Annotated in this window: 59 protein-coding genes and 1 tRNA gene (1 of these 60 running past the window's edge); 16 read left to right on the forward strand and 44 right to left on the reverse strand. The window is 50.0% G+C overall.

The features are described from left to right. Positions 1–797: acyltransferase (locus IT781_RS09975; RefSeq protein ID WP_194970011.1), on the forward strand; the 797-nt coding region annotated here is incomplete at its 5' end. Between the two features lie 451 nt (positions 798–1,248). On the opposite strand, the gene soxB is transcribed toward IT781_RS09975, so the two are convergent. The 4 genes from soxB to dnaB form a co-directional block, all read right to left on the reverse strand. After that, positions 1,249–2,904: a thiosulfohydrolase SoxB gene (soxB, locus tag IT781_RS09980; RefSeq protein WP_194970012.1), complete on the reverse strand. Its 1,656-nt coding sequence runs from the start codon at positions 2,902–2,904 to the stop codon at positions 1,249–1,251. A 9-nt stretch (positions 2,905–2,913) separates the two neighbouring features. Then, positions 2,914–4,332, reverse strand: a complete 1,419-nt coding sequence (locus IT781_RS09985; RefSeq protein ID WP_194970013.1) for an MBL fold metallo-hydrolase RNA specificity domain-containing protein — start codon at positions 4,330–4,332, stop codon at positions 2,914–2,916. A gap of 208 nt (positions 4,333–4,540) precedes the next feature. Then, the gene (gene alr / locus IT781_RS09990; protein WP_194970014.1) at positions 4,541–5,635 is read right to left on the reverse strand and encodes an alanine racemase; all 1,095 of its coding nucleotides are present in this window, start codon (positions 5,633–5,635) and stop codon (positions 4,541–4,543) included. 33 nt (positions 5,636–5,668) lie between these two features. Then, on the reverse strand, positions 5,669–7,063 hold the full coding sequence (dnaB, locus tag IT781_RS09995; RefSeq protein WP_194970015.1) for a replicative DNA helicase: 1,395 nt from the start codon (positions 7,061–7,063) through the stop codon (positions 5,669–5,671). 434 nt (positions 7,064–7,497) lie between these two features. Between dnaB and IT781_RS10000 the strand changes: the two genes are divergently transcribed. Together IT781_RS10000 and IT781_RS10005 are read left to right on the forward strand one after the other, a co-directional pair. Continuing rightward, complete coding sequence (locus tag IT781_RS10000; RefSeq protein ID WP_194970016.1) at positions 7,498–9,465, forward strand: MBL fold metallo-hydrolase; 1,968 nt, start codon at positions 7,498–7,500, stop codon at positions 9,463–9,465. Between the two features lie 117 nt (positions 9,466–9,582). Next, positions 9,583–10,158: a DUF2452 domain-containing protein gene (locus tag IT781_RS10005; RefSeq protein ID WP_228779054.1), complete on the forward strand. Its 576-nt coding sequence runs from the start codon at positions 9,583–9,585 to the stop codon at positions 10,156–10,158. Positions 10,159–10,205: 47 nt separating this feature from the next. On the opposite strand, the gene IT781_RS10010 is transcribed toward IT781_RS10005, so the two are convergent. The 4 genes from IT781_RS10010 to IT781_RS10025 all read right to left on the reverse strand — a co-directional run bounded on the left by IT781_RS10010 (position 10,206) and on the right by IT781_RS10025 (position 14,612). Further along, positions 10,206–10,748 (reverse strand): DinB family protein, encoded by a 543-nt coding sequence (locus tag IT781_RS10010; RefSeq protein WP_194970017.1) that lies wholly within the window; start codon positions 10,746–10,748, stop codon positions 10,206–10,208. A gap of 78 nt (positions 10,749–10,826) precedes the next feature. After that, a complete protein-coding gene (locus IT781_RS10015) occupies positions 10,827–11,366 on the reverse strand; it encodes a hypothetical protein (protein WP_194970018.1) in 540 nt (179 codons plus the stop codon). A gap of 113 nt (positions 11,367–11,479) precedes the next feature. Beyond that, the gene (locus IT781_RS10020) at positions 11,480–12,490 is read right to left on the reverse strand and encodes a glycosyltransferase family 1 protein (RefSeq protein ID WP_194970019.1); all 1,011 of its coding nucleotides are present in this window, start codon (positions 12,488–12,490) and stop codon (positions 11,480–11,482) included. 394 nt (positions 12,491–12,884) lie between these two features. After that, positions 12,885–14,612, reverse strand: coding sequence for a di-heme-cytochrome C peroxidase (locus tag IT781_RS10025; protein ID WP_194970020.1), 1,728 nt, complete (start codon positions 14,610–14,612; stop codon positions 12,885–12,887). A gap of 484 nt (positions 14,613–15,096) precedes the next feature. Between IT781_RS10025 and IT781_RS10030 the strand changes: the two genes are divergently transcribed. Further along, positions 15,097–15,270: a hypothetical protein gene (locus IT781_RS10030; protein ID WP_194970021.1), complete on the forward strand. Its 174-nt coding sequence runs from the start codon at positions 15,097–15,099 to the stop codon at positions 15,268–15,270. Positions 15,271–15,384: 114 nt separating this feature from the next. Here IT781_RS10030 and IT781_RS10035 read toward each other — a convergent pair whose 3' ends face one another. The 18 genes from IT781_RS10035 to IT781_RS10115 all read right to left on the reverse strand — a co-directional run bounded on the left by IT781_RS10035 (position 15,385) and on the right by IT781_RS10115 (position 29,672). Beyond that, positions 15,385–15,801: a hypothetical protein gene (locus tag IT781_RS10035; protein ID WP_194970022.1), complete on the reverse strand. Its 417-nt coding sequence runs from the start codon at positions 15,799–15,801 to the stop codon at positions 15,385–15,387. A gap of 696 nt (positions 15,802–16,497) precedes the next feature. Next, complete coding sequence (locus IT781_RS10040; RefSeq protein WP_194970023.1) at positions 16,498–17,475, reverse strand: hypothetical protein; 978 nt, start codon at positions 17,473–17,475, stop codon at positions 16,498–16,500. Beyond that, on the reverse strand, positions 17,475–17,690 hold the full coding sequence (locus tag IT781_RS10045; RefSeq protein WP_194970024.1) for a hypothetical protein: 216 nt from the start codon (positions 17,688–17,690) through the stop codon (positions 17,475–17,477). Before IT781_RS10045 ends, IT781_RS10040 begins: the two co-directional genes overlap by 1 nt. A gap of 67 nt (positions 17,691–17,757) precedes the next feature. Continuing rightward, entirely contained in the window at positions 17,758–18,117 is a 360-nt protein-coding gene (locus IT781_RS10050) for a hypothetical protein (protein ID WP_194970025.1), read from the reverse strand. Beyond that, on the reverse strand, positions 18,095–18,619 hold the full coding sequence (locus IT781_RS10055; RefSeq protein ID WP_194970026.1) for a hypothetical protein: 525 nt from the start codon (positions 18,617–18,619) through the stop codon (positions 18,095–18,097). The genes IT781_RS10050 and IT781_RS10055 overlap by 23 nt, the downstream gene beginning before the upstream one ends. A gap of 525 nt (positions 18,620–19,144) precedes the next feature. Beyond that, positions 19,145–21,094, reverse strand: coding sequence for a cell wall-binding protein (locus IT781_RS10060; RefSeq protein WP_194970027.1), 1,950 nt, complete (start codon positions 21,092–21,094; stop codon positions 19,145–19,147). After that, complete coding sequence (locus tag IT781_RS22305; RefSeq protein WP_370526979.1) at positions 21,091–21,405, reverse strand: toprim domain-containing protein; 315 nt, start codon at positions 21,403–21,405, stop codon at positions 21,091–21,093. The genes IT781_RS10060 and IT781_RS22305 overlap by 4 nt, the downstream gene beginning before the upstream one ends. Further along, a complete protein-coding gene (locus IT781_RS22845; protein WP_370526982.1) occupies positions 21,288–22,031 on the reverse strand; it encodes a hypothetical protein in 744 nt (247 codons plus the stop codon). Before IT781_RS22845 ends, IT781_RS22305 begins: the two co-directional genes overlap by 118 nt. Beyond that, positions 22,028–22,324 (reverse strand): pyocin activator PrtN family protein, encoded by a 297-nt coding sequence (locus IT781_RS10070; protein ID WP_194970028.1) that lies wholly within the window; start codon positions 22,322–22,324, stop codon positions 22,028–22,030. Before IT781_RS10070 ends, IT781_RS22845 begins: the two co-directional genes overlap by 4 nt. After that, complete coding sequence (locus IT781_RS10075) at positions 22,305–22,571, reverse strand: hypothetical protein (protein ID WP_194970029.1); 267 nt, start codon at positions 22,569–22,571, stop codon at positions 22,305–22,307. Before IT781_RS10075 ends, IT781_RS10070 begins: the two co-directional genes overlap by 20 nt. Further along, positions 22,568–23,083 (reverse strand): hypothetical protein, encoded by a 516-nt coding sequence (locus IT781_RS10080; RefSeq protein ID WP_194970030.1) that lies wholly within the window; start codon positions 23,081–23,083, stop codon positions 22,568–22,570. Before IT781_RS10080 ends, IT781_RS10075 begins: the two co-directional genes overlap by 4 nt. After that, positions 23,080–23,754 carry a hypothetical protein gene (locus tag IT781_RS10085; RefSeq protein WP_194970031.1) on the reverse strand — a complete coding sequence of 225 codons (675 nt, stop codon included), beginning with the start codon at positions 23,752–23,754 and terminating at the stop codon, positions 23,080–23,082. The genes IT781_RS10080 and IT781_RS10085 overlap by 4 nt, the downstream gene beginning before the upstream one ends. Continuing rightward, on the reverse strand, positions 23,751–23,996 hold the full coding sequence (locus IT781_RS10090) for an AlpA family transcriptional regulator (RefSeq protein WP_194970032.1): 246 nt from the start codon (positions 23,994–23,996) through the stop codon (positions 23,751–23,753). Before IT781_RS10090 ends, IT781_RS10085 begins: the two co-directional genes overlap by 4 nt. Positions 23,997–24,072: 76 nt before the next feature. Beyond that, on the reverse strand, positions 24,073–25,284 hold the full coding sequence (locus IT781_RS10095; protein ID WP_194970033.1) for an integrase arm-type DNA-binding domain-containing protein: 1,212 nt from the start codon (positions 25,282–25,284) through the stop codon (positions 24,073–24,075). A 163-nt stretch (positions 25,285–25,447) separates the two neighbouring features. Then, positions 25,448–25,535 (reverse strand) — tRNA-Ser (locus tag IT781_RS10100). Positions 25,536–25,606: 71 nt separating this feature from the next. Further along, positions 25,607–27,511 (reverse strand): ATP-binding cassette domain-containing protein, encoded by a 1,905-nt coding sequence (locus IT781_RS10105; RefSeq protein ID WP_194970034.1) that lies wholly within the window; start codon positions 27,509–27,511, stop codon positions 25,607–25,609. Between the two features lies 1 nt (position 27,512). After that, positions 27,513–28,739 (reverse strand): competence/damage-inducible protein A, encoded by a 1,227-nt coding sequence (locus IT781_RS10110; protein ID WP_194970035.1) that lies wholly within the window; start codon positions 28,737–28,739, stop codon positions 27,513–27,515. A gap of 9 nt (positions 28,740–28,748) precedes the next feature. Next, the gene (locus IT781_RS10115; RefSeq protein WP_194970036.1) at positions 28,749–29,672 is read right to left on the reverse strand and encodes an AEC family transporter; all 924 of its coding nucleotides are present in this window, start codon (positions 29,670–29,672) and stop codon (positions 28,749–28,751) included. Positions 29,673–29,806: 134 nt separating this feature from the next. Between IT781_RS10115 and pyrF the strand changes: the two genes are divergently transcribed. The 3 genes from pyrF to IT781_RS10130 all read left to right on the forward strand — a co-directional run bounded on the left by pyrF (position 29,807) and on the right by IT781_RS10130 (position 32,423). Continuing rightward, positions 29,807–30,538 (forward strand): orotidine-5'-phosphate decarboxylase, encoded by a 732-nt coding sequence (gene pyrF, locus IT781_RS10120; RefSeq protein ID WP_194970037.1) that lies wholly within the window; start codon positions 29,807–29,809, stop codon positions 30,536–30,538. Between the two features lie 190 nt (positions 30,539–30,728). After that, on the forward strand, positions 30,729–31,457 hold the full coding sequence (locus tag IT781_RS10125; RefSeq protein WP_194970038.1) for a sulfite exporter TauE/SafE family protein: 729 nt from the start codon (positions 30,729–30,731) through the stop codon (positions 31,455–31,457). 9 nt (positions 31,458–31,466) lie between these two features. Continuing rightward, complete coding sequence (locus IT781_RS10130) at positions 31,467–32,423, forward strand: sigma-54-dependent Fis family transcriptional regulator (RefSeq protein ID WP_194970039.1); 957 nt, start codon at positions 31,467–31,469, stop codon at positions 32,421–32,423. 95 nt (positions 32,424–32,518) lie between these two features. Here the strand turns inward: IT781_RS10130 and IT781_RS10135 are convergent, their stop codons facing one another. The 12 genes from IT781_RS10135 to rpoE all read right to left on the reverse strand — a co-directional run bounded on the left by IT781_RS10135 (position 32,519) and on the right by rpoE (position 43,258). Continuing rightward, on the reverse strand, positions 32,519–33,259 hold the full coding sequence (locus IT781_RS10135) for a protein phosphatase 2C domain-containing protein (RefSeq protein ID WP_194970040.1): 741 nt from the start codon (positions 33,257–33,259) through the stop codon (positions 32,519–32,521). A 9-nt stretch (positions 33,260–33,268) separates the two neighbouring features. After that, entirely contained in the window at positions 33,269–34,018 is a 750-nt protein-coding gene (gene pdxJ, locus IT781_RS10140; RefSeq protein ID WP_194970041.1) for a pyridoxine 5'-phosphate synthase, read from the reverse strand. Further along, a complete protein-coding gene (gene recO, locus IT781_RS10145; RefSeq protein WP_194970042.1) occupies positions 34,011–34,724 on the reverse strand; it encodes a DNA repair protein RecO in 714 nt (237 codons plus the stop codon). Before recO ends, pdxJ begins: the two co-directional genes overlap by 8 nt. Next, the gene (gene era / locus IT781_RS10150) at positions 34,717–35,598 is read right to left on the reverse strand and encodes a GTPase Era (RefSeq protein WP_194970043.1); all 882 of its coding nucleotides are present in this window, start codon (positions 35,596–35,598) and stop codon (positions 34,717–34,719) included. Before era ends, recO begins: the two co-directional genes overlap by 8 nt. Next, positions 35,595–36,278, reverse strand: a complete 684-nt coding sequence (gene rnc, locus IT781_RS10155) for a ribonuclease III (RefSeq protein ID WP_194970044.1) — start codon at positions 36,276–36,278, stop codon at positions 35,595–35,597. The genes era and rnc overlap by 4 nt, the downstream gene beginning before the upstream one ends. Beyond that, entirely contained in the window at positions 36,275–36,652 is a 378-nt protein-coding gene (locus IT781_RS10160) for a DUF4845 domain-containing protein (protein WP_194970045.1), read from the reverse strand. The genes rnc and IT781_RS10160 overlap by 4 nt, the downstream gene beginning before the upstream one ends. A 43-nt stretch (positions 36,653–36,695) precedes the next feature. Then, positions 36,696–37,472, reverse strand: coding sequence for a signal peptidase I (gene lepB, locus IT781_RS10165; protein WP_194970046.1), 777 nt, complete (start codon positions 37,470–37,472; stop codon positions 36,696–36,698). Positions 37,473–37,505: 33 nt separating this feature from the next. Beyond that, positions 37,506–39,305, reverse strand: coding sequence for a translation elongation factor 4 (gene lepA, locus IT781_RS10170; RefSeq protein WP_194970047.1), 1,800 nt, complete (start codon positions 39,303–39,305; stop codon positions 37,506–37,508). 3 nt (positions 39,306–39,308) lie between these two features. Beyond that, positions 39,309–40,709: a DegQ family serine endoprotease gene (locus IT781_RS10175; RefSeq protein WP_194970048.1), complete on the reverse strand. Its 1,401-nt coding sequence runs from the start codon at positions 40,707–40,709 to the stop codon at positions 39,309–39,311. A 449-nt stretch (positions 40,710–41,158) separates the two neighbouring features. After that, positions 41,159–42,106 carry a MucB/RseB C-terminal domain-containing protein gene (locus IT781_RS10180; RefSeq protein WP_370526980.1) on the reverse strand — a complete coding sequence of 316 codons (948 nt, stop codon included), beginning with the start codon at positions 42,104–42,106 and terminating at the stop codon, positions 41,159–41,161. Positions 42,107–42,111: 5 nt separating this feature from the next. Further along, positions 42,112–42,654, reverse strand: a complete 543-nt coding sequence (locus tag IT781_RS10185; protein WP_194970049.1) for a sigma-E factor negative regulatory protein — start codon at positions 42,652–42,654, stop codon at positions 42,112–42,114. A 13-nt stretch (positions 42,655–42,667) separates the two neighbouring features. After that, positions 42,668–43,258: an RNA polymerase sigma factor RpoE gene (gene rpoE, locus IT781_RS10190; RefSeq protein WP_027159263.1), complete on the reverse strand. Its 591-nt coding sequence runs from the start codon at positions 43,256–43,258 to the stop codon at positions 42,668–42,670. Between the two features lie 175 nt (positions 43,259–43,433). Between rpoE and nadB the strand changes: the two genes are divergently transcribed. Beyond that, complete coding sequence (gene nadB / locus IT781_RS10195; RefSeq protein ID WP_194970050.1) at positions 43,434–45,041, forward strand: L-aspartate oxidase; 1,608 nt, start codon at positions 43,434–43,436, stop codon at positions 45,039–45,041. A gap of 16 nt (positions 45,042–45,057) precedes the next feature. On the opposite strand, the gene IT781_RS10200 is transcribed toward nadB, so the two are convergent. Then, positions 45,058–45,492: a hypothetical protein gene (locus IT781_RS10200; RefSeq protein WP_228779056.1), complete on the reverse strand. Its 435-nt coding sequence runs from the start codon at positions 45,490–45,492 to the stop codon at positions 45,058–45,060. A 188-nt stretch (positions 45,493–45,680) separates the two neighbouring features. Here IT781_RS10200 and IT781_RS10205 point away from each other — a divergent pair, with 188 nt between their 5' ends. Both IT781_RS10205 and IT781_RS10210 read left to right on the forward strand, forming a co-directional pair. Then, complete coding sequence (locus tag IT781_RS10205) at positions 45,681–47,075, forward strand: hypothetical protein (RefSeq protein ID WP_194970051.1); 1,395 nt, start codon at positions 45,681–45,683, stop codon at positions 47,073–47,075. 39 nt (positions 47,076–47,114) lie between these two features. Next, on the forward strand, positions 47,115–47,612 hold the full coding sequence (locus IT781_RS10210) for a hypothetical protein (RefSeq protein WP_194970052.1): 498 nt from the start codon (positions 47,115–47,117) through the stop codon (positions 47,610–47,612). Between the two features lie 16 nt (positions 47,613–47,628). Here IT781_RS10210 and IT781_RS10215 read toward each other — a convergent pair whose 3' ends face one another. Continuing rightward, positions 47,629–49,128 (reverse strand): FAD-linked oxidase C-terminal domain-containing protein, encoded by a 1,500-nt coding sequence (locus IT781_RS10215; RefSeq protein WP_194970053.1) that lies wholly within the window; start codon positions 49,126–49,128, stop codon positions 47,629–47,631. Positions 49,129–49,157: 29 nt separating this feature from the next. Between IT781_RS10215 and IT781_RS10220 the strand changes: the two genes are divergently transcribed. Continuing rightward, entirely contained in the window at positions 49,158–49,727 is a 570-nt protein-coding gene (locus IT781_RS10220; protein WP_194970054.1) for a YigZ family protein, read from the forward strand. Positions 49,728–49,733: 6 nt separating this feature from the next. On the opposite strand, the gene IT781_RS10225 is transcribed toward IT781_RS10220, so the two are convergent. Both IT781_RS10225 and IT781_RS10230 read right to left on the reverse strand, forming a co-directional pair. Further along, positions 49,734–50,444: a hypothetical protein gene (locus IT781_RS10225; RefSeq protein WP_194970055.1), complete on the reverse strand. Its 711-nt coding sequence runs from the start codon at positions 50,442–50,444 to the stop codon at positions 49,734–49,736. Beyond that, entirely contained in the window at positions 50,441–51,454 is a 1,014-nt protein-coding gene (locus IT781_RS10230) for a tryptophan--tRNA ligase (RefSeq protein WP_194970056.1), read from the reverse strand. Before IT781_RS10230 ends, IT781_RS10225 begins: the two co-directional genes overlap by 4 nt. Before the next feature lie 196 nt (positions 51,455–51,650). On the opposite strand from IT781_RS10230, the gene IT781_RS10235 reads away from it, so the two are divergent. From IT781_RS10235 to IT781_RS10250, 4 genes are read left to right on the forward strand one after another with little or no spacing between them, the layout of a single operon-like run. Beyond that, positions 51,651–51,950, forward strand: coding sequence for a PilZ domain-containing protein (locus IT781_RS10235; RefSeq protein WP_194970057.1), 300 nt, complete (start codon positions 51,651–51,653; stop codon positions 51,948–51,950). A gap of 43 nt (positions 51,951–51,993) precedes the next feature. Further along, positions 51,994–52,398 (forward strand): 6-carboxytetrahydropterin synthase, encoded by a 405-nt coding sequence (locus IT781_RS10240; protein WP_194970058.1) that lies wholly within the window; start codon positions 51,994–51,996, stop codon positions 52,396–52,398. 8 nt (positions 52,399–52,406) lie between these two features. Continuing rightward, positions 52,407–52,859: a DUF1249 domain-containing protein gene (locus IT781_RS10245; RefSeq protein ID WP_194970059.1), complete on the forward strand. Its 453-nt coding sequence runs from the start codon at positions 52,407–52,409 to the stop codon at positions 52,857–52,859. 55 nt (positions 52,860–52,914) lie between these two features. Next, on the forward strand, positions 52,915–53,811 hold the full coding sequence (locus IT781_RS10250; protein ID WP_194970060.1) for a DNA/RNA non-specific endonuclease: 897 nt from the start codon (positions 52,915–52,917) through the stop codon (positions 53,809–53,811). A 229-nt stretch (positions 53,812–54,040) separates the two neighbouring features. On the opposite strand, the gene IT781_RS10255 is transcribed toward IT781_RS10250, so the two are convergent. Both IT781_RS10255 and recQ read right to left on the reverse strand, forming a co-directional pair. Continuing rightward, the gene (locus IT781_RS10255; protein WP_228779057.1) at positions 54,041–54,652 is read right to left on the reverse strand and encodes a helix-turn-helix domain-containing protein; all 612 of its coding nucleotides are present in this window, start codon (positions 54,650–54,652) and stop codon (positions 54,041–54,043) included. A gap of 210 nt (positions 54,653–54,862) precedes the next feature. Then, positions 54,863–57,016, reverse strand: a complete 2,154-nt coding sequence (gene recQ / locus IT781_RS10260; protein WP_370526981.1) for a DNA helicase RecQ — start codon at positions 57,014–57,016, stop codon at positions 54,863–54,865. Positions 57,017–57,098: 82 nt separating this feature from the next. Between recQ and gshA the strand changes: the two genes are divergently transcribed. Next, positions 57,099–57,671, forward strand: partial view of a glutamate--cysteine ligase gene (gene gshA / locus IT781_RS10265; RefSeq protein ID WP_194970062.1) — the 5' end (the start) only. The gene runs 1,017 nt beyond the window's last position; the window shows 573 of its 1,590 coding nt (coding positions 1–573); the start codon lies at positions 57,099–57,101; the stop codon falls past the right edge of the window.

Here is a 57,671-nt window from a genome sequence, read left to right on the forward strand (position 1 = left end):
TTTGGCACATCGTGATGCCGCAGGGAAGAGGAGGAGTCCATACCATTATCCTACGGCCCTTCTTTTTCCCTTTTTTTATTTTTATTCTCAGAAGCTTAGGCGTTAAAGTATTCTTCCTGTTTAGTTGCTGCTTGGCTGCTTTTCTAACGTGGCTTTCATTTCATCCGCCGGCATTCTTTGTTGAACATAAAATGGCTGTCATGAATTCGGCGTATTTTGTATTTCTATTTACCATGGGCATTGTCGCGGCATGGTTTTCGTTCGGTGAAAATAGCGAGCATCGAATGAAAGTATTCAAGTGGAAAATATGGCTGCTGTTTATGGTTTGCGCATTTGCGTTTTCAATGTTTGTATGGGAATACCGTATCTTTAGCAGAGATAATTTCCGATATTTTTTCAATAATGTTTATAAAATTGATCCATTGTTTGGTGTTGTAACAGCCCTGCTTTTGATAGGTTTTTCATCGCTGAGCAATACGAACTGGCTGCGTAAGGCCGTTGAAAATAAAATGCTTGTTTCCATGGGCGGGTTTTCTTACTCCTTATATCTGATTCACATCCCGATATTGGCATTCGTTTTTCACTTAATAGTAGAATTGAAAATTATCCAAATATCGCGAGATTTATCATTTGTTGTGCTACTTATTTTTGGCGGTGGATCTTCCATCCTATTTGCCTGGGCTTTCAGTCGTGTGTTCGAGACCAGACTGTGGATGCGCTTATTTAGGAAGGACGCTGATAGCTGTTTGAATGAAAAAGCAGTGGATAAACTTGAAACTGTGCTGAAAAATAATTAGTCATAATTGTAAGTTTTCTGGGTAAAGGTGTGCATGGAGAATATCGGTTCAATTCCCGCCGCCTCCCCAATTCCAAATACAACCTGATCCAAGGTTGTACAAAAACCCACAAGTCCATAAGGCTTCGTGTTTTTTACTGTCCAAAGAAATCTAACAAAATGCAGTAACAATCGACGATTTATGCAGTGTAGTATAGCCACATCACATCGGCGGCGCCTTCCTGGTTCGGGTTCGGGTTCGGCTTAAGCGCTTAGCGGACCAAACCGGTCGCACAGCCTATCAACTCAGGCGGGGCTTGCTGGAAAATCACCTCATCCAGCAGCTGAAGAATTCATCGCTCAAAATAGTCCTTGCGTAAGATCTGACCAATAGTTGGAATTTTTTTATCAATGAGAATGCTTTGGTCAGTCGCTTTACACTGAGCATTTAAAACAAGGCTAATCTTTCCTTATCAAACCTCGACCGTCTTTCTATCAAGCAAATAGTCAGTAACCACATCCCAAACCGGCCTTCCCGTATCAGCCTGCCCTACGCTGGCCCAGCCAGTAATTTTATATGACCTGTCCGCCGCACAAGCCTCTCCGTTGGCCAGCCGCATGCGGCTGATCCGCCGGCCGAATTCCGCTTCGGGATCGCAAGCAAAGGTCATGCCCCCCACCCTGACCATATCGCCGCCCTGCTGATAATAAGGATCCTTATTGAACAAATTGTCGGCGACATCCTCCAGAATCGCTTTCAGTTCCCGACCCGTCAGGGTTCTGACATAGGTTTCAGGATAAGTAATCGCAGTCTGGCTCATGACATCCTCGAAGGTGATGGTCTGCCCAGGCAGCAGCGACGTGCCCCAGCGGAAGCCCGGCGACAAAGCAATCTGTGCATCGTTGACCGCGAGCTGGGCATCCAGAATCAACTGATCGAACGTGCCGCAAAACGTGTCGCGCCGATAAAGCAGATCATCGGTGATCCCCAGCGGCCGCTGTAATTGCGCTAAATAAGGCTGCCTGACGGTATCGATCAGCGCCTGCATGTCCTTGTCCGGTTCCAGCAGGTTCGAGAACACCGGCAATAGGCGATAACGCAGATCCCTAAGCCGGCCGGGCTGAATATCCAAATCCAGCACAGCCAGAAATTTGCCGTGGCTGCCGGCATTTGTAACCCAGGTTGTCCCGCCGGCATTTTTGACCGGTATGGGCTTCGGCAAGGCATCATGGATATGACCGCCGAGAATCACATCAAGGCCCGATACGCGCGATGCCAGTTTCAGGTCGACCGGCGCGCCGTTGTGGGACAGCAGCACGATCGCGTCGGCCTCCTTGGCGGCCTTGATGTGATTAATGGTCCGCTGCAGCTTTTGCTCGTGAACGCCGAACTGCCAGTCCGGCGTGAATCGCTTTGGATTGGCAATCGGCGTATAAGGGAAAGCCTGGCCGATAACGGCAACCCTGCCCTGCCTGAAGGCTTTGATGACATACGGCTTGAAGACGGCATCGGTTTCGGCATCGCCGCCAAACTGCGCCTCCTCGGTCAGGGCGATATTCTGCGCGATGAATTCGCCCCGGAACCGGGCAATATTGTCCAGCACCTGCCGGCTGCCGTATGTGAACTCCCAATGCCCCGTCATGATATCGACGCCGAGCAGATTCGAGGCATCGACCATATCCTGCCCTTTGGTCCATAAGGCCGTGGCCGAACCCTGCCAGCTGTCGCCGCCATCCAGCAACAGTGTATTTTCATGGCCGCGCACCTGCCGGATCTGCTTGATTAATGTCGCCAGATGCGCAAAGCCGCCCATTTTTCCGTACACAGCAGCCATTTCAGCGAAATCCAGATACGTGAAGGCATAAGCTTCGGCGCTGCCGGGCTTGATGCCGTAAAAATCGAGAAATTGCCGGCCGGTCAAGTGCGGCGGCTTGTTCTTGCTTTCGCCAACGCCGATATTGACCGCAGGCTCTCTGAAATAGATCGGCAGCAGCTGGGCATGGCAATCGGTAAAGTGCAGCAGTGTCGCATTGCCGAATTCAGGCAGATCATACAGCTCGGCAGGTCGGCCAGTGCAGCCCGACAGCCCAAGCAAGGTCAGGCATTGAAGGAAATGACGGCGATTCATGCAAACATATTAAGGAATAATGACCCGACAGTCAGGCACTTTCTGCTGCAGCAAACGCTGCAAGGTTTGCTTGGCCTCTGGCTCGCCATGCACGAGCCTGATTTCCTGCGGCTTTTTGCGCATGCGAGTGACAAAACGGACCAGCGAATCCTGATCCGCATGCGCGGAGTAGCCGTCTAACGTATAAACGCCGGCATTGATCGTATAAATCTGGCTATCCAGTTCGACCTGACCATGCACCGGCCCATTTTGCTGAATAGTTCTCCCGGGCGTGCCCTCGGCCTGAAAGCCGGCGAGCAGAATGTCCGTTCGCGGGTCTTCGATCAGGGCTTTCAGATAATTGAGCATGCGACCGCCGCTGCTCATGCCGCTGGCGGCCAGCACGATGCATGGATTGGCCGTGCGTTTTAAATAGGAAAGCGCATCCAGATGATCCTGATGGCTGTTGATGGTCGTTAATTGTTCAAACGACAGCGGATGGCGACCGGCGTTGACCCTGGCGCGGGCCTCGGCGTCCCAGAAGGCTTTCAGCTTTCTGTAGGCCTGCGTGAATTTGTTGGCCAGCGGCGAATCGACAATGATTTCGATCTCGCCCCAGGTCAATCCTTTCGCCACGGGCTCACTTCGGCTGTGATGGATGATGTCTTCAAACTCATACAGCAGTTCCTGTGTGCGTTCGATGCTGAAGGACGGTATCAGGATCACGCCGCTGTTTTTCATACAGCGCTTGATGTGCTGCTTCAGCAGGACTTTTCGCCGGCGTCGATTGACGTGTTTTCTGTCGCCATAAGTGCTTTCCAGCACCAGCACATCGGCCTGATAAGGCGACTTCGGCGCCGCCAGTAAAGGCGTGTAGGGGCCTCCCAGATCGCCGGAGAAGACAACGCGCTGCCTGGCGGATGGCGTTTCGACATCGCATTCGATATAGGCCGAACCCAGAATATGCCCGGCCGGTTTGAATCTGACCCGGAGCCTGGCGCTGCCGTCTCCCGCTAACGGAACCGTCTGCCAGCGGCCATAAGGCACAGCAACGATCTGGCTCTTCAGCACATCCAGAAACTGACGCGCCAGCTCTTTATCGAGCGCCAAACCGACTTCCACGGCATCTCTCATCACCAGCGGCAATAGCTCAACCGTCAATTCGGAGCAATAAATCGGCCCTTGAAAACCCGCCGCCATCAGATAGGGAATCCGCCCGACATGATCGGCGTGGCAATGCGTAATCAGCAACGCCCGCACGGACGCAATCGGAAAATCGATAGCCAGGCGGTTGTAATTGGCGCCGCCCGGCGAGGCTTCCAGGCCCTGGAATAAGCCGCAGTCGATCAGCACGGAATTGGCCTGGTCGATCTGCAACTCATGGCAGGAGCCCGTTACGCCGGTAACGGCGCCATGATGCAGGATTAACGGATAGGATGGGTGATTCATGCCGACTTTCGCGACCTTGATATTAAGAAGCGATATTATGCAGGAATCAATTTTTCGGCGATATAGCGAACTTCTCCAAGCCAGCCAAGCTGCAGCTTGACGCAACCTCAATGTCAAAAACTAAAATCGCCCGGCCGCATGATGCGCGTGTAGGGTCGAATTCACTTGTGCCCTTTAGGGTATTCGACCCGAAGCTGAGCTGCACCAGCTATTTTTTATGGTCTGGTGCGCCTTCAATAATCTGTACGCGCGGCGTGATGCCGCACACCAGCGTATAAGGAATGGTATCGGCGCATCGGGCGATTTCCTCAACAGCCAATCCCTCGCCCCACAAGGTCACTGGATCGCCGGGTTTTGCGTCCGGCTGAGTGGCCAGATCGACGGTAATCATGTCCATGGATACCCGGCCGATCAGCGGCACGCGCTTGCCGTTGACCAGCACCGGCGTTCCGGGTTTGGCATAGCGCGGGTAGCCGTCGCCGTAACCTATGGCCACCACGCCCAGCGTCGTATTTTTTTTGCACATCCAGCCGCCGCCATAACCGACAGTTTCGCCTTCCAGAACCGGCTTGACCGCGATCAGCCGCGAGTGCAGGCTCATGACCGGTTTGAGCCCCAATTCCTGTCCCGTGCTGCCGGGGAACGGGGAAATGCCATAGAGCATGACGCCAGGGCGCACCCAGTCGGTCAATGACTCCCGCCAGCCCAAGATGCCGGCCGAGTTGGCGATGCTGCGCTGGCCGGGCAAGGAGGCCACGGTCTCATTGAACAGGCGGATCTGTTTCAGCGTTTTATCGTCATTTTTATCGTCAGCACTGGCCAGATGCGTCACTAGGTTAACCGGATGCCTGAGGATGGCGCAATGCTGCAAACGCTCGTAGACAGCAATAAGATCCTTGGCTTTAAAGCCCAGCCGGTTCATGCCGGTGTCGATTTTCAGCCAGGCCGTCAGCGCTTCCTGCTCTTTCCGGTCTTCGAGGATGTCGAGTTGATAAAGGGAATGCAGCAGCGGTTCCAGCTGGTACTCCAGCAGATCGTCCACCTCTGAGGCGCGGGTAAAACCTTCCAGAACGGCGATCCTGTTGCCGAATCCGGCCTTGCGCAGGCGAATGCCTTCGTCGACACGAGCCACGGCAAAGGCATCGGCGCCTTGCAGGGCTTCGGCGATACGCAGTACGCCGTGGCCATAACCGTTCGCCTTGACGACCGCCATGACTTTGGCGCCGGGCGCGCAGCTGTGCACTTTCGCCAGATTATGCTGAAACGCATTCAAATCAAGTACCGCGTAGGCTGCTGCTGTCATTCATACCCTCCCGGGTACCGGTCATTTTTGTGGTTATTCATAGTCGTCATCGCCATAGGGATTGCCGGCAAAGTTTTCAAAACGCGTGTATTGCCCGAGGAAGGTCAGCCTGACTGTGCCGATAGGACCGTTACGCTGCTTGCCGATGATGATCTCGGCAATGCCTTTGTCCGGGCTGTCCGGGTTGTAGACTTCATCGCGGTATACGAACACGATCAAGTCGGCGTCCTGCTCGATACCGCCCGATTCACGCAGATCCGACATCACCGGCCGCTTGTTCGGGCGCTGTTCCAGGTTACGGTTGAGCTGGGACAGGGCGATGACCGGCACTTCCAGTTCCTTGGCCAGAGCTTTGAGCCCTCGGGAGATATCGGAAATCTGCTGCACGCGGTTGTCGCCGCTGGCGGGAGACTGCATGAGCTGCAAATAGTCGATCACGATCAGGCCCAATGGCCCATGCTCGCGTACGAGCCGTCTGGCCCGGGAACGCACTTCAGTCGGCGTCAGGGCCGGCGTATCGTCGATGAACAGTTTGGTTTCGGCCAGCAGATTGATCGCGGAAGTCAGGCGCGGCCATTCGTCGTCATCGAGCTTGCCGGTTCTGACCTTGTGCTGGTCGATGCGGCCCAGGGACGACATCATACGCATGGCCAATGAATCGCCGGGCATTTCCATACTGAACACGGCCACCGGCTTGTCGCCCTTGATGGCGATGTTCTCGGCCATGTTCATGGCGATCGTGGTCTTGCCCATCGACGGTCGGCCGGCCACGATGATCAAATCGGACGACTGCAAGCCCGACGTCATTTCATCGAAATCGGCAAAGCCGGTGCTGGCGCCGGTGATGTTGCCTTCCTGTTCGAACAGCGTTTCGATCTTGTCGACGGCTGTCGCCAGCAAGGTCTTGATCGACTGAAAGCCGCCCTGCCCGCGCTGCTTTTGTTCTGCGATTTCGAAGACTTGGCGCTCGGCGTTTTCGAGCAGCTCGGCCGTATCGCGGCCTTCAGGGTTAAACGCCGAATCGGAAATATTGGTGCCAACATGGATCAGCTGCCGCAAAACCGAGCGGTCTCTGACGATGTTGGCATAAGCGACGATATTGGCGGCGCTGGGCGTGTCTCTGGCGAGCATGCCCAGATAGGCCAAACCGCCGGCATTTTCCAGTTCGCCTATGGCATCCAGCGCTTCGGATAGCGTAATGACGTCGAAAGGAATCTGTTTTTCGGCCAGTTGCGCGATGGCCCTGAAAATCAGCCGATGATCTTTCCTGTAAAAATCAGTCTCTACTATTTTATCCGCGACTGAATCCCAGGTTTGATTATCCAGCATCAATCCGCCCAGTACCGACTGCTCGGCCTGGATGGAATTGGGCGGGACTTTCAGGGCATCCAGAGCGTAATCACGGTCATAAGAATAATTTTCGGGCATAATCCACAGCGCTAAAAATGTTAATCAAAGGTGCTTACTCAAGGACAGGCAGGTCTGAAAATTTCAGACAATGCGCGGAAAAAATAAGGAATAGCCAAAATAACGATAAGGTAGCGAGAGGGCTGATTGTCAGTGATAGCCTGTGCCATATCATTGAATTCCGACATTTCCTTCTTTGAAGAAAGGGATATTATAGACCAGTTTGGCTTCATGCACTTACCGAATTATTTGCCGGAAGCACGCTGCCTTCTTTGTTTATCACCGGTCTTCAAGCCCATCCGTCAGCAAAATACGCAGAGTTTAAAGCTTGCCGCTTAAAATAGCTTTAATCGGTTGGGGTGCTACATGAAAGCCGGCGATGCCGAGGTTGCCGCCCGAACGGACGGCAGTCGCCATTGTCAATAGCTTCAAACCGATCCCGCCAGGTAATCGCCATGCCCCATTCATTGCCGTTATTGCCCTATCAACCTTCAGAACTCGCTGACCGGCTATTGGCTGGCGGACAGCGGATTTTGCTGTGCGGAGAAACCGGCATCGGCAAATCCACACTGACCGCCGAGCTGGCGCGCATCATCGCCTCTCACGGCCTGGCCTGCTCCGGCATTACTGCCGACCCTGGATCACCCGGCTTCGGCCTGCCCGGCACCGTGTCGCTGGGACAATGGCAGGCGTCCGGCTGGCAAGTGCTGGCTTTTGAAGCTCTGTGCACGCTCGATGCGGGCCGCTTCCGCCTGCCGCTGATAACGGCCGTAAACAGGCTGAGCAGTCAAGCGCCGCCCGGCCTGCTGCTGATCGATGCGCCGGGCGTGATCCGGGGCATTGCCGGCTCGGAGCTGCTGCCCGGCATGGTCGAATTAGTGAGCATCGATACCGTGCTGATGCTGGGGCGGCAGTCCAAACAGGTGCCGTTGCTGAACGAACTGCTGGCGCTGCCGGTTCGCGTCATGGCGGTTCATGCCCATCCCGAGGCTCGCCGGCCCGGCAAAAAGGCCCGTACCCGAAACAGAACCAGGACATGGCGGGCCTATCTCAACGCCGCGCATGAAACAACGCTAAACCTGTCCGACATTCGGCTGATCGGCGCTCCGCCGCCCGTTGACGTGCCCGATGCCTGGCCGGGCCGCCAATGCGCCTTCATCGACGCCGACCGTACCGTGGCCATCGGCGAGATCGTCGCCCTGCAGGACGGGAAGCTAAATGTCCGACTGCCTGCCGCCTCGGCAACAACCGATATTTTGCTGCTGCGCGATGCGCGCACCGAAAAAAACGGCCTACTCGGCAGCGCCGAACCGTTTTCATCCAGTGCGCTGCAATACCTGCCGCCGACCGATATCCTGCCTTATCCGACGACCAACTACAGCGGCGGCCCGCGCCCGGTTGCCAAACTGATCGGCGCCTATGCGGCGCTGGTCAATGGCGTCTTCGACGATCCGCTGCTGCATCTGCGATTGCGCCAGCAACAGCGGAGCCTGCTGTTTGATTTGGGCGATTCGGGCAGGCTGCCGGCCCGCATTGCCCATCAAATCAGCGATGTGTTCATCAGCCATGCCCATATCGACCATATCGGCGGCTTTCTCTGGCTGTTGCGCTCCCGCGTCGGCGGGTTTCCCGCCTGCAAACTGTTCGGTCCGCCCGGCTTGATCAACCACATTCAAGGGCTGATCAGCGGATTTCTCTGGGACCGTATCGGTGATACCGGGCCGGTTTTCGAAATCGCCGAAGTGCATGGCGGCCAGTTGCTACGGGCGCGCATCCAGGCCGGTTGTCAAGACCGTGAAGAGTTGCCGGAAATCCGCATCACTGACGGCCTGCTCGTGGACGATCCGGTGTTCAGCGTCCGCACGATCACCCTCGATCACGGCACACCGGTGCAGGCCTATGCCTTTGAGAGCAAGGCCAGACTCAATGTGGACCAGACCGCTCTAAAAGCCCATGGCCTGAGCGCCGGCCCCTGGCTTAACCGACTCAAGCAATGCCTGGCCGAAGGCGATAAAGAGGCGCAGATCCTATTGCCCGACCATACCAGCCGGAAGGCGGCAGAACTCGGCGCCCGGCTCGTGACCGTCACGCCCGGCGAAAAACTGGTCTATGCGACCGATCTGGCCGACACGGAAGCTAATCGAAGCGCCCTGACCGCCTTGGCCCGCAATGCCGACATCTTGTTCTGCGAATCCACTTTCCTCGAAGCCGACCGCGAACAGGCGCGCAGGACTGGCCATCTGACAACAAAGGCCTGCGGCCGGATCGCAACCGCCGCCGATGTCCGGCAACTGGTGCCGTTCCATTTTTCCAGGCGTTACGAGACCAATCCCGAAACGGTTTACCAGGAACTGACCGACGCTTGCTCGCGCGTCGTCATGCCGCCGAAGGACAGTCTGCAGGACATCCGCAAACAAGCTTGAAATGGCGTTACGGCAATCATTAAAAACCCCGAAGGCCGCGAAATTATCTATTTTTTCTTCATGCTCTTCGTGGTAAAAAGCCTCGCTTAACATCACCGAATGACTACTTTATAACCTATGACTGCCAAATCTCTGAACCCTCAGGGCAAAGGGCTCGTTCCGACTCTGGAAAGCCTGATGCAGATCCAAAAAGGACTGACCGTACCTGCCAAGGACATCCTGCAGATAGCCAATGAACTGTTCACCTCGCTTTTCGTGCTGAACAGCCGGATCAAATTCAAACCGGTTGTCGGCCGGACTTACTGGCTATACCGGAAGGATGGGATGTATGGGCTTTCTCTGATCGCGCCTGAAGAGTGGTCGCCTTCAAAATACGGTCAGTTTATCGGCGCCTGCCAATTGCAAGCGGATCTGACCTGGACGCTGGAATTATCGGAGCAATGCCGGGGCGACCGGCAGCTCATGGCGGAAATCACGCAGCAGCGGGAGCGCTTCGATCAAAAACTGAAAACGGCTGAATACATTGACGACATACTGCCTGTTTACATAGCGGCCTTGCCCTTCTATTCGCGCGTACTGGCTTCGGCACTGGCCCATTCCCTGGGGCAATCCATGCAAAAAGGCGGAATTAGCGGACTGAGTTTTAATCAGGCGCGAAAGAAGATGTTGCCAACCCAAACACAATCGCCCTAAATGATTGCCGGCTTTTTTAATGATCACTCCAGGAATTCGTAAATAAATTATGCCACGGTTTCATTGGGAATGAGAGCGAGCAAATCCGTGACTCCGACATCGACACCGGCTTGCGAGAGAAGAGTCGTTGCCTGGCCACGATGGTGGGTCTGATGGTTGAAGAAATGCATGACAAGGCTGAAAAAGTTCTTCTGCGCGGGTATGCCTTTCATATTTGAATAACTCAGGACGTAGCCCAGATCATGTTCGGCAACCGAATGCGCCCATTCCATGATGGTCTGATCAAGCAACTTCCGGTGTTTTGAAAGGCTTTGAATGTCTGTAAAGAGCATCTGATCAAGGCTTATTGGGGTTGGCAGATCTCGTATCATATCGAGTGCTGCATAATTGGCAGGATGGGTTGCGAAGCGCTTCAGCCAAATGGTGTCTGCAACGACCAAATGGTTAAGTGTTCCGAGAATGGAGCCGAAGAATGCGTTTCTATTGGCGTTAAGCTCTTCGATGGGCAGGTTTATGGCAGCCCCATACAGTCTGGCATTCATCCATTCGTTGTACTCCACCATCAGGCAGATAGAGTTGGTACGGCTCACAGAGATTCTCCTAAAGGAAATAATATTCGACATTAAGCCGAACCGCAAAGCAGTATCGGCTTGAATGACTTGGCTGTGCTACCACTTCATAAAAGGCGGCGGGCTTAGCGGGTGTTCGGAGAACCAGTCTGTTGCCCCTTGCATGAGAAATTTATGAAATCCACTGTTCGGTATGGCTTTCTTGACCTGCCTGATATAGCGCCTCGGAAGTCCGAATGTGAAGAAACCAAGTGAAAAATCAACGAGATCGCCCTTTCGGAACAGCTCAACCAGGGGATAACGCTCATCGCCATAAGTGCGTACTTTATGGTGAAATTCGACCATTAAGCCAATTTCATCAGACCAAGCCTGAAGCCCTGCATTGGATAGATACTGTTTTGCCTGAGCGACCGATGGCGAGATATAGTCCATCGTATGGTCTGACCAGATTCCGATATCGTGGAAGCATGCCGCGATAGCCAGTTTTGATTTTTCTTCTTCCGTGCAGGAACGAAGCGCCAAGCAGAAATTGAATACGCGGTATACATGCCCTCTATAGCTGGGGTAGTCATCTCCAATCCTGCTCTTCCACTCCGAGAGAATCTCCTCGATGAAAAGGTGTTTTGTCTCTATGCTCATGCAAATTCCTTTTAAATAATATTTCTAAAATTTCCGCATATCTTCTCTGCTTTTGGCATGAAAAGCAACGCAGCAATGATGTTAGTCCAATTCGCCAACATTCATTATTCGGACTAGTCCGAAACCGGGACAAGATTATTAAAAAATTGCTCGGTGCAATTAGCCCAGGAATAGTTCAAGGCGTAATTTCGACAGTCTTCCGCATCTAATTGCAAAGCCTCAGCAATGGCCTTTTTTAAATCATGATCAAGCCTTCCTACTTTATCGCTGGTAATCACATCCATGGGTCCACTTACCGGAAAAGCCGCAACAGGTATGCCACTGGCTAACGCCTCCAGCATGACGATGCCGAAAGTATCAGTGCGACTGGGGAAAACAAATACATCCGCGGCAGCTATATAGCTGGCCAAGTGTTCACCCGTCTGAAAACCGACAAAAACCGCTTCAGGGAATCTGGCTTTGAGCTCTTTCAGCAGCGGCCCATCCCCCACCACAATTTTTGTTCCTGAAAGATCAGCGGATAAAAAAGCATCGATGTTCTTTTCAACAGCGACTCTTCCGACAAACATCGATATGGGGCGAGACAGTGATAAGAAAGCTTTATCCCTTGGGTAATAAAGATCGGTATCCACGCCGCGAGACCAACGGACCATGCTGTTTTTGAATCCCCTGGCAATCAGATCCGATTCTACGGAGGGCGAAGCCACCATGATCTTTCTTGCCGGCGCATGAAACCAGCGCAGAAAGCCGTAGCCCCACGAGACAGGAATTTTAAAGCGCAAGTTGACGTATTCTGCAAATAAGGTATGAAACGACGTGGTAAATGCCAGATTCCGGCTAAGGCAATATCGCCTTGCCGCGATTCCCAATGGTCCTTCCGTGGCAATGTGAATGCGTTGAGGTTTGAACTCATCCAGCTGAGTTTTCAATTTTTTGTAACAGCCAAGCGCCAACCGGATGGAAGGATAAGTCGGACAGGGAATTGTCTTGAATTGATCGGGGGTAATGAGCTTGATCCGATGCCCCGACCGTTCCAAGGTTGCGCAGGTGTTTGATATGGTCGTCACAACGCCATTTATTTGTGGATGCCATGCATCGCTGATAAACGCAATTCTCAATGTCATAAAGTTCCCGGATGTTATCTGCCGATAGCTGCCAACCGTGCAAGTCCTTAATCTAAAACCATAGGTTTCTAGTCAAAAACGTAAGTTGCAAAATTTCAATGCTATAGCGTGAATATGACCGTTTAATGAAAATCGTGCCGGTAAAAAGCTTTTTGTGCTGGAACAAAGAGATGCCCTGATCTCGCGTGGCTGTTTGAAGGCAAGATTTGCCGAATGCACAAAAAGCACGGCCTCGATCCTCCCTGATTTTTCCGGAAAACATGGCTCATGCGGACCGGCCTGAGTGCATCTTTTTGGGCCGGCGCGCACTGCGACTCGGTACAAGGCACCTGCGCCAATGACAACACCAGTGACATGCAGGCCCGGCGGTACCTGCACGTCACTCCCTGAGGTGCTATAAAGTCTTCAGAAACTCGATCAGATCCCAGCGCTCGTCATCGGTAAGATCGGTTCCATAATAATGCCCCGTGTTCAGGTTGCCGGGCAGGCTCGCATCGAATTTGAAGGCATGCTGGCCCGGTTTCGAACGAAAACCGACTGCTTGCGGATCAAACTCGTGGCTTCCTACATAGAACATTTTCCGACGTTCACTAGGCGGCAACAGCAATTGGTACAGATTCGGCACCGAGCCGTTATGGAGATACGGTGCGGTTGCCCAGATGCCATCCAGCGGGCGGGCGCGATAGGCAAGCAGATTTTTCGGCTTATACGGAGGCAAGCCCTGCGCCTTGAGCCGGTAGCCGATCAGCTCAGCTTTTTCCGCGGGGCTGAACGGCGGATAGGCATCGGCGATGCCGTTGGATACGGCCATGCCGACCAGTGTCGACAATAACACCGGCGCTGGAAGCTCCGTTGCGTCGGTGAAAGGCGCCGGCAGTAACGGCGCCAGACTGCCGGTGTTCGCTTTGCGGGTGGCAAAGTTTAGCGACGTTGCCGGATCGGTGCCGATCTCATCGAGCGGGGTCATTTGCGTTTCGATAAAGCTGACGCCGAATAAGTTCTCGTCCGCCGGCGTCATCGGATAGAACCCGTTCGCATCCGGCAATGAATGACAGGCCTCGCAGCTAGGCTCGCCGCCGCGCGATGTCGAATACAACACGCGCCCGCGGGCGGCCTTTTCGCTATCGATCGGGCCCAGCGCCAATACCGGCCATTTAGGCGATGTCAGGCTGCCTATCCGTTTCTCGAGTTCAAACAGCTCTCTCGGCCTTGCCGTGCTCTTGCCCAACTCGGCAAGCGAACCGGTCAGATTGACGTGCCCGAATACGCCCAGCACCTCCCCGACATTGCGGCCAAACGGATTATTGGCCGATCCGTTCCATTGAACCCAGTCCAGCCGCGGCGAGGTCCACAGGAATGGATAACTGACCGGCGCATCGGGTACGCGGACATTGTCCGGCTGTTGCAGATCGCGGCCAAAGACTTCGTTCATGATGATGCCGAACGCATCGACGCGGCCATAACCGTATGGATGCGTGGGCGTGCTGCGCGCGTCGTACTGCTCCAGCCAAGTCAGTTGGTCGGATACTCGCGCCTGCAATGCAGCCTTGGCAGCGCCTGTGGGATCGGTCAATATAGCCTGGGCGAAGCGATCGAATTTCTCCGGCTGTTCCAGCGTCACACGCAACGCCTGGATCAGGCTCTTCAAAAACATGGTGAAATCGCCCAGCGTCGGCGCGCCATCGATGCGGATAGTCTGGCCCCGGTAACGGATTTCGCCGGTATGACAGGCGGCGCAAGTCATGCCGACCCAAGCCTCGCCATTGTCTGCCGGTTCCCTGGCGAATCCGATCGGCAATCCATCTGGATTGCTGGGCGTATAGGGCTCGTCATCGGCAAGATAACCGAACTGCTCGATGTATTTTGGGTTGATGAACAGCTCGTCTTTATCGGGCTGTTCCAGCGCCAGAAACCACTCATAGGGCAGAAGGTAAGATCCTTGCGGCGTGAAATAGAAACTGCGCCGTTCTTCGTCATTCCAGTTTTGATTCAGGTAAAAGGGGGCATTCAGGTTATGGTTGTCCTTACCTGCATCATCCACCGCGGCAATCGAAACTCCGGCTTGGCCTAAGCCGGACAGCAATGCGGCGAAAAGGCCGATTTTAAAATTATGAAATTGCATGTTTGATCCTCGATCATGTGAAATCTGTCAAGAGCCATACGAAGCATGGCGGACAAACGAGTCCAGAATCTGAAGCAGAAATGCTTGGAGGATGGAAAATAAAAAATTCAGTTGTCCGTTACGCCCAGCGGCGGCCGATTATGGGCACCCGATGACACAGTGTCAATAAATGATGACTATAAGCATGAGCAATGGCTGACAGCGACGATGGGGACAGTCACTCCATCTCGGCCATCAAAATATTTTTACAGTTCTGCATTTCAGCCTGATCTCAGATGCTCAGCAATCACTCCAGCGTTATTTCGAGAGTTGAAACTGGCTCATTCTGGCCGATAGCGGCTAATCGAAACCTTAAATAACCAAGACTTACGCAAGCCTGTTTGAAATTTAGAATGATCAATTCTGCTCTTTGCCCTTATCTCAAAAGCGATTTGGCAGTAAGATTAGCGCCCTGATACTACACCGGGTGTTGATACGAAGAAACATGAGGAAACGCAAGAAAAATACAAATCAAACCGATCTATTCGAGTTGGTGGCGCATCTGGAACAGTTGGAACAAATAAGCTCAGAACTCAAGATGGTCGAATCGCTGGGACAGCAGGAATTGAGCACAATCGTTGAAAAACAGATTGACTGGGTGGAGTTGGAAGAAAATTGAACATAGATGCGAAGCTCAGCTAGATACTGAAGCAATGCACTTGCGGCAAGGTCATAATTAAGCAACAGTTGAAAAGAGGAAATATCGCTATCTCCCCTTCCTTAGTTATCCTAATTATTCAACAAGTTGTATCTCTTCTGAGTCTTGTGCGGACTCGCAAGTGAAAGGAGTGCGATTGCAGACGATGGTAGACGCTTGCGCGGTGGCCGGACCTGGACGGAATCTGGCGCTCGATACAGCGATTTGGAATGTCTGAGGTGTACCATCGCAATCTATTGGTGTCTGATCCAAATCGCCACTTCCAATAATAACATTGGATCTAGTACGTTGAATGATTATCCCAGTTGTGCCAGCGAGGAAACTATTAGCACCCAAATCACAAGTGATCTCAACTGACATGACGGCGGCCCTCCCAACAAGGCGAGCTTCATCTACCACATCGATAGTCGTCACCGCAGTCGCTAGGGTGGGAACTGATAACACAACCATAACAAGGGCTAATGCAGGGACGAAACTAATACGTTTGTTCATTGCTTTTTTCCTCTTAAGTTAAGTTGACACAAGTGAAACAAATTGTCCCCTCCATGAGATAGAAAGGTATAAAACGAAGCGTTTTACACCAATATCCTGAAACTCAGGCAATCCAAGACATCGTCTCTCTTCTCGTTACCATTAACTAACTACTAAAATAAGCGGATTCTAGCGGAGCGCTAGTGCAAAGGGCGGCTTGACTTGATGCGATATTTATTGATATTGAGCCAAGCTGGATTTCTTATGTAGGCGGCCATTGTATATAGTTCTGGTCGGATTTCTATAAGTAGGAATACTGATAAATTAGAGTTTGAGCGCGGTAGGATGCGGTTCGTGCCTGACCGCATCCTACCTGAATCTGTTTGAATCTTAATGAGAGAGACAATCGAACAGCACTCTACAGGCCGCTATTATCAATGCTTTTGTATTATCGTTTTTTTAAATATACCGTCATTTATACCGTCACAGACTTAGCCTTGCTCAACTTTTTACCCCGCACCCCTGTTTGTTACGCCGTTTCGGTAGCGGGCAATTTTGCCTATGTTACGCGCTACATTCATGAAACAATCAAGCTGAAAAACACCAGGCATAAAAAAGCCGCCAAACTTTCGTAAGGCGGCCTCTATCCGACACTTTTAACGAGGATGCGTAGTCGGCAACGCATTTCTCCATGGACGAATGGAAATTTTTAAAATTTTAAGCGGTCAACTTAACAACACACAGTCCAGAAGTGAAAACCGCATTAACGTCATGTGTCCCGTCCAATATGGCTACGTCATCACCTCTGAAATCTGGCTTGTTTGTTTCAATTAGTGGCAATCCTTTTTCATCTAATACTTGCAATGTTATAGAAGAATGTTGTTCTGGATCTGGCAACAAGTAACTGGCTGTTAATCCTGATCTTCCTATTACTTCAATGTCTAAGCCAGAATGTTTAACTCTTATTTTTGCAGCAACTTCATTTGACGCAGGACAAATAAAGAATTTAGGTTCTGCCCCAATCAGCTCGCCGGTGCTGGTTGTTAATGCTCTGAAATTCTCAAGAGCTGTCTCAACATCAGCAAGGTTAGAGCCAGGTATTGTGATCGCTGGTGTGGCTGCTTCAAGTGCTGCGTATGTTAAAGCCGCCTCTTTGCGATAGAGTGCCGTTCTCATGGCGTTAATAGCACTCGATAGCCATTTTTGATTGTTTATCCAAACATGTCTAGAAACCGTTAAGCGCGTTCTTAGGTGCTTTAATTTAGCATTGATGGGCATCTCAAATTCAACTGGCTGCCCGTGGATTTCTTCCAGTTCCGCCGCTTCCTGTACTGGCAAATCATCCAGGCCAGCGATATATTCAACGTCCTTGAAATCCTGCACTGGATCTATTTTGCAGAATTTTCTATGTACCGGCTCGAATTTCGGCATCGGTACATAGCGTATAGCATGGGCCAATACTGCTGGCAGGTCAGATGATGAGATTGACCTAGCAGCAACAAAGGCACGTTCTATGCTAACTATTTTGTAATCATCTCCAGTTCTGCTTGATAGCTCCTGCGCTATTGGATGAGGTGTGAGAGGCTGTAGACCTTGCCGTAATGCGAAAAAATCACCGAATACGCGCCGGTGTTCGCTGGGTTTCAGAAGATTAAGAAGTTTAAGTTCTGGAATTTCTCTTACTGATGCAACCACTATTTAACCTCCGCAAAAGTACCGTCCGGTGTTTTGAATACCAGCGTGTTACCGTTTTTGATGGGCGGATATATAACCGGTTGGGCTTCTGCGTTTTTGTCGTCGATAATCCAGCCGACAACCGGAATATGACGAAACTCGCTGTAATTGTTTGAGCCTTTTGGTTTTTCAAAAAATAAAACTGATCCCGTGTCAGGGATAACATGCAATGCCATTGTTAATCGCTCCTATGTGAAAAATTATGATTATATTTTCCACATAAGTAATTGAAATTTATATATATCAATATTTCAGTATATTATAAATTTGCCTTTGCGATTCAGGGATAGGGTTAATCTTGTCTATGGTGCTTATAATTGGATTACACTTTCGGTGCTGTCTTAATAAGTCTACCTGTTTGGCAATAATGCCAGCCTTTGACCAGATTGAACCGTCTAATGTATTGGCATAATCTTTTAGTGCTAAATCTCGGCGCTGTTTGCGTTCTTCGCTGTTATCAAATATTCCAAAGGCATCCGGTAGGCTTTCGCCATTTAGCCAATGTTCTAATGAATCAATGAGCCATTGTTTGGTGTTGTCTGGAATCTGTAGATTAGCTACTAGGCAATCATGGAGCGTTTCAAGCTGGCTTATTGATCTCATACCTATCCTGCTCGTTATTTACGAAATCATCATCCGTTACATCGTCAAACCAGTCTATGTCCATGTCGGCTATCTCATTTCTGACGTTAGCAATGACACTGGAAACTAGGTTAAGATCATCGGCGGTTAGCCTATCAGATGCCAACCTTAATTTACCCGGTATCGTATCAAGTTGCGCCGCTACCCTTGCCATTACATCAGACAGGCCCAGCTCAAGCGCCTCAATTGGTCCATATTCACGCCTGGTAATAGCGTTTTGCATGTTGATTCTTTCCTCTTGGGCGTTTGCTAATCTAGTTCTAGCGGCTGCAAGGCTATTATCATTTCCCGCTCTTCCAGCGGCTTGTTCGCGCAAATGTGAACAATAACCAAGTAGCCATTCTCTCAACGTTTGATCCGGCCCAATAATGCCCCTTGCGGCCATATCTCTTACTGATCTATCTGAAACGCCAATTAACTCTGCGAATTTCTTTTGTGAACATGGTATTGAAAAATCAATCATATATTTAATCTCATGATATATAACAATAAATTAGGATAGGAACCCCTTTATGAGTTTCCCGTCATTAGTGAAAAAGCGAGGTTCGTTCTACCCGTACTAAACCCTCTAAAGAGGGACCCAACACTTACCCCCCCCTTGCCATATATAAAGAGAAGGGGAATCGGTGGAGATATGTTTTTGTAAAAATATTCCCCCCCCTACCTCTCAGAATTGAGGGAATTGAGGGAGATCGCCTTCAATCCCAGAAGCGGCGCGGCTTCCAAGCTCCCTCAACCGCTAAAAACGTGAGGGAGATTTCCCTCAAATGACTCAATATCTCCCTCAAATCTGCCTTCTTTTCGGAGTTATCCATTTAAATAGCCTGATTCTTTGTTTATGCCTGGTGTTTTTGTCTCCCTCAAATTTGAGGGAGTCTCCCTTATTATTTTTACTGTTGAGGGAGCTTGTAAGCCTTGATAGATAAGGGATAGAACTATATCTCCCTCAACTCCCTCAAAAATTTATATAACCCCTATATTTTTTTGTTTATCCAGACTCGATCAAATCGGCGGAAAGGATCATTACCCGCTTGCTTCTGCCGCCGATTACGCGCTTGACGTTTAGCTGCTTGGTTCCATTTGCGCGCGCCTCTGTTGCTAGAACCAATCCCTTTTCTCCCATACGCCGCCAAAGACTGGGCGGTGATAACAGGAAAGCATCCCCTTGCATCTTGGCTAATCGTTGGGCAACAGCAAAGGCGGCGTTCTGTTCAAGCCAAACTTCCCGCTGTTTGTCGCAATACCAGCCGATACAGTCGCCAGTAGGCTTATAGATTTTGTCTCCTGCCATATCGACCACATCAGACCGCCAGCCCCAAGCATGAGGCCGGGAAGGCGGAGGGCCCTGGTTCAAACGGCAAGCAATATGGGCGTTGCCGCTGGCAAATGAAGCGCGCAACAGCTCAAGGAATCGTTCCACTTCATCCTGTTCATGCTGATAGGCTGCCTGCTCAGTGAACGCCCCCTGAAGATATCGCTCAATGTCCAACATGGTGCCGCTGCTGGTTTCGCTGTCGAGTGCGCCGATATCGGTCATGAAGTCCAATAAAAGCTCAGCCCCTGCTACCAAATTGGCGTAAATCTCTGGGGCGCGGGGATGGGAAGTTGCGAAGCCATCACGGATGGCGGCATTGCGAAAGGATGTGACTGCTTGCGGGAATTGCTTTTTAAGATCGTCCAGGCGCGGGGCCAGCCATTGCAGATAAGCGGCCATGAATCTAGCCAACTGCCCCGCTTCTGCGACTTCCTGTAACTTAGTCAATGTGTTAGTATCCACATCGGCGCGGGTTAATTCCAGAATCAACAGCCTACCCAATAAGCTTTGACCTTTGGGCAAGTCCTCGCCTGTGATTAACGTCATTGATCTGTTATACGGCGCGGCCTTGGCTTGCATATCCGAACCGCGCCTTCCTCTCCCGGCCTGGTTGCCAGTATTTCGAATTAAGCGTTCCGCTTTGGCGTGTACTTTGGCCGCTTCCGATTGATTCACCGAAGGCTTGAAGTCATCTATGACAAAGATTCCATCTTTGACTTGAAACGCCTTGGCCTCAAGGTCGTTATCTGTATCGCTGAAATTGGCAGGAAAGCGCCGCGCGTTGAAATCGCCAAAAAAGGCCAAAGGAATGGCCGTGATAGCTGATTTTTTAGCGCCAGTTACGCCGTGAATAAACAAGGCAAAGTCTGTTGGGTGACACTCGCCCAACGGCGCTCGCGCAACAGTGGCCAATAATGCTGCGCCAATGTGTGGCTTGCCTGGACAAATAGCCAGCAACCTTAGAACAATGGGCAATACCTCTTTAACTTGCTGCAAGTTACATGGAGCAGGCAAGGCATAGCGGCTCATATGTCCAGCTCCTAAGTCGACTTGGACATTTTCATGCAAGCCACTGGCCGTAATAGCGCCTGATCCGGTTAAATAGTGCCATTGGTCGTTGATCCGTTTCCAGCCTGTATAACGGAACACACGCCGCCTGGGAACATCACCTTGCAGTTTTGAATAGAGATGAATGGCGGCGCGCAAGTTATCCCGCTTTGATGCGCCTGGATAGACAAAGGCTAAGGTTCCATAATGCTCATTCACCCAATTGGCTTGGGTTGAATAAAACTTATTGGCCGGCACATCAACCATAGGCAGCGATAAGCCGTCTTTCCTTCGGCCCTCGATCCGTAAGAATGACTGATCCTGTAAGCCATCATCCTGAGTCACTTCCTCGATGATCTGACAGACAAAATCACAAAGCGGAATCTCAACAAACCCTTGTCCATCTGGTCCGGTTCTAACTGATTTGATTTGGTGAAAAGCGTTTGAAATGATTGCATAGTCGCCAAAGTGTTGTGCGGCCTCTTTACCTGGTCCGCTGCCGCCAGTTTTCTTGGTAGTCGGTTTGGTCGCGCCTTTAACGATCTCTAAAACCGGCTTTTCCGTTTTATTAGTCATTGTGCCCCCTGCATTTGAATTGCATAGTCGTTAAAATCGCCAGCGATAGGCGGAAACGACACAAAGCCACCGACAGCCGCGGCGGCTTCGTTGGCTTTGGTTAATCCGGGATTTCCTTTTGTTTTCAGGTCGTTATCAGCACAGAAGATGATTTTTACATCGGGTAAATGCTTACGGACAATGCGCCCAACGGCTAATAGATTATTAGCCGTGAACGCAATATAAACCCGATAGCCGGTTTCCTCGTGTAGTGTTGCCGCTGTGGCGAAGCCTTCAGCAATACAGACGGTATCGCTTTTTCTCCGATCCACCAGAACAGGCCGGACAGCTCCCCGCCTGGTAGAAAGTCTTTGCCTCGTCCAAGTTCAGGTGATTCTTGGGGGAATATTCCTTGAAGATTACGAAGCTTCCAATGCTCGTTGTACATGGGAATCAACAGTGTATTTTCGATGGTTAATTTTTGATGCTTTCCGGTACCATCCTGAAAGGTTCTGCACCAATCAGCAATGCGCGCCCTATGCGCTTTAATGCATTTTTTTAACAGATAGGAATGGTCTAACGGCGCAAGTTCGGCAGCTTTAAAAATGCTTGCCGCTCGCTTGGCTGTTTTGTCTTGCCTGGCTTTCCTTTCTCGGTCTCGGCGTTCCTGTTCGTCCCTGATCCGCTGCCGTTCTTCGGTGATAACCGGCGCGCCGCCTTTACGATCAACAAAAAAGGCTTTATGTTCGCCTTTGTGATTCCAGACGATGCCACCCTGGCGATCTTGAAAAATCATAATACGGCCATCGCCACGGCCTCGATGATCGTCCACTAAATCAGCCGGATGAAACAGACCATCGGCTGGCACTGATCTAAATTGAACACCTAAATCAGCGCAAGCTTCACGCGCGGCCGTATCCAAGGAAATTAAAAAACTCGAAATGGGTTTAAGACTCATTTACCCACCTCCAGTTTAGCTTCTTTAAACTGTTTCTTTGCCTTTTCCTTGACCTTGTCCAGATAAGCGGCAAACTCGACTGCATCGACCATCCATTGCGTACCTTGGCCGCCAAGCCTGAATACAGGGAAAGGGAATTTTGATTGCCTGGCGTATCGATTAGCTGTGTTTTCGTCATAGCCGAAGTATTTTTTCGCTACAGCAGTAACCGGAATGTGCGCGCTGCCGAACTCATACATGAGTGCAAACACAGTGGACGGTTTCACGTTGTTGTTAATCTGGTGATCGGTCATGATCACCTCCTTGTTTATTTATTTCCCTTTCTATCCATCCAGCCGCCGTATCTGAAGCATCAGCCGCTACTTTAATTGCATCCAGTAAACCGCCTTTGATGTAGTTATTTTTAATATCTTTTGTGATTTCATTGCCGCAATCATCATCTTTGATTAATTCACTTAACACTCTAGCAATAGTAGATATTGCGTTGTTGCATTCATTAATCTTTTCGATCTTAAACTGCACAAAGTCTGCGTTTATCATTGTGCCGCCTCCATTCTGGAAAACTTCAAAATGGATTTGATTTGCAGCTCGACATGATAAAGGGCATCGTCACTCCAGCCTGGAACGTGACGCATATGCAGGATTTCATGAAATAGTCGGAATCCTTCTGCGTCCAAGTGGATCAGCTCGCCCAGGCTATGTAGGAAGGGTTTGTCTGTTCGATAGGTGCTCAGGAAGGCATCAGCCAGGAATTGACCGGAATGGCCACCTTGGGCAATGCGATCAAGCAATAATTCAGGCTCCAGCGGCAAAGGATCAATTCCTCGCTCCTGCTCCTGTTTGACCATAAGATCATCAATGCTGATGGTTTGGGGTTGCTCCGAATTTAAAGCATCCATGTCATCGGCGGCCTGAATTAACTGGGCGGCCATCTTCCGTAGATTGTCCGAATACATTTCGGCATCCAGTCCCGGAAAGTTTTTAACGATGGCGAGCGGTTTGGCGCGCCGGTCGCTGGTTATTTCAATATGGAGTGATCTGTTTTGGCTCATTGCTGCGCCTCCGCTTCTCTAGCAGGGTAATAAGCATCTAGCAGAGCTTGAGCGTCTTGGATCTCAAAGCGAATGGCTTGAGCAGCTCGCCAAAGGGTATCTGGCGAGAAAGCGGATTTGTCGCTTAACTCACAAGCGACTTCAATCAAATCAGCTATTGCGGCGGCGCGCTGCAAGGCTGGTTGCATTGTGTGGTACAGATTGAAAAAATTGCCTTCCACGTTGACACATACGCGGTGACTTAGATCGATATTGGGTTTATTGGTTTGCTCGGTTTGAGCTGGACTTGGATTTTGGGCGTGATTAGTCATGATTGACTCCAGAGAAAAGGTTTTTAAACCCGGCATCATGAGACCAATCATGGGTGCCGGACTGTACAAGGTTGGTCCTACCGGTCTCTGGAACCGGCCACTCCGAAGAGTGCCTCGCACAATCCGACATAATGAAGAATTGAGCTTTGCGCATAAAAAAATGCGCATAAAAAAACCGCATAATGCGGCTACCGCCAGAGATTCACGGGGGACCAGCCCGACTTTCGTTTTTTGCGAAAGCAAAATAAGAATAGTAGCCTGATAAAAATTCGTCAAGCCAGTTTTTCTCCATCGCTTCTTTCGGCGACGATTGATGCGGCTTGGCTTGGTGGTTTCTTCTGGGTGATAGGCTGCAATCATGCTGCTTCACCTCTTTCAATGGCGGCTAACACGGCGCGGATATCGGCAACCGCCCATACTCGTGTGCGTGGGCCTAATAACTGACCAGCCGGGTATTTACCCGCTTTAATTCCGTTAAGAAAAGTATTTTTCGAGATTCCCAATACAGCCAGAATAGATGGAAGGCGAACAAAGCCTTCAGCGGGAAGAGCGGTTGGAACGTATGTTACTTTGTTGCGTTTTTTGTGTTGCTTGTGTTTCATGTTGCACCTTATTGGTTGATAAGGTGCTTATTTATTCACATATTTTTTGTCATTTCTTCCCAAGACATGAGAATTTTTAGGCGTTTTTACGGAATGGAATCACATCAGCGCCAGCCTTCAAACTATCCAGATAATCAGCCCAGGCTTGCATCATTTTTCGGCGCTCTGGTAAATGTTGCGCTCTGTTATAGGCCGCTTTGATCCGGTTGCGCTCTGCGTGGGAAAGTTGCCGCTCGATCATGTCTGAATGAAAGCCCTGTTCATGTAACAGTGTACTGGCCGTTGTTCGGAATCCATGCGCGGTATGCTGCCCTTGATAGCCCATTCTTCGTATAGCCGCGCCGATAGATTCCCGGCTGATATGAGGATCATTGCCTCGCTTGCCCTTGTTGCTGGCGAATACATAACGCTTTGATCCGGTCAGCGGGTGAATATCCTGTAATAAAGCTATAGCCTGCTTGGATAATGGGACAATGTGAGCATCCTTCATCTTCATCTTATCCGCTGCAATGCGCCACTCTGCCGCTTCCAGGTCGAACTCATCCCATTCGGCTGCCGCCAGATTAGCAGGTCGAGCGAATATCAAAGGCTGGAGCTGTAGGGCCGTTCTTACCACAAAATCGCCCGTGTAAGCATCAATATCTCGCAATAGCTGGCCCAATGGTTTTGGCTCAGTAATGGCAGGGAAATGGCCGCGTACTGGTGAAGGCAAGGCTCCTCTTAAATCCTGCGTAACGTCCCGCTCCGCTCTGCCAGTGGCGATCCCGTACCGGATAGCCTGGCCGATGAATTGTTTTGTTCGTGCCGCCGTTTCTAAAGCGCCGCGCGCTGTTATTCTTCGAAGGGTAGTCAATACCTCAACCGCTGATAACTCTTTCAGTGGCCGCGATCCTAGCCAGGGATAAACGTCACGCTCGAAGCATTCCTTAATGTGCTTCTTATGGGATGCGCTCCACTTTCCTGAATTGGCTTCCAGAAATTCATCAGCTACAGCTTTAAAGGTATTTTCTATGGAACCGGCTTTTTCAATTTTTCTGGTTATGCTTGGGTCTATACCGTCAGCTATTTGTTTTTTGGCGGTATCTCGCCTTTCCCTGGCTTGTTTCAAACTGGTATCAGGATACACTCCCAATGATAGTGTTTTACGCTTGCCAACAAAGCGATAATCAAGCCGAAAGTATTTACCGCCGTTGGGATGGACAAGCAAATACATGCCTTTTTCGTCCGGCATTTTATAAGGCTTTTCTGTAGGTTTAGCGTTGCGAATGGCGGTATCTGACAGCGGCATGACGGTATAAGCTCCTGACTTTGACAATATACCGTCATTTGTACCGTCATTTATAACTGAATGTCAATGAATCTTGATGTGCTTTATTGGACAATAAAAAACCCGCTAAGCCTTACAGCTTGCGGGTTTCATGTACTTGTTTGCATCTTGTTGAACTTATAGGTGGCGGAGAGAGAGGGATTCGAACCCTCGATACGTTGCCGTATACACACTTTCCAGGCGTGCGCCTTCGACCGCTCGGCCATCTCTCCTGCTATCTTTTACCCAAGAGTATGGGAAGCCGGCAAGGATAATCGAGATTGCGTTTTGTTGCAATGACTTTTTATCCGGCCAGTGCTTCCAGTTCGTCCCATCTTTGGTAAACCTGCTCCAGCTGCGCCGTTGTTTTTTCCAGTTCAGACAGCGCCTTGGCAATGGTTTCCTTGTCGTTTTTATAAAAATCGGCGCCGTTGATTTGTTCATTCAGTTCCGCCTGCCTTGCTTCCAGCTCATCAATCAGGTCCGGCAATCTGTCCAGTTCCTGCTGCTCCTTGTAGCTGAGCTTTTTCTTCGCCGCGGTACGCTCGGCAGTATTCGCGGCCGGCTTTTCCTGCTTGCCGGCCGTCGCCTTTTTGGCTGCTTCGGCCTGTTTTGTCTGTTGGCAGTGATTCATCCAGTCGGTATAGCCGCCGACGAATTCGTCGACGCGGCCGGTGCCGTCGAGCACAAACACGCTGGTCACGACGTTGTCCAGAAACGCCCGGTCATGGCTGACCAGCAGCAAGGTGCCGTCATAGTTGACCAGCTTTTCCTCCAGTAATTCCAGCGTTTCCAGATCCAGGTCGTTGGTCGGCTCGTCCATGACAATCAGGTTGGCAGGTTTCGTGAACAGGCGAGCCAGCAACAGGCGATTTTTTTCGCCGCCCGACAGGCTCTTGACCGGCGAGCGGGCCCGCGCCGGTGCAAACAGGAAATCGGCCAAGTATGACATGACATGCCGTTTGCTGCCGGCAATCTCGACGAAGTCGTTGCCGTCGGCGACCGTATCGGCAACGGTCATCTCGGGATCGAGCTGATCGCGCAGCTGATCGAAGTAGGCGATTTCGAGACGGGTACCCTGCTCGACAGTGCCGCTGTCGGGCTCCAGTTGTTTCAATAATAATTTCAGCAGTGTGGATTTGCCGGCGCCGTTGGGACCGATCAGGCCGATCTTGTCGCCGCGCTGAATCAGCGTGGAAAAATGCGCGATGACGTGTCTGTCCTGGTAAGCAAAGCTGATGTCGTTGACTTCGATGACTTTCTTGCCGGACGCATCGCCACGCTCCAGCGCCAGTTTGCTGGTGCCCTGCGCATTACGGCGCTGGGCGCGCTCGTTGCGCAAGCGCTCCAGCGCCCTGACCCGGCCTTCATTGCGGGTGCGCCGGGCCTTGATGCCCTGCCTAATCCAGGCTTCTTCCTCGGCCAGCTTTTTATCGAACTCGGCATTCTGGTTGGCTTCATCTTCCAGAGCGGCCGCCTTGCGGCGCAGGTAATCGTCATAGTTGCCCTGCCAGGAAACCAGCTTGCCGCGGTCCAGATCGATGATGCGGGTCGCCAGTTTCTGCAGGAACGAGCGGTCGTGCGTAACGAAGAGCACGGCGCCCTGAAAATTCAGGATCTGCTCTTCCAACCATAGGATGCTTTCGAAGTCCAGATGATTGGTCGGCTCATCCAGCAACAAGACTTCCGGGTCGATGACCAAGGCTCTGGCCAGTGCGACGCGCCGCTTCCAGCCGCCGGACAAACCGCTGATTTTCAGTTCGCCGGGCAAGCCGAGCCTGCTCAAAGTGGTTTCGACGCGCTGCTGGAAATGCCAGCCGTTATGCGCTTCCAGTTTGTGCTGGAGATCCCCCAGTTCCTGCAGCGCTTTGCCGTCGTCATGAGCCATCGCTAACGACAGCGTATGGTAACGCGTAATCCATTGCCCCAGTTCGCCCAGGCCGCCGGCCACGGCATCATAGATCGTCGCCTCGTCGGGCAGTTCGGGCGCTTGCTCCAGCCAGGCCAGTTTCAGTTCAGGCTGCCGCCAGATCTCGCCATGATCTGCATGGACGGAGCCGGCGATGATTTTCATCAATGTGGATTTGCCTTCCCCATTGCGACCTAACAGACCCACTCTTTCTCCGGCATCCAGCTGGAAGTCGGCATTTTCTAACAGTGCATGGGTGCCGTAGGCGATGGAGATATTGGTTAATCGTAGTAAAGGCATGTTAAATTTCTTGATGTTGTAAATTGCGTCGTAATAAATCCAGTGCCAGCAGCGCGGCCTGGTTTTGCTTGCGCCGGATGGGCCCGGCCACTGTCTGTGTCGATTGATGAAATCCGTCTGCGGTCAGCAGTACATTATATAAAACAATGGGCTGATCTTTATCGTGAAATAGGTCGTCATCGCCGGCATAAAGCTGGACCAGCGCAAAATCCGCGCCGGCGGACTTTTGCGCGGCGACGGCGATTTTCTTTGCCGTCGCCATCAGGTCGTCTCGATCGACGGGCACGGCGAACCGTTGTCCCAGGCTGTCCAGCGAGCGATCGAAAAGCGTGCCCAGCAGCCAGGGCATGCCGATGCATTTGGCCGCCAGCAAGCCCTGGCTGGCGGTTTCTATCGCAGTCAATGTGCCCTCGCCGGCCTGCATCAGCCGATCTATGACAGTCACCAGATCGCCTGAGGCTTCGGCCAGGCCGTCAATTCCGAAAACCGCATTGCCTAATTGTTCAACGATATTGGACACTAACGAGGCCATTTCGGTTTCCGGGTAACCATAAGGAAACAATAATTTGGTCTGGACGTCGTCGATGCCGGCACGAAAGCCTAATTGAACCTGATCAGGGATAATGATCGCGGCTATACGCTGCTGAATGTCCGATTCACCGATGCCTATTGTTCTTATCGTAACAAGCCGACCGGGCTGCAGGGCAAACCGGTCTGCCAGCGCCGGCCTGACTTTTTCCAGGAACAAATGGCGCATTTCAAACGGCACACCCGGCAAGAACGCAAACCAGCAACGCCCATAGAGTAGAGAGAAGCCCGGCGCCGTGCCCCACTCGTTATCGATGCGTGCAGCCCCTGCCGGCAGCATGGCCTGTTTCCGGTTTGTTTCGGGCATCGGCCGTTTTCTGTTGTCAAAAAACCGTTTGATTTGCGCAAAGGCAATCTCGTCGAATTCCAACTCCAGGCCAAACGCTTTGGCTACCGCTTCGGCGGTCAAATCATCACTGGTGGGCCCGAGCCCTCCGGTACAGATACAGCAATCCGCTCGCCGGGCGATTTCGCGCAGCAGCACGATCAGCTCATTGAGATTATCGCCTACGGCCGTATGCCGCGTTACGGCAAAACCCATCTGTACGGCCTGCTGGGACAGCCAGGCCGCATTCGTATCGACCGTCTGACCGGTCACGATTTCTTCGCCTTGCGAGAAGATTTCCAGTATTGGATTCATGCCCTTACCTCAACCGGCCATCAGCCGACTGTGCCAGAAAGGCAATGACAACAGGCTTAAGGCCGTCGTCACGGTGACGACCATTGCGTACAATGAACTGTCCAGACGATAACGGTCACAGAATACGATACCCAACACCATGCTCGGCATGGCCATTTCCAGAACGGCAGGCGCTCGGTAGCTCTCTGCCATATTCAAGTGGTTGATCAGAGCGACCGCAAACAATGGCATTAATATCATTTTTATCAGGATTACTGGCGTCACATAAGGAATATTACGCACGGTTACGGCTCTCCAACTTAACGCCAAGCCCAGCGAAAACAGCATCAATGGCACGACCGCAGCGGACAGTTTCTGCAGCGCGCCGGTCAGCCAAGCCGGCGCGATCACGCCGTTAAGATTCAACCCGACGGCGACAGCGGCGGCCCAGAATGGCGGCGCGTTCAGAAAGGACAACATCGATTTCTGACCTTCGGCATCATCTTCTCCATAATGACGCACGATCATGATCCCTATAGTAAACAGCATCGGCGCCGTTGCGAACAAATCAACCTGTATAGCGACCGATCGCGCCCAACTGCCGAATGTCTGCTCCAGCACCGGCAGGCCCAGATAAGTCACATTCGGAAAGGCTGCCGCCAGTATCATTGCGCCCAAGCGCTTGTCCTCGAATTTAAACACGCGCCCGATAAGCCAGATACTGACCATGGCAAAAACAATGCTGCTGGTTCCGAGCAGCGTATATTGCAGCGAATGCACGCCGATATCAGCCGACCACAACACGTCCAGAACCATGGCCGGCAGCAATAAATAATAAACAACCATGGTCAATGCCGGCCTGATCTGCTCTGCCAGCATCCCGGCAGGCTTTATGATGCGCCACCCGGCACCGCAGGCGATCAGCAAGGTCATTTGTATCAATGTCGAATTCATAGTCCGCGAATTATTGTGTTTTGCCAATTTTAGCATTCCCCGCCAAAACAAGTTCCGGTAATATAGTCCGACTAACCGGCCGGCCAATCAGTCGCCCTTTACACTATCTTGCGCCTTTTGCGAGCCCTGAACCTATGACCACATTCCTTTCAACCAAACCTATCCCTGTCCGCGAACGCCTGATTATGGCGCTGGACGTACCCAGCATACCCGAAGCGCAAGCTATCGTGGAAGAACTTGGCGATTCGGTGATTTTCTACAAGGTCGGCATGGAACTGTTCATGTCCGGCGATTATTTTGGTTTTATCGAGTGGCTGAAGCAACGCAATAAGAAAGTGTTCGTTGACCTGAAGTTCTTCGATGTGCCGGCCACGGTCGGCCGCGCTATCAGAGCGCTGAGCAGCAAAGGCGTGGATCTGGCGACCATTCACGGCAACGATGCCATCATGGAAGCGGCCGCCAAGGAAAAAGGCGATCTCAAGGTGTTGGCCGTCACGGCCCTAACCAGCCTGGATAGAGGCGATCTGGATGATCTGGGCTTTAAATGCGACGTCAGAGATCTGGTATTGTCGCGCGCCAAACGGGCTTTGCAGATCGGCTGTGACGGCATTGTTTCATCAGGGCTGGAAGCGCCCATGCTCAGAACAGAGCTGGACCATCGCCTGCTGATCATTACGCCGGGCATCCGGCCGGTCGACAACCGGGTTGAAGACGACCAGAAGCGCGTGGTGAGCGTGGAAGATGCGTTCCAGAACGGAGCCGATTATATCGTCGTTGGCCGGCCCATACGCGACGCCGAGAATCGCAAAGCCATGGCCGAGAAGATTCAGGACCAAATCCTTGCCCAGTTCCAGCAACCCGAATAGCCTTCGCGCCAACGATGCATTTCAATTCAATAAGGCACATAAAAGAAACGGCAAAGCCGCACGCACGCCAGTCCGGGCCCGATTCCAATCGATCCGCTGTATCACCTTTGAATTAACCGATTTATAAAGAACAATTTTTTGAATGCTGACTATTTGTGTATATCCATCTCTGTGGTATTGTTGATCAGTTATGGAATTTGATCTTGCTTTTAATGCTTCTTATTTAGTCGCTTTTACGATGGGCCTGTTCAGCAGCATGCACTGCATAGGCATGTGCGGCTCAATTATCGGCACGCTGACGCTAAGCCTCAGCCCTGAAATCCGCAACAAAAAGACGCGCCTTTTTCCGTTTGTATTTAATTACAACCTCGGGCGCATCCTCAGTTACGCAATAGCCGGGGCACTAGCCGGGATTGTAGAGATGATACTCACCATGCCGCTTAGTCATGGACAGGGGCACAGAGTGCTGCAATTGCTGTCTGCGGCCGTCATGACCGGCGCGGGGCTTTATATTGCCGGCTGGTTTCCCCGTTTCGCTTATATCGAAAAAGCCGGAACCTATCTCTGGAAAAAAATAGAACCGTTTGGCCGCAGGCTCATCCCGGTAAAGAACCGCACTCAAGCCTTTTTTTTCGGCATGGTCTGGGGCTGGCTGCCCTGCGGACTGGTCTATTCCGGACTGGCGCTGGCAGCGACGACCGGCGATATTGCTAAAAGTTCCCTGACAATGCTGTGTTTCGGATTGGGCACTTTACCTGCCGTAATGGGAGTGGGTATAATGACCGGAATATTAGCAAGGTTATCCAGAATGCAATATTTCAAGCAGATTGTCGGGCTGCTGATGATTGCGCTGGCGCTAATTGCTGCGATGCCATGGCTTAACCCCTATGCACTAACAATACATCTAAGAAATCACTAAGAGGCAAGTATGGGTCATTTTAATTCGATCATTGGGCAATCCCCTGCATTAGATTCTTTAATCCGCAGCGCCAAAATGGTTGCGGCCACTGATGTAACGGTACTAATTAAAGGCGAAACCGGCACGGGCAAGGAAGTGCTGGCCACCGCGATCCAAAAATCCAGTCCTCGAGCCAACAAGGCTTTTATCACGCTGAATTGCGCTGCATTGCCAGAGAGCCTGATTGAATCCGAACTGTTCGGCCATAAAAAAGGCTCGTTTACAGGCGCCACCGCCAACAAGCAAGGTCTGTTTCAAGCCGCTAATGGCGGCACCTTGTTTCTTGATGAAATCAACTCATTGCCCGTCTCCATCCAGGCTAAACTGTTGCGTTTCCTGGAATCCGGAGAATGTCTGGCCGTAGGTGATGTTAAATCTTATAAGGTTGATGTCCGCGTTATTGCGGCGACCAACGCCGACCTGAGCAAGCAAATCGAAGCCGGCGAATTCAGACAGGATTTGTACTTCCGTTTGAATGTCGTGCCTCTGGAATTGCCGCCGCTGTCACAACGCACCGAGGACATTGAGCACCTCATCAAGCATTTCCTGACTTTTTTTGCCGACATGCACTCAATCACAGCGCCTAAATTCAGCAAACAGGCCCTAAAAATCCTGAAAGGCTACCAATGGCCCGGCAATATCCGTGAATTGCGCAACTTGTGCGAAAGGCTCAGCATTTTATTGGCCGGCAAGACCATTGAACCGGAAAACCTGCCGCATGAATTCAGCGCCTACAGCCGCAATCCCAAAGCCACACCGTTCACACTGCCTGAAGTCGGTCTGCAACTGGATGCCTTAGAAGCCGACCTGATCCATCAGGCACTAAGCCGAACCCAAGGCAACCGCAGCAAATCGGCTAAATTGCTGGGCATTTCCAGAGATACACTGCTCTACCGCATGCAAAAGCATGGGTATGCCTCACACTAAGGCAAGCCTGAATCATTAATTCGAGGAGCCGGCGAATCGTCTCAGGCGAATATGCCGGCTCCGCTTGATATCCCACGGTATCAATCTGAACGCTGTCAAAGGCACCTTATCCACTGCGCAGTAACATTGTCGCTTTTGCCATTCCCGCGCAGCATCGCCAACTGCGCCAGCTTGCTCAGCTCTGCTTCGCCGCTGTCCAATTGAGCCAATTGCAATAGCTCGTGTTGTTTTACTTTTCCCCAAAAACCATCACTGCACAGAACAAACGTTTCTCCTTTTTCCATGGCCGGATATAAGCGGATCTCCGCCTCATGCGCTCTCAGCGCATTGATACAGCGCGTCAATTGATTCTGATAGGGATGCTGCGCCATTTCCTGCTCGGCAATCTCGCCTTGATCTATTAATTCCTGTACCACTGAATGATCCTGAGTACGCCACAAAATCTGTTGCGGATTCATTCTATAGATGCGCGTATCGCCGCAATGAGCCGTTAGCACAAACCACTTATCTATATAAAGAATGGCGCAAGTTGTGCATGCTTGTTCGGCATCGCTGTCTTGACCAAATAACTGTTTCATTTCATTAACAGCATCAGTTATCCAGAGCGAAATCATTGTGGAAGGATTTGGATTGCGCGCGAGTAACCCGCTGTAAGCCTTAGCAAATCGCAACATGCCTTCACAGAAAAAACGGGAAGCCTTATTGCCTGCAAGGTGACCTCCCAAACCATCGGCCATTACAAACAGCGCATAAGCATCATCGACGATATACGCCATAAAGTCCTGATTGACTTCTCGATCACCCACTAAAGTTAATTGATGGACGTCCAGATCCACTTATTTTTCCTAATCAGAATCCATCAGCCTTGCATTTCTCATGACACGCTTTAAATCCCTAACCGTTTGAGCTAAACCCGAGAATACTGCCTGAGCGATAATCGAGTGCCCGATATTCAGCTCGACCAACTCAGGGATCGCGCAGATCGCTTCAACATTATAAAAATGCAGACCATGGCCGGCATTGACCTGCAAACCCGCACTATGGGCATAGCGTGCGGCCTGCCTGATGCGTTCCAGCTCTTCGCTTTGCAGCCTTGAATCCCCGGCATCGGCATAGCGGCCGGTATGCAGCTCCACAACCGGCGCCCCGGCTTTAACGGCGGCATCAATCTGGGCTTTGTCAGGATCAATAAAAAGCGATACTTCAACGCCAGCCGTCGCCAATTGCTCACAGGCCCATTGCATGCGCGGCAGATTACCGGCCACATCCAGGCCGCCTTCGGTAGTCAGTTCTTCACGCTTTTCAGGCACGAGACAGCAGGCATAAGGCTTGACTTGCCTTGCAATGCCGATCATCTCATCAGTCACTGCCATTTCCATATTGAGTCGGGTATGAATCATGTCTTTCAGCAGGAAAATATCCCTATCCTGAATATGGCGGCGATCCTCGCGCAAATGCGCCGTAATCCCGTCGGCGCCGGCCTGCTCCGCTATCAATGCAGCCTGCACCGGTTCCGGATACATTGTGCCTCGCGCTTGCCTTAAGGTAGCGACATGGTCGATATTGACGCCTAATAAAATTAAGTTCTTATTCATTCTTTAATATGCCTGATATTTTATTGATAACCGTCCGGCTTTTAAGCGGCTTACCCTGCAGATGAGAATCGATGACTGCTCTCATCAGTATTTTCGCTTCGCTCAGGACGTGAGGATCATCGAATTCTTTGGACTTTATCGCTAGCAGAGTCTTTCCGGAAAAACGCCCATCCGCCGCTTCAACCGCTCCTTGCTGCGCATCAAAGGCATAATGCTTTAACGGGCTCACTAAGGCGCCATTGACATCGTGTTCCAACTGCAGTCCATAACCGACATGATCCATCAGCTTTAATTCAAACGACCGCAAGGTTGCTTCTATGTTATCGCCATCCGCCAGGCGTGATAAACAGCTTGCATAATCGTTGAATACTTCAGGATGCGGATCGTATTTATGCAAAAAGCGACTGATCAGCTCATTAACATAGAAGCCGCAATAGAAGGCAAGCCCTCCCAGTTGCACGAATGGCAGAGCAATTTCAACATCCGTCAGTGTTTTTAGCTCTGCCTTTCCGACATAGGAAATGAGCAACGGAATAAAGGGTTGCAGCGTCCCGGCTGTTTTAGACTTTGATTTTTTTACACCTTTCGCCACCAGAGAAAGCCTGCCGAAATCTCTGGTCAGCACATCGATGATCAGGCTGGTCTCCCGGTACTTGCGGTGCTGTAAAATAAATGCAGGCTGTAGATAAACTGCTGGTTCAGTCATTAAACCCTAAATTCTGCAGCGCGCGCTCATTATCCGACCAGCCTTTTTTGATTTTAACCCAAAGCTGTAAATAAACTTTCTGGCCGATCAGTTTTTCGATGTCATGCCGGGCGTCCGTACCGATTTTCTTCAACATCTCGCCCTCTTTGCCAATGACGATATTTTTCTGGGTCGACCGCTCCACCCAAATGATGGCATAGATCTTGGCGATCCCAGGCTTTTCTTCATAGCGTTCAATCTCGACCGTTAACGCATAAGGCAACTCATCGCCCAATCTTCGAGTCAGTTTTTCCCTGACGATTTCAGCGCACAAAAAACGCTCGGGGCGGTCTGTAATCTGGTCTTCAGGGTAGATCAACTCCCCTTCGGGCAGCAACTCCATAACCGCTTTTTCAAGCTGATCAAGGTTTGTGCCTTTCAGTGCAGAGATAGGAATCAAATGCTCGAATGGAAAACGGTGCTGCGCCTCGGCAAAGAAGGCCAAAATCGCGTCCTTGTCCTTGACCTTGTCAACTTTATTGACAGCTAGAATGACCGGCAAGCCGGCCTGCTCCAGTTTTTTGAAGATGACTTCGTCATACTCATGCCAGGATAAACCGTCGATCAGCCAGACGACCACATCGACCCCCAGAAGAGTCGTATCGGCCGTCCTGTTCAAGTACCGGTTCAGCGCCCTTTTTTCACTGTCGTGCATGCCCGGCGTATCCATATAGATAGCTTGGCCGGCTTCTGTCGTATTGATGCCGAGAATCCGATGCCGAGTGGTTTGCGGCTTACGGGATGTAATGCTGATTTTTTGTTTCAGCAAGTGGTTCATCAATGTGGACTTGCCGACATTTGGGCGCCCGATCAGCGCTACGTAACCGCAATTCATTTAGTGTCTTTACTCAGTAATTCGAGCATTTTTTCAGCTGCCGCCTGTTCTGCTCTTTTTCGGGAAATCCCTGTGCCGATACAAGCTTCGGCTATTAAAGGGATTGTGCATTTAACTTTAAACGTTTGTTCATGTGCGAGTCCGGATGTAGTCATTAAAACATATTCGGGCAATTCCATTTTCTTTGACTGCATCAACTCCTGCAACTGGGTTTTAGGATCTTTCTGCCAGTTAATCAGCGATAAATTTGCCAATTTCTCCGCAAATAATTCCAGTATCCAGCGCTGACAGGTTTCTATGCCCTGATCTATGAATAATGCGCCCATAATGGCTTCCAGAGCATCAGATAAAATGGAATCTCGCCGAAAACCACCGCTCTTCAATTCCCCTGAACCCAGCAGCAAATAGTCGCCGACTTGATGCTTCCTGGCCAGATCCGCCAATGAGCTCTGATTGACCAGGCTGGCTCTTAACCGGCTCAACACGCCTTCGCTGGCATCAGGAAATAATTCATACAGCTTCTGGGCAATGACAAAGCCCAATATCGAATCGCCTAGAAATTCCAAACGCTCATTGTTATGAGCTCCGGCACTTCGATGGGTTAAAGCCCTGGCAAAAAGCTGCGGATTATCAAATGCCAGTCCGAGTTTTTTACATAATACGGCAGGCTTTCTTATCACTCCTGACCAACCTCAATAAAGTCATAGAATTCGGCTAACACACTGAGATTACCGAAAATTTTCACGACAGTCTCGTATTCGATTTCCACTTTCAGATAATTGCCACGCTTGGTGACTTTTATATCATCCTGGGTAACATCATAGACATAATTCATAGTGAATCGTTTATCGAGGATAGTTCTGGCTTCTTGTTCGCTTTTGGTTTGAATGTCCGTCGTTTTTTCAAGGGCGGCCAGCGCATTGACAACTTTGCTGTGGTCGATATAGATCGGCGCAATTTTTAAAATCAATAACACAAAGAAAGCGATCAGACCCAGAATAAAGGCTATAGAGATCAAAGTGAGCCCTTGCTGGCGTTTAGGCGAAAAATTCATATTTCCTCCGAACAATTAAATAAATTACCCATATAAGTGTAGTTTATTTCAGCACGGTGCCAATACGATCAAGACCTACGCCTTTATGCTGCCAATCCCAGCTCATCCAGATAAAAAATGCCTTGCCCACCAGATTCTCTTCAGGAACGACACCCCAATAGCGACTGTCATTACTGTTGTCCCTATTGTCGCCCATCACAAAATAACTTCCTTCCGGCACGATAAAAGCGCCTTCAACCGTAGGCGATCCGTTCCTGATCAGAATGCTGTGTTCGATGCCGGACAAATTTTCCAACCGGTGTTCGGCTCCTGTCATTTCCTCGCCTTGCCCGATGCCCTGATAAGCCCCTAATGTGACCTGACTGACAGGCACGTCGTTGATATACAATTTTTTATTGTAGTAAGCGATTTTGTCGCCCGGCAAGCCTATTACGCGTTTTATATAATCGACAGAAGGATCTTTAGGATAACGGAACACGACTATATCGCCCCGCTGCGGCTCATTCAGTTCAATAACTTTTTTATTTATAACCGGCAGGCGTATACCGTAAGTAAACTTATTGACCAGGATAAAATCGCCGATCAGCAATGTCGGCATCATGGAGCCTGAAGGAATGCGGAAAGGCTCGGCCAGAAATGAGCGCAACAATAAAACGATCAAGACGATAGGAAAAAAAGAACGCGCATACTCTACAATTAAAGGCTCTTTTTTATCGACGAAAATATCTGCATCAGGTCTGCGCATCAGCAAGTAACCGCCCCAGATGACACCGGTAATGACAGTGGCGATCAAAAGAAAAAAGGAAAAATCAAAATCCATAATATGTTGTGTGATAAAGGTGAAAAAATTGAGTTATTCTTTATTGAGCTGCAAAACAGCCAGGAATGCCTCTTGAGGAATCTCAATATTGCCCACCTGTTTCATCCGTTTTTTACCTGCTTTTTGTTTTTCCAACAGTTTTCTCTTACGGGTAATATCGCCGCCGTAGCATTTGGCCGTCACATTTTTTCTCATGGCTTTAACGGTCGATCTGGCGATAATTTTAGAACCGATGGCTGCCTGTATCGCAACTTCATACATCTGCCGCGGAATCAGGTCTTTCATTTTTTCAACCAGGTCGCGTCCGCGGTTCTGGCTTTGATCCCGATGCACGATGATTGATAAGGCATCGACCTTATCCGCATTGATCAATACATCCAGCTTAACCAGCGGCGCTTCCTGAAAACGTAAAAATTCATAATCAAACGAAGCAAATCCCCGGCTCACTGATTTCAAGCGATCGAAGAAATCCAGCACGACTTCACTCAGCGGCATCTCATAATGGATGGACACCTGCCGGCCAACGAACTGCATGTCTTTCTGTACGCCGCGCTTTTCTACACATAACATCATGACGGCGCCGAGATAATCCTGCGGCACCAGAATATTGGCCTTAATAATCGGTTCCCTGATCTCCTTGACGGTGCCGATATCAGGTAATTTGGCCGGATTGTCGACCATGAGAACCTGCCCACCATGAGTAACAACCTCATACACCACCGTCGGCGCCGTGGTAATCAGATCGACATCGTATTCCCTTTCCAGGCGCTCCTGCACAATCTCCATATGCAGCATGCCAAGAAATCCGCAACGAAAACCAAAACCTAACGCTTGCGATGTTTCCGGCTCAAACTGCAATGCCGCATCATTCAGATTCAATTTAGTCAGCGCTTCACGCAGATCCTCGTAATGATCGGAACTGACCGGATAGAGACCAGCAAAAACTCGCGGCTGAACACGTTGAAATCCAGTCAATTGTTCGCCTGCAGGCTTGTCGGTCCAGGTGATTGTATCGCCAACCGGCGCTCCGAAAATATCCTTGATGCCGGCAACGACAAAACCTACCTCTCCGGTATTTAAAATCTCTTTTTCGAGACGTTTGGGCGTAAACACGCCGACTTTTTCAACGAGAAAAGATCTGCCGGTCGACATGATAGTAATCTTCTGCTTTCTGCGGATACTGCCATGAACGATTCTGACTAAAGACACCACACCCAGATAACTGTCAAACCAGGAATCAATAATCAAGGCCTGCAGGGGGCCATCCGGATTACCTTCAGGCGCAGGAATTTTAGTGACGAGCTGATCAAGCACTTCCTCTACATTCAAGCCTGTTTTAGCGCTGATCTTCGGCGCATCGTCGGCCGGAATGCCGATAACATCTTCTATTTCCGTAATGACGCGCTCAGGCTCGGCGGAAGGCAAGTCTATCTTGTTCAGAACAGGGAGCACTTCCAGTCCCTGTTCTATTGCAGTATAACAGTTGGCGACGCTTTGCGCTTCAACACCCTGCGCCGCATCAACAACCAGCAGCGCCCCTTCGCAGGCGGCTAACGACCTGGAGACCTCATAAGAAAAATCCACGTGTCCTGGCGTATCAATGAAATTAAGCTGATACGTTTCACCATCCTTCGCTTTATAGTCGAGCGTGACGCTCTGCGCTTTGATGGTAATTCCTCGCTCTCTCTCGATATCCATTGAATCGAGCACTTGCGCCGACATTTCCCTGTTGGTAAGACCGCCGCATATCTGAATGAAGCGGTCCGCAAGTGTCGATTTACCATGATCAATATGCGCAATAATGGAAAAGTTTCTTATATGCTTTAAATCCACGTGTTATTTTTCTATTTTAAGTGCCAAAAAGACCGGACTGCCTTGACGCTGAATCAGAACAGCGATTGATTTACCGACCGGAAGATTTTTGACTATTTTATCAAAATCAGCCACATCGCGAACGATATTATTCTGAATTCGTAAAATCACATCGCCACGCTGTATGCCTGCCTCTCTGCCAGGACCTTTCACAACGTTTTGCACCAGAACACCGTTTTGAATAACCTGCAACTGTTCTCTTTGTTCATTAGTCAGATCAGTAACACTGACGCCCAAGCGATTATCAGGTTTAGCTTCCACTTTAGCTTCAGCTACTTTTTCCTCTTCTTCCGGCAAGAGCCCAATGGTCACAGGCAGCGTTTTAGTCTCACCTTGCCTGATGATTTTAACCGTTGCTTTATCACCAATAGGCGTCATCCCTACCAAAGGCGGCAGTTCACCGGATGTCTCGATCTGCTGATCATTAAACTCGGTAATAATATCGCCAATCTGTATTCCGGCTTTCTCTGAAGGGCTGCCGGCAATTATCTTGGACACCAGCGCTCCCTGCGGCTTTTTCATACCGAATGATTCAGCCAGTTCACGGGTCACATCCTGAATCTGCACGCCTAGCCAGCCACGAGCGACCTTGCCGCTGGCTTTTATCTGGTCGACGACGTTCATGACGATATCCATTGGGATGGCGAATGAAAGCCCCATAAAACCGCCCGTGCGGCTGTAAATCTGGGAGTTAATGCCAACAACTTTGCCGTCCATATTGAACAATGGTCCGCCCGAGTTACCCGGATTGATTGCCACATCCGTTTGTATAAACGGCACGTAATTCCCGCCAGGCAAGCTGCGGCCTTTAGCACTGACTATACCTGCCGTTACCGACTGCTCAAATCCGAAAGGCGAACCAATAGCTAAAACCCACTCGCCGACCTGCAGCTTATTAGGATCACCAATATCAACCACTGGCAAATCATTAGCATCAACTTTTAATACGGCCACATCGGTACGCGCATCGGAACCGATCAGCTTGGCCAGCAATTCACGGCGGTCAGACAACTTCACCACAATCTCATCGGCATCCTTTACTACATGATGATTAGTCAACACATAACCATCCTGGGAAATAATAAAGCCCGATCCCAAGGATTTAGTCTCTCTCGGTATATATCCACCGCCCTGACCATTGAAAAAATGCTTGAACAACTCTTCCATCTCAGGAGGAATACCTTCGGGCAATTGCGGCTCTTGCGCCAGATCATCAGCTCCCACGGGCGCTTTCTGCGTGGTACTGATATTGACCACAGCCCCTCCCTCCTTCTTTACCATTTCCGTAAAATCGGGTAATTGTGCTAAAACATTTTGGTTGCATAAAAGAACCAGAAAAAAAGACCAGATAAGCTTATTGAGCATAAAAACTCCATTTCTAATCATTAATAATGAATAACTTATAATTTAAGGAACTAGCAATTTGTTACAAAATACTTCATAAGCCAAAGACTTTGTACTTATAAAAATCAGTCATGCCTCCGAAAAAAAGAAGAAGCTGATGGTGCACACTTATATTCGGATTTAGAAAACGGGCCGGACATTAAAAACGTAAAGTCAGGATATTACTTACTGAGGCTCTAAATCAGAACACCTCGTCGCCTTTCTTGTGCACTTCCCCGCCTCCTGTTTCAGCGGTGGAATCGGGAACGAGTGCCATGCGGTTGATTAAAGTATGTTCCGGAGCGACTGAATGGGTGTCAGACTTATAGACCGCTGCATGATGACGCTCTATCTAGGGCATGAGGATATCAGTGATGTTCAGAGTATGGTTGCTGTTTATTGTTGTCATACAACCATATTTTATTAACCTTCTAATGCCGAAGCTTAATGCCTTCAGCAATAAATTTGACTGTTTTTGCCGGCACCTCGCCCATCACCGTAAGCTGCCAATCATCTATTGTTCGGCTAAAAGAATTAACCGCGCCTACCGATTGCAGTCCTTGCTGCATAGCTGTATTTTTGTTTTCCATATAAACTGAAACTGCGGCAAAACCGTCACTTAACAGCAGATGATCAACCGGCTGATTAGAATTATGAATGGGCCGGCGGGTAAAAAATATTTCCTCGAAACCAGGCGGCAGATTATTTACAACAAAAGTTGCCTGATCCGATGCCTGAGCCTGTAATTGATGGATATGCTTAACATTCTCAGCCGCTTCCCCGAACTTGGCCTCGACAAAAGGCAACGCTTCTTTAACCTCTAAATCCGTAAAAACAACCTGCTCCAGAACCGTGCCTGAAAGATCATATACGGCCACTTTCAGCGGCAGAAATTGCTGTTTTTCTATCCATATTTTTCTGACATACCTAAAATCATCTTTAGGCTGAATGGCAATAACATAGGCCGGCAACATGGCCACATCTTCCTCGCCGGCCATCTTAAAATCATAGACAGCACTCAGTTCATCCAAGTTCTGAGGCACATCGACCAAAAAAGAGTGCCCTACGGGTCGATGGTCGACCACCGCCTGCTGGGTGGACTTGAATAAACAACTGACTTTGTCAGCATCCCTGATAATTTCGCGCAGCGGAGAATTTAGCGATAGCAGGCGTTCTTGCTCAATACCCTTTTCGGCTGCATGAAAATATTTCATGGTCTCCAGCTTGCCGTTTCTTAAAAAGGCAACAGTGCCTTGATAATTCAGGACCCGCATGGCGTCAGTCATTTTTGTTAATGCCTGCCGAGCATTTAATTCAACATCTGCTGCAAAAACCGTTTTTGTTGATAAAAGCAACACAAGAAAAAAACGTTTTACCACTTTAATTATTCCCGATTGTAAACAGTAACACTGGCAAAGGACTGAAAATTGACCTCGCCATTGGTATAAACACTACTGTTGTGTGCCTGAAGATAATCATTAAATCGTGTATTTACCGGATACTGTCTAGTTTGATCCCTATAGACTATCGAGTCGGAAGACTGTTCCGGCAATTGCGACTGAGCCACTTCAATCGGCGAAGGTTGATATTGTTCAGTCTGATGATCCATGCTTTGGCTCGCTATCACGGCAATAATAGCGATAGATGCCGCCAAGGCGCTGATTTTATGGCTCCGCTTAAATTTATTATGCTGAGGTAACATATAAACAGGTTCATGTTGGATTTCCTGACTGATCCGTTCAACGAAATCGGATCTTGACGACAGAAATGTGTCAGTTTTCAGAGCATGACTTACCGCCGCATAGCGGTTCATCTTGTCTCTTAACTCGGCGTTCTGTTGTATTTTTTGTAATAAACTTAAAGATTCGTCAGCACTAAGCTCATTGTCAAGGAATTGAGAGATTTTTTGATTCAAATCTTCATGCATCGAAAATCACCATTTAATCGAGCAAGGGGTTTAATTTATTATCGATTGCCTCACGCGCTCTAAAAATACGCGATCGCACCGTACCAACCGGACAATCCATTGCCACAGCAATTTCTTCATAACTCATTCCCTCGAACTCCCGCAACATAATTGCTGTGCGCATTTCCTCAGGCAACTTATCAATTGCTGCTTTAATGACCTCAACTATTTCCTGATTCAATAAAAGTCTTTCCGGCGTTTCCATACCTTGTAATTGAGGTACATTTTCAATTTGTTCCGCATCCTGAATATCCACCTGATAATCAAAGCTTCTTCTTGACCGGGACACCAAGTAATTCTTTGCTGTATTAATAGCGATGCGGTACAACCAGGTATAAAAAGCACTATCGCCTCTGAAATTTCCTAATGCGCGGTAGGCTTTTATAAAAGCTTCCTGAGCCACATCTTGAGCTTCGCTTGGATCTTTGACATAACGATTCACCAGCTGAATGATCTTATGCTGATATTTAACCACCAAAAGGTCATACGCTGACTTATCGCCGTGTTGCACACGCAGCACCAGCTCTTTATCTAGTTGTTCGCTTGTCCTTGTTTGATTATTCACTACAGCTCTTTAATTGTTGAAGTAGACAGAATTAAACCGCATAAGTTCTTTTGATACAAAAAAATTGCTATCACTCTAAAAAGCTTTATTATCCATAAATAACAAGCAGCGAGCTAATTTAACGTAACATTAGCACAGTAAAACATTTTTCTTTGATTCAATGACAGCTTCTTTTATGCCTTATTCCACAAATTATGACGTCCTTGTTATCGGTAGCGGCGGCGCGGGCCTGAGTTTAGCGCTTAAATTGGCCGAGCACCCCATGCGAATTGCTGTTCTTTCAAAATTTGCCTTGACGTCCGGCAGTACCTATTACGCCCAAGGAGGCATCTCCGCAGTTTTTGATGCCGAGGATTCTATTGAATCCCATATTGAAGATACGCTGGATGCAGGTGCGGGACTCTGCAATCCTGAAATTGTAAGACTTACCGTTACGCACGGAAAAAGTTCTATAGACTGGTTACGCCAACAAGGCGTGCTGTTTACTGAAGAACAAACGCAGTCCGGCGAAACAAAACTGCATTTAAACCGGGAAGGCGGTCATTCCCATCGCCGTATTGTACATACCAATGATGCAACAGGTAAAGCAGTGTCTTTATCGCTCATTGAACGCGCCAAAGAACATGCTAATATCGAATTGTTCGAGCATCATAATGTCGTCGATTTAATCACGGTACCAAACTCCGCCGCTTCTGCCAAGCGCGTAATAGGCGCCTATGTACTGGATGCCCAGACACATCAAGTCAAGACCATTGCCGCGCGAGTCGTCGTGCTGGCAACAGGGGGGGCCAATAAGGTATATCTTTACAGCACGAATCCGCAAAGCTCAACCGGCGACGGCATTGCCTTAGCCTGGCGGGCGGGCTGCCGCGTCAGCAACATGGAGTTTATGCAGTTTCATCCGACCTGCCTTTACCATCCCCACCCTCAAGCCCGCTCTTTCCTGATCAGTGAAGCCGTCAGAGGCGAAGGTGGCAAGCTGATTCTGCCGGATGGCTCGCCTTTTATGCAGAATTTCGATCCCAGAGGCGAACTGGCGCCTCGCGATATCGTTGCCCGAGCCATAGACCACGAGATAAAAAAGCGAGGCATTGACTGTGTTTACCTGGACATCAGCCATAAATCGGAACAGTTTATACGGGAGCATTTCCCTACCATTTACCAACACTGTCTTGAATTCGGTATCGATATCACCAAAGAGCCTATTCCTGTCGTACCCGCGGCGCATTACACCTGCGGCGGCGTACTAACGGACAGCCATGCGCGTACCGATATCGACAATCTCTACGCCATAGGGGAAGTTGCCTGCACAGGTCTGCACGGAGCCAACCGCATGGCCAGCAACTCATTACTGGAATGCCTGGTTTTTGCTGATCTCGCCAGCGAGGATATTTTGCGGAAGCTTCCCGCTATCCCGGCCGTCCCCAATATTCCTGACTGGGATGAATCGCAAGTCAGTGATTCAGATGAAGAAGTAGTGGTATCCCATAACTGGGACGAATTGCGTCATTTTATGTGGGATTATGTAGGCATCGTAAGAACCGACAAACGCCTGAACAGAGCCATGAACCGGGTGGAACTGCTTAAAAAAGAAATTGCTGAATATTACGGCAACTTCCGTGTTACCAGCGATTTACTGGAATTGCGCAATCTGGTCATAGTCGCAGAACTGATAATTCGCTGCGCTCAACAGCGGAAGGAAAGCCGGGGACTGCATTACACGCTGGATTATCCGGAGACAGACAACAGCAAGCCAGCCCAAAACACTATTCTGTCGCCATAACTAACCTATAGGCGCGTTACAATTCCTTTAACAGCGACTGGACTTGACGCGCCGCCTGCTCGCAGTCTACGGCGGACTTCTCCACATCGCGACTCAACAGAAGCCCGACACTTAACCCGTCGCTGTCGCGGGATGCATATTCATTAAGAGGAGCGCATATTTTGTGCATATGTTGCTCCGCTCTGATTAAAGTCACATGACTCCCCGGATCCCCTTCACTTTCCGTCAACATCATGACCTCACTCGTCATGCTGTTCTGTAAACGGAAAACATCTTCTACATAACGCGCAAACTCTTCCCTTGACTGCCTGTTTGCGCCATACCCAACGCCAAAAGGCGTTGCACACCCGGATAACATTATCACCATAAAAATCAGTATGCAGCCATGAAAATCAACCGAGATCTTATTCCATTTTGCCATCTGATTTTTTACTTCGCCTAAAGAGTTCATTTAATCTTTTCAATATACTATAAATCCAGCCCGCTCGAGCAGAAAAGAAAGCTGTCAAACATAGGACCTTTGGAAACAATAAAATTCTTTTAATATTTTTACTGTTTTTGTATCATCCAGCTTATCTGAGTGTATACTTTTCCCAGCTCTAATATAATTATAATTCTAACAAACACGGTTTCGATCTGATGGCTGAAAAAACAGTAAGCAAATATTTGCTCAACCTTGAAAAGAACTTTGCCAGTGACAATCCTGTATTACAGAGAGCGGCAAAAGTCTTCCATGAGCTTGATCAAATTGAATTCGATCTAGGGCTGCTCGGCGATGATGAGACGACGGCTTGCAAGGATTCCTGGTGGCCGATCATCAGCCTGATCGGCGGCAACTCAACCGCGAAATCCGGGTTTATTAACAGCTATTTAGGCTCAGAGTACATGCTCTCCGGGCTTCAGCCGTCCAGCCACAAATTTACTGTGCTGCTGCATAGCAGTCAAACCACCCCTACCATTTTGCCAGGTACCGCTCTGGATGTTGATCACCGGTACCCGTTCTATCAGATCAGCCGCAAAATTGAACAGCAACAGCCGGGCGAAGGCGACCGCATCAATTCTTATCTGGAATTGAAAACCATCAGCAGCGATCGGTTAAAAGGCAAACTATTCATTGATGCACCCAATATCAGCGCCGTATCGTCTAACTCGGTTGCCTCGCTATTAATGCGGCATACAATTGAATGTTCGGATCTGGTTTTAATTTTTACGGACGCCTTTGATTCAGCCGCACCGGTTGATGAATTGATTGAAACCATCATTCGCCATCAAGATTCCAACAAATTTGTTTATATCATCAATGAACCAGCAGCGGCACTAAATCCGGCTCTTAACAATGAGATCATTTCTTCCTGGCAAAGAAAATTGTCAGGATTGGGCCTGAATACCGGACAATTTATTGTTCTATCTACCGTAGAAAATACAATCAGTCCTCAAAACCAGGCCGCTTTTGCCGCGATAGATCAACGCATGGTCAATGTGGGCTACGACCGGTCATACCGTGTTCTGCACTCGCTGGAAAAAAGCATCCGTGAAATTGATAACACCGTGGTCCCGGAAGTCACAAAAGGCATTGCGATCTGGAAAGACCGCGTCAACTTTTCCACGCTGTTGATTTTGGGATTCATTATCACGTTTGCCCTCTTCGCCGAAATACAGATGGGGATTCTGGATCTATTGATAGACCCGATCATTGGCCCAGCTATCCTGATTGTCCTGCTAGCCATAATCGTTCCGCTGCATATACTCATCAGCAAGTTACAAGCCAAATTAATCATTAAACAGTTAACCGCCAGACAGAAAGAACTTCACTTAATGGAAAACCTGGCCAAACTCTTTGAAAAAAATCTGACTTTTTCACGCATGTTAATGCCGTTTACCGAGCCTGCCGGCTGGAACAAAAAAACCAAAGCCCGTCTATCTCAATTATCAAACAAAACCAAGGAACTGGTTCAGTTATTGAATGATAGTTTTGGCACTTACAATGACCGGTCATCAAGCAATTATTTGGACTCGCTAAATTCAGCAAATTAATCGAACCGTTAAGTCAACTCTGCATCATCTTGTGGCTATATGGCTATTTTAAAGCAATATCTGGCGCTCTGCTGGTTTCAAAGCAACCCGCTGACGCTGCCTAGATCAGTTGATTTTTTCAAACAAAATTTCTGGTTCTACTATATTGTTGAATATTTCATACAGGTGAACATGGTGGATGATCCTGTAGAATCGTTTTATGAGGTTAGCCTGGAAACAGCGCTAACCTTTTTATTTATAGGGATCATGCTGATCCTCAACAGGTCTCTGTATGTATTTATACAGGCATCAACCGCTTTTCTATTCTGTGAAAATGTCGTCGCTATTTTTGTCGTACCGGTGATTGTCTGGCTGACCACTACCGATGATGCTTTAAGCTATTACACATTTGCCGCCTTGGCTTTATGGCAGTATGCGCTGATCGCTTACCTCATCCAGCGCATTCTGTCCATTAATCTTGTTGCCGCTCTGGTTTTATCCTTCCTTTATTTCATGGTGACTTACGGCGGTGCTTTCGCCCTGGCACAGATCATATAGCGGCCGTTTGCCAGCCTCAGAATCGGTCCAGCTCGGGATGCGCCACCTCGCCCTGATGCACATGCATCGCCCCTAATTCAGCGCAGCGGTGCAGCGTCGGCACAGCCTTACCAGGATTGAGCAGGCCTTTTTCGTCAAATGCTCTCTTCACGGCATGAAGCTGGGTTAACTCGTTATCGTTAAACTGAATACACATGTGATTGATCTTCTCGACGCCCACCCCATGCTCACCGGTAATCGTACCGCCTAATTCAACGCTCAATTTCAGAATGTCGCCGCCAAACTGTTCGGCTTTTTCCAGTTCCCCTTCATGATTGGCATTATATAAAATCAGCGGGTGCAAATTGCCGTCGCCGGCATGAAAGACATTCGCCACCGCTAAACCGTATTTTTCGGATAACCTACTAATATCTTTCAGCACTTTTGCCAAAAAACGTCTGGGAATCGTACCGTCCATGCAATAATAATCCGGCGAAATGCGCCCGGCCGCAGGAAACGCCGCCTTGCGGCCTGCCCACATTTTTTGTCTCTCCTGCTCCGATTGGGCGACTCGGACATCTGTCGCGCCGCTGTCCGTTAACAGAGCGATCGCTTTATCCAGTTCCTCTTCGACCTGCTCCCTCGTGCCATCCAGTTCGCACAGCAATATTGCTTCCGCATTGTCGGGATAACCTGCATGAATAAAATCTTCAGCCGCCTTAATCGCCGCCTTGTCCATCATCTCCAGACCAGCAGGAATCAGACCGCCCGCAATAATTGCCGCGACCGCCTGCCCGGCCTTTTCAGTATCGTCAAAAGCTGCCAGCAAAACCTGCGCCAGTTCAGGAATGGGCAGCAATTTGACCGTTACTTCAACAACAATGCCCAGCATGCCTTCCGATCCAGCCATTAATGACAGCAAATCCAAACCGGCACTATCCAGACCGTGCGAACCGATAGTGACGAGTTCGCCATCCATTGTCAGCATTTTAACGCGCAAGATATTATGCGTTGTCAGCCCGTATTTAAGGCAATGAACGCCACCCGAATTTTCGGCGACATTACCGCCTATCGTGCAGGCAATCTGCGATGAAGGATCAGGCGCATAATAAAGCCCAAAAGGCGCAACCGCCTGTGAAATAGCCAAATTGCGCACGCCCGGTTGCACGACGGCCAGACGGTTGGCACTATCGATTTCAAGGATTTGGTTGAGCTTGGCCAAACTCAGCAAGACGCCGTTCGCTAACGGCACCGCCCCGCCCGCCAAGCCCGTCCCGGCCCCTCTGGCGACTACCGGCACACCCAACTGATGGCAGAACCGAACGATGCGCTGAATTTGCTCGACTGTCTCGGGCAATACGACCAGCCACGGCATACAACGATAAGCCGACAAACCATCGCATTCGAATGGCTTTAAGGCTTCCTTCTCAAAAATAATGGCTGCCTGAGGTAAAAACGTTTTAAATTCATTAATCAACACACTACGATCAATCTGATGCTGAATTGTTTCCGATGTGTGAGGCTGAATTGTTATCATAAGTCATCGTCAATAAATGAGAGCTAACCATGCATTGTGTCAAATCGAAACTGACAATTGAAGACACAATCAAAAAATCCCGTTTCATCGGAGTGATTGTTCCGTGCATCAGTGAGAACGAGGCATTGCTGAATCTTAAGCAACTGTATGCCGAACATCCCAACGCCAACCACATCGCTTTCGCTTACCGCATCAAGGCCGACCACGGCTTTATCAGCCGTTTCCATGATGCGGGAGAACCCACTGGTACGGCCGGAAAACCCATTTTCCAGCATATCGAAGGCAAACAACTGATTAATCTGCTCATTGCCGTGATCCGCTATTTCGGAGGCGTCAAGCTGGGCGCAGGCGGATTGACGCGTGCTTATGGCAACACCGCCAAAAGCGTTATCGAGGCGGCGGACATTCACCCGTTTGTGGAACTGGCAAGCGTCCGGCTAACGCTGGATTACAACCAAATGCAGCCGCTCGAGTACCAATTGAAAAAACTCGACGGCCAGATCGTAGAACAGGACTTTGCCGAGCAAGTCAAACTGCTGATTCAACTGCCGGCTGACAATGTGGCCCTATTGTTACAAAGCTTTCCGGGAAATGCTTGACAACCTTTAGCCGGGCTCGAAAATTGTCTGATAGGAAACATACATCAATGTTGAAACCAGCGCATATAAGACCGGCGTCAGCAACGGCATCATGCCGCCCCCGATGAATACGACGGCAAAGACAAAGCCTAGCAGTTTATAGATGGCGCTCAGATGTCGGGTAACAGCCTTATTGCCCTGTTCCTTTGCCTGACTCCAGGTATAGCTTTTAAACAGCATCAGCGGGTAACTGAACCAGCTGGCGAACGTAGTCAGCATTAACAGAACGAAAATAAGCGCCACGATTGCCGATGAATAAAGCCAGCCAGCCAGTTGCCGCAAGGACTTGTCGTCCATATTCTCAGGCGTCAACTCCCAATAATAGAAAAACTGGGCAATTTTTTCCCATTCCTCGCTATAAATATTGGCGGCCAGCCTGAAGACAAACCAGCAAAGCACGATGCTGAGAGCCGCCAGCACGGCTAATGGCAAACTTTTACTGATCGCCCAGTAAAGACTGACCGAATGCCCGGCCGAACTTTTCAAATCAGTGTATTTTGCCACGCCGACACCGACGAACAGACTCGTCACCGCCAGAAAGACGCCCAAAGCCAATGATACACGCCCGACGCCTAACAGGAGGCCGATAACCAGCATGTATCCGATCCACACCAGAGGCTCACGGCCGATCAGCCAGAAAGCCTGACTGAGCCAACCGCTGAAGCTTGTCCTCTTCACGCCGAGATCCGCGAAATACCAACGGCCTGGCGCAATTCCTTGATAAAAGGCACGCTGATCGCGCGCGCTTTTTCAGCGCCTTCCTGCAATTGCTGTTCAATGTGCTCCGGCGCCTGTATCAATGCCTCGTAACGCTCTCTTGACGGCGCAATTTGCTCATTGATATGCTCGAACAAGACCTGTTTCATTTCCCCCCAGCCTATGCCGTCCGCATAGCGCTGACGGATCTCGGCCACTTCCGATGGCGTAGCAAACGCCTTATAAATGCTGAATAACGTGCAGGTTTCCGGATCCTTGGGCTCGCCGGGCTCCAGGGAATTGGTCTTGATCTTATTGATCAGCTTGCGTAATTTTTTCTCAGGCTCGAACAAGGGAATGGTGTTGTTATAACTCTTGCTCATCTTTCGGCCATCCAGCCCCGCCAGGGTTGCGGCATTTTCATCGACAACCGCTTCAGGCAATACGAAGTGCTCGCCGTAAATATGATTGAAGCGTCCTGCGATATCTCTGGCCATTTCGATGTGCTGAATCTGATCCTTGCCAACCGGCACTTTATGGGCATTAAACATCAGAATATCGGCAGCCATCAGAATCGGATAGCTGAACAGTCCCATGGTCACGCCTTTATCGGGATCGTTCTCGCCGCCCTCCTCGTTTTCGGCAACCGCCGCCTTATAGGCATGCGCCCTGTTCATCAAGCCTTTTGCCGTGACACAAGTCAGCAACCAGGTCAGCTCCATAATCTCGGGCACATCGGATTGCCGGTAAAACACGGCATTCGAGGTATCCAGTCCCAACGCCAGCCAGGTTGCCGCAATTTCAAGACTGGACTGACGAACCCGCTCCGGCTCCTGACATTTGATCAGCGCGTGATAGTCGGCAAGGAAGTAAAATGGCGAAACATGCGCATCTTTGCTGGCGGCAATCGCCGGCCTGATGGCGCCTACATAATTGCCCAAATGAGGCGTACCTGTGGTAGTAATTCCCGTTAAAATTGTTGCTTTGGTCATTCGATAATACTCAAGTCCGGTTGTGTTTGGTGTACCATATTACATAAATTCAGGCTAATATCCAGTAGCACACTCAATTAATAACCTTGCTGCAATTCATCACCCATCCGTGTACTTTTTATAGTACACTGCGCCGCTAAAATGATACGGCTCATAGTAAACGCGATAACGAACAATATTTGGCAGGGGAAATCATATGATGGAATATGATGAAAAACGCAGCTATGCTCGCACCGAAGTAAACTGCGATATCATCTATAAACTCGCTGGCTCGAGTGAATATTATCGGGGGCGCTGTACATCGATCAGCGGCGCCAGCGTATCATTCACTGCCGACCGCTCTTTTGAACCCGGTAAAGCCATGGAGATCAATGTGATCCCTCACAATGCCATTACACCGCCGATGACGGCTTTTATTGAAGTAGTCAGAAGTACAAAACGTGAAAATGATCGCTACGAAATTGCCGCTACCATACAAAGCATAAAAGGGAATTAATCGCTTTTACTGTTAAAAACCACAAAGCTGTTTTACTTTAATTATGTTTACGATTACCAAAGAGGTCTATTTCTGCTACGGCCACCGGTTAATGAACCATCCGGGCAAATGCCGGAATCTGCATGGCCATAGCGTCAAAGCCTCGATTTCGATACAGCAGGCGCAACTTAACGAGCAAGGCATGGTCTGTGATTTCTCCGAGATCAAAGACTGTGTTGAAAGCTATATTGATCAGCACCTTGACCATAATTTTCTGCTGCACCAGGATGATCCGATCATTCCCATGCTAATTGAAAACAATGAACGTTTTCTCGCGCTGGCCGAACACCCTACCGCCGAAGTGCTAAGCAAAATGATTTATCAACATCTGAAACAGGCAGGTTTTAATGTTGCTCAGGTCGTATTATGGGAGACGGCCAGCGCTAATGCCTGCTACAATGAGAACTGATATCCGCTATGGGCCTTCTTAATCCGATCAACAAGTCATTCTGCCTGGAACAAGTCTGTGCGTCCAACTACCACAAGCTATTCCAGCTGATTCCCGACCTGCTGGCTTTCAGAGAACAAGCCATCGGTCTTGCACCTGACAAAACCACGCTGCACCTGGAAGTCATTGAGCGCACGCCCTATACCATGACCGTGGATCTAAGCCATTGCTTCAAAAAAAACCGCCATGAACTTCTGGAGCCTGCCGTAAAAATAAGGATCTATCTTGATGCGCAGCTGGCGGAAGTGCTTAGCGACCACGCCCGGGAAAGCGTGCCGCGCACATTCAAAGACCCGGGCTTGAGCATTGAAATCATGAATTACAAATGGCGTCTGAACTATTTTCTGCAAAAATGGCTGGACCACTGTTTAAAACATCACTACCAATTCAGCAATAAACCATCGATAGAAGCCTTGGCATGAAACCCTGCCAGATCAGCTAAAAGCAGCCCCAAGCTTCGCCCGCCATAAACTTGCCATGCGCAGAAAACCCCGTACATTAAACTGGCTTATACTACTGCTGAGCTTGTTCCACATTGGCCGCAAGCATCCCGTACTGCTGCTGATGATGATCTTAATCGGAGTCGGCGATTATGCATATGAAATTAAGATTGCCCGTCCGACCCTGCTTTTTCAGGGCGCCCCTCAAGCCCGCGATGCATCAAACTATGAGACCTGGTTTCGTATATTGCGCAATGACGGATTTATTCTGGGTTATTCGGATTTGCGCGGCAATCCTCTATGGGTAGAGTACGCGCTCACCCCGCTCTCCGACAATGCCCCGTCCTTAAAACGCCCCAACCGTTTTGAAACGGACTGGCGCAGCATCAACCGCGTCAGCCATGACAGCTACCAGCAGAGCGGTTATGACCGTGGACACATGGCGCCGAATTATGCGATCAGCCGCCTTTACGGCAAAGAGGGGCAAGCCGACAGCTTCTTAATGACCAACATCAGCCCGCAGAGATCCAAGCTGAATCAGCGAGTATGGCAACGCCTGGAGGAAGTCGAAATCCAGCATTTCACTAAAAGATTCGGCAAAGTCTGGGTTGTTACAGGCCCGGTATTCAGCGGCACTGTCGAACGCCTGGCGTCAGACTGGACAGTGGAAGTACCGGATGCGTTTTATAAAATCTATATAGCGCACCCCAATCCTAATAGATCGCCTATTGCACTGGGATTTTTGATACCGCAAATGGTTAAAGGCAAAGAACCACTGATGCAATTCGTAACTACTATCGACCATTTAGAAGCACAAACCGGTCTGGACTTTTTTCCCGATCTGGACGACAAAATCGAAAATGTCATGGAAGCCAGCGCTGATCCCTTGCTGTGGGATTTGCCAGCCGTCAGTAAACTGCCGCCGCGTTATTGAGAGCGGCCAGGCTCTAATCGGACAAGTTGCCTTGGGAATCTGGCGCCTCGGCTTATTAAACAAACATTTCTTGATCTGGCTCAACTTTAATATCGCAAAGTTTGTTTAAATAGCCTCGCTCTTAGCGCAAAATTGCTGAAAATTCCTCTCACGCAGCATATTTGTCTAAGTTCTACCTACATAGAATTACTAATTTTTAAATCCAACGAGCTTTCGGGCTGTTTGGCGATTATTCCGAATAATAGCTAAACAGCCTTTTTTTATCGATGATTTTCAATTGCTTGGATTTCACTTCAATCAACTGCAGCGCTTGAAAATGATGGATAATGCGGCTGACCGTTTCATGGGCGATCCCCAAATAGTTGCCTATCTCCTCGCGCGACATGCTCAGGCGAAACTCCATTTCCGAATAACCTCGCATCCTAAGCCGTTCAGAAATATGCAGAATGAAACAAGCCACGCGCGCTTCCGCCGACCTTCGGCTAAGCATCATCTTTTGCACCTGGCTATCGTACTGATCGCAGGAACGCTGTAGCAGCGCTTGACTTAGGCCTGGCGTTTTAAGGGCCAGCATTTCAATTTTATGGGCCGGCAGATGGCAATAATTCACCGTTTCCAGAGCGATAGCCGTACAGTTATGAATTTGTGCCGACAGGCCGTCAAATCCCAGCAGCTCCCCAGGCAGGATAAAATCAACGACCAGCTCATTGCCGCTTTGGTCGAAACTGAGCAGTTTTGCGCTGCCTGAGCGCAAGGCGATAATGCCTCTGAATGGGCTGCCGGCATGATAGATAGCCTCGCCCTTCCGGCGGATATTGTTCCTGTTGACCAGTAAGCCCAATTCGCCAATCTCCGCACTGGTCAGTCCTTTTGGAATACATATGTTATCCAGGTTACAGTTTTCACACGTAATGGTTGATTTACTGGTCAATGGATGTGGAGCTGTTGGATCTATCATAAGGTCAGGATGAGGGAAGGACATTAAAATAGGCGACAAATCTATCAAAAACTTAGCTTGGTCACAAGCGCGCCCGGTTTATTGGCTAAGGCATTACAAAAGCGACTGATAAAGCAAAGAGGCTCTGACGCAACGCAGAATACCGTAATTGTAGTGGCCGCCGAACCTCTCAAAGACAGGCTTGAGCGCATTTTTCTGGTCTTCCGGCAGACTGATAAACGCATCCTCTATCAGCCTGATTTCCGGCTCCGGCAATTCAACAACATCGGCCAGTGCCAATAGTCCCTGTTCCAGAGACTGAGATAAATGGCCATAAATGGTTGTCTCTTGCATTTCCCGTTGTCCGGCAATCTGCTTCACGCTGTAGCCCAGCCTGAATAAAGCCAGTGATTCGGCTATGGTATCAGATAAACCGATCGGCCCGTTATTTTCAATAGCGACAAATTCGCTGATAACAGCCAGAAATTCATCGCCATAAAGCGCCAGCTTGCGTTCACCAACGCCCGATAACAGACTCATCTGCTGAAGCGTCACTGGTTTGGCTTCCAGCATGGCCATCAAGGTCGCATCATGGAAGATCACATAAGGCGGCACATCCTGCGCATCGGCCAGTTCGCGGCGCTTGGCGCGCAGCGCATTCCACAGCAGCGCATCCTGGCTGCCGGCAAACTGCCGGCTTTCGCCTTTGCTGCGTTTAATCTTGCCGGGCTGCAGATCCTTGCGCAGCATCAGTTGCTGCTCGCCGCGCAGAATCGGACGGCACGCCTCGGTCAGCTTGAAGGCGCCGAAGCCTTCAAAGTCGACCGCGACCAGCCCTCTGGCCACCAGTTGCCGAAATACCGAACGCCACTGGCCTTCGTCCAATTCCTTGCCGATGCCGAAAGTGGACTGCCGGTCATGGCCAAAGCTTTTGATTCGTTCATTGTCCTTACCGAGCAGCACGTCGATCAGATAATTGACGCCGAAGCGCTGCCCGGTGCGGTAAATGCACGACAACGCCTGCTGCGCGGCCAGCGTGCCATCCCAGGTCTCCACCGGCTCCAGGCAGGTATCGCAGTTGCCGCACGGTTGCGCCAAGGTGTCGCCGAAATAGCTCAGCAGCGCCTGCCGACGGCAATGCACCTGTTCGCACAAGGCCAGCATCGATTCGAGCTTGTGGTATTCGAGCCGCTTGTGCGCCTCATCGGCATTGGAATCAGCCAACATCTGCCGCAGCATGATGACATCCTGCAGGCCGTAAGCCATCCACGCATCGGCGGGCAATCCGTCACGTCCGGCCCGTCCTGTTTCCTGATAATACGCCTCGACGCTTTTAGGCAAATCCAGGTGCGCGACAAAGCGCACGTTCGGCTTATCGATGCCCATGCCGAAAGCGATCGTGGCCACAATCACCAGCCCGTCCTCCATCAGAAACCGGTGCTGATGCTGCTGCCGCAGATCGGCGGTCATGCCGGCATGATAAGGCAGCGCATTGATGCCTTTGGTCCTGAGCCATTCGGCTGTCGCCTCAACTTTCTTACGCGACAGGCAGTAAACGATACCGGCATCGCCGGCATGTTCGGCACGAATGAAATCGAGCAACTGCTGTCGTGCATTTTGCTTCTGCACGATCCGGTAACGGATATTGGGACGGTCAAAGCCGCTTTGGAACAGCAGGGCCTGTTCCAGCCCCAGGCGCTGTATGATTTCCTGCCGCGTTTTCTCATCGGCCGTGGCCGTCAGCGCAATGCGCGGAATAGTAGGAAAACGCTCGTGCAGCATCGAAAGCTGTAGATAATCGGCGCGGAAATCATGTCCCCATTGCGAGACGCAATGCGCTTCATCGATCGCGAACAGGGCGATTTCAAGACGTTCGAACAGCGCCAGCGTGCGCGCCGACGTCAGCCTTTCCGGTGCAATATAGAGCAGATCGAGTTCACCGCGCAGCAGTTGCTGCTCGATGATGCGCACTTCACCCTGATCCAGCGTCGAATTGAGAAAGGCGGCTTTTACGCCGACCTGAAGCAGGGAGGTGACCTGATCCTGCATCAGCGCAATCAACGGCGAAATGACGATGCCGACGCCGGGCCTGATCAGGGCCGGAATTTGATAGCACAACGACTTGCCGCCGCCGGTCGGCATCAAGACCAGCGCGTCCTGTCCGGCCAGCAATTGCTCGATAACAGCCTGCTGTTGTCCCCTGAAACTGTCATAGCCGAAAACCGCTTTGAGTATGTCAATGGGCTTGCTGTGCACGGCTTCCTTCACTGCGATAATATTTCTTCAATCAGTTAATACCTTCTATAATAGACCAAATTATACAGGACTACAGGGTACAAACGCCCAATCTATGACTCATTTGAATAATAATAAGCTTTCAACATGCCTCGATCACCTTCAGGAACACGGTCAGCAGCAATTGCTCCGTGAGGGCCTTAAAGGCATTGAAAAAGAAAGCCTGCGTATTTCCAAGGACGGCTTTATCGCCCAGACCCCTCACCCGGAAGCGCTAGGCTCCGCTCTGACCCATCCTTATATCACGACGGATTATTCCGAAGCCCTGATTGAATTGATCACGCCGCCTTTCGCCGATGTCAGGGACACGTTGTCATTTCTGCACAATACCCACCAGTTCGTCTACGACAATCTGGACAACGAAATGCTGCTGGCCGCGAGCATGCCCTGCGGCATCGACGGCGATGAAAGCATACCGATTGCACAATACGGCTCGTCCAATATCGGCCGCATGAAGCACATTTACCGACACGGTTTATGGCACCGCTACGGCAGGACCATGCAGGCCATTGCCGGCATACACTTCAATTATTCCGTGCCCGAGGCCCTCTGGCCCGTCCTGTACGGACTGGAAAAACCGGATGTTAGTCCGGAACAGTTCAAAGCCGATGCCTATTTCGCATTGATC

This window comes from Methylobacter sp. BlB1, assembly GCF_015476545.1.
Classification (GTDB): Bacteria; Pseudomonadota; Gammaproteobacteria; order Methylococcales; family Methylomonadaceae; genus Methylobacter.

Excerpts from the sequence above, each read along its gene's own strand:
- soxB (WP_194970012.1), bottom strand. The coding sequence starts at position 2,904 with ATGAATCGCCGTCATTTCCTTCAATGCCTGACCTTGCTTGGGCTGTCG.
- IT781_RS09985 (WP_194970013.1), bottom strand. The coding sequence starts at position 4,332 with ATGAATCACCCATCCTATCCGTTAATCCTGCATCATGGCGCCGTTACC.
- alr (WP_194970014.1), bottom strand. The coding sequence starts at position 5,635 with ATGACAGCAGCAGCCTACGCGGTACTTGATTTGAATGCGTTTCAGCAT.
- dnaB (WP_194970015.1), bottom strand. The coding sequence starts at position 7,063 with ATGCCCGAAAATTATTCTTATGACCGTGATTACGCTCTGGATGCCCTG.
- IT781_RS10000 (WP_194970016.1), top strand. The coding sequence starts at position 7,498 with ATGCCCCATTCATTGCCGTTATTGCCCTATCAACCTTCAGAACTCGCT.
- IT781_RS10005 (WP_228779054.1), top strand. The coding sequence starts at position 9,583 with ATGACTGCCAAATCTCTGAACCCTCAGGGCAAAGGGCTCGTTCCGACT.
- IT781_RS10015 (WP_194970018.1), bottom strand. The coding sequence starts at position 11,366 with ATGAGCATAGAGACAAAACACCTTTTCATCGAGGAGATTCTCTCGGAG.
- IT781_RS10020 (WP_194970019.1), bottom strand. The coding sequence starts at position 12,490 with ATGACATTGAGAATTGCGTTTATCAGCGATGCATGGCATCCACAAATA.
- IT781_RS10025 (WP_194970020.1), bottom strand. The coding sequence starts at position 14,612 with ATGCAATTTCATAATTTTAAAATCGGCCTTTTCGCCGCATTGCTGTCC.
- IT781_RS10030 (WP_194970021.1), top strand. The coding sequence starts at position 15,097 with ATGAGGAAACGCAAGAAAAATACAAATCAAACCGATCTATTCGAGTTG.
- IT781_RS10035 (WP_194970022.1), bottom strand. The coding sequence starts at position 15,801 with ATGAACAAACGTATTAGTTTCGTCCCTGCATTAGCCCTTGTTATGGTT.
- IT781_RS10045 (WP_194970024.1), bottom strand. The coding sequence starts at position 17,690 with ATGGCATTGCATGTTATCCCTGACACGGGATCAGTTTTATTTTTTGAA.
- IT781_RS10050 (WP_194970025.1), bottom strand. The coding sequence starts at position 18,117 with ATGAGATCAATAAGCCAGCTTGAAACGCTCCATGATTGCCTAGTAGCT.
- IT781_RS10055 (WP_194970026.1), bottom strand. The coding sequence starts at position 18,619 with ATGATTGATTTTTCAATACCATGTTCACAAAAGAAATTCGCAGAGTTA.
- IT781_RS10060 (WP_194970027.1), bottom strand. The coding sequence starts at position 21,094 with ATGACTAATAAAACGGAAAAGCCGGTTTTAGAGATCGTTAAAGGCGCG.
- IT781_RS22845 (WP_370526982.1), bottom strand. The coding sequence starts at position 22,031 with ATGAGTCTTAAACCCATTTCGAGTTTTTTAATTTCCTTGGATACGGCC.
- IT781_RS10070 (WP_194970028.1), bottom strand. The coding sequence starts at position 22,324 with ATGACCGATCACCAGATTAACAACAACGTGAAACCGTCCACTGTGTTT.
- IT781_RS10075 (WP_194970029.1), bottom strand. The coding sequence starts at position 22,571 with ATGATAAACGCAGACTTTGTGCAGTTTAAGATCGAAAAGATTAATGAA.
- IT781_RS10080 (WP_194970030.1), bottom strand. The coding sequence starts at position 23,083 with ATGAGCCAAAACAGATCACTCCATATTGAAATAACCAGCGACCGGCGC.
- IT781_RS10085 (WP_194970031.1), bottom strand. The coding sequence starts at position 23,754 with ATGATTGCAGCCTATCACCCAGAAGAAACCACCAAGCCAAGCCGCATC.
- IT781_RS10090 (WP_194970032.1), bottom strand. The coding sequence starts at position 23,996 with ATGAAACACAAGCAACACAAAAAACGCAACAAAGTAACATACGTTCCA.
- IT781_RS10095 (WP_194970033.1), bottom strand. The coding sequence starts at position 25,284 with ATGCCGCTGTCAGATACCGCCATTCGCAACGCTAAACCTACAGAAAAG.
- IT781_RS10105 (WP_194970034.1), bottom strand. The coding sequence starts at position 27,511 with ATGCCTTTACTACGATTAACCAATATCTCCATCGCCTACGGCACCCAT.
- IT781_RS10110 (WP_194970035.1), bottom strand. The coding sequence starts at position 28,739 with ATGAATCCAATACTGGAAATCTTCTCGCAAGGCGAAGAAATCGTGACC.
- IT781_RS10115 (WP_194970036.1), bottom strand. The coding sequence starts at position 29,672 with ATGAATTCGACATTGATACAAATGACCTTGCTGATCGCCTGCGGTGCC.
- pyrF (WP_194970037.1), top strand. The coding sequence starts at position 29,807 with ATGACCACATTCCTTTCAACCAAACCTATCCCTGTCCGCGAACGCCTG.
- IT781_RS10125 (WP_194970038.1), top strand. The coding sequence starts at position 30,729 with ATGGAATTTGATCTTGCTTTTAATGCTTCTTATTTAGTCGCTTTTACG.
- IT781_RS10130 (WP_194970039.1), top strand. The coding sequence starts at position 31,467 with ATGGGTCATTTTAATTCGATCATTGGGCAATCCCCTGCATTAGATTCT.
- pdxJ (WP_194970041.1), bottom strand. The coding sequence starts at position 34,018 with ATGAATAAGAACTTAATTTTATTAGGCGTCAATATCGACCATGTCGCT.
- recO (WP_194970042.1), bottom strand. The coding sequence starts at position 34,724 with ATGACTGAACCAGCAGTTTATCTACAGCCTGCATTTATTTTACAGCAC.
- era (WP_194970043.1), bottom strand. The coding sequence starts at position 35,598 with ATGAATTGCGGTTACGTAGCGCTGATCGGGCGCCCAAATGTCGGCAAG.
- IT781_RS10160 (WP_194970045.1), bottom strand. The coding sequence starts at position 36,652 with ATGAATTTTTCGCCTAAACGCCAGCAAGGGCTCACTTTGATCTCTATA.
- lepB (WP_194970046.1), bottom strand. The coding sequence starts at position 37,472 with ATGGATTTTGATTTTTCCTTTTTTCTTTTGATCGCCACTGTCATTACC.
- IT781_RS10175 (WP_194970048.1), bottom strand. The coding sequence starts at position 40,709 with ATGCTCAATAAGCTTATCTGGTCTTTTTTTCTGGTTCTTTTATGCAAC.
- IT781_RS10185 (WP_194970049.1), bottom strand. The coding sequence starts at position 42,654 with ATGCATGAAGATTTGAATCAAAAAATCTCTCAATTCCTTGACAATGAG.
- nadB (WP_194970050.1), top strand. The coding sequence starts at position 43,434 with ATGCCTTATTCCACAAATTATGACGTCCTTGTTATCGGTAGCGGCGGC.
- IT781_RS10200 (WP_228779056.1), bottom strand. The coding sequence starts at position 45,492 with ATGAACTCTTTAGGCGAAGTAAAAAATCAGATGGCAAAATGGAATAAG.
- IT781_RS10205 (WP_194970051.1), top strand. The coding sequence starts at position 45,681 with ATGGCTGAAAAAACAGTAAGCAAATATTTGCTCAACCTTGAAAAGAAC.
- IT781_RS10210 (WP_194970052.1), top strand. The coding sequence starts at position 47,115 with ATGGCTATTTTAAAGCAATATCTGGCGCTCTGCTGGTTTCAAAGCAAC.
- IT781_RS10215 (WP_194970053.1), bottom strand. The coding sequence starts at position 49,128 with ATGATAACAATTCAGCCTCACACATCGGAAACAATTCAGCATCAGATT.
- IT781_RS10220 (WP_194970054.1), top strand. The coding sequence starts at position 49,158 with ATGCATTGTGTCAAATCGAAACTGACAATTGAAGACACAATCAAAAAA.
- IT781_RS10230 (WP_194970056.1), bottom strand. The coding sequence starts at position 51,454 with ATGACCAAAGCAACAATTTTAACGGGAATTACTACCACAGGTACGCCT.
- IT781_RS10235 (WP_194970057.1), top strand. The coding sequence starts at position 51,651 with ATGATGGAATATGATGAAAAACGCAGCTATGCTCGCACCGAAGTAAAC.
- IT781_RS10240 (WP_194970058.1), top strand. The coding sequence starts at position 51,994 with ATGTTTACGATTACCAAAGAGGTCTATTTCTGCTACGGCCACCGGTTA.
- IT781_RS10245 (WP_194970059.1), top strand. The coding sequence starts at position 52,407 with ATGGGCCTTCTTAATCCGATCAACAAGTCATTCTGCCTGGAACAAGTC.
- IT781_RS10250 (WP_194970060.1), top strand. The coding sequence starts at position 52,915 with ATGCGCAGAAAACCCCGTACATTAAACTGGCTTATACTACTGCTGAGC.